60 protein-coding genes (1 of these 60 cut by a window edge) are annotated in these 56,677 nt (G+C 63.4%); 45 read left to right on the top strand and 15 right to left on the bottom strand.

From position 1 onward, the window contains the following. From HNQ95_RS26510 to HNQ95_RS26475, 8 genes are all read right to left on the bottom strand, one after another. Positions 1-790 carry the 5' portion of a serine hydrolase domain-containing protein gene (locus HNQ95_RS26510; RefSeq protein ID WP_067958643.1) on the bottom strand. Its footprint begins 389 nt before the window's first position, so the window shows 790 of its 1,179 coding nt (coding positions 1-790); its start codon is at positions 788-790; its stop codon lies beyond the left edge, outside the window. A gap of 26 nt (positions 791-816) precedes the next feature. Next, positions 817-2,013, bottom strand: a complete 1,197-nt coding sequence (locus HNQ95_RS26505) for a serine hydrolase domain-containing protein (RefSeq protein ID WP_182575628.1) — start codon at positions 2,011-2,013, stop codon at positions 817-819. 163 nt (positions 2,014-2,176) lie between these two features. Then, positions 2,177-3,199, bottom strand: a complete 1,023-nt coding sequence (locus tag HNQ95_RS26500; protein WP_182575641.1) for an extracellular solute-binding protein — start codon at positions 3,197-3,199, stop codon at positions 2,177-2,179. Positions 3,200-3,319: 120 nt separating this feature from the next. After that, on the bottom strand, positions 3,320-4,354 hold the full coding sequence (locus tag HNQ95_RS26495) for an ABC transporter substrate-binding protein (protein WP_182575640.1): 1,035 nt from the start codon (positions 4,352-4,354) through the stop codon (positions 3,320-3,322). 17 nt (positions 4,355-4,371) lie between these two features. Then, positions 4,372-5,172, bottom strand: coding sequence for an ABC transporter permease (locus HNQ95_RS26490; RefSeq protein WP_067958639.1), 801 nt, complete (start codon positions 5,170-5,172; stop codon positions 4,372-4,374). Next, the gene (locus tag HNQ95_RS26485) at positions 5,165-6,085 is read right to left on the bottom strand and encodes an ABC transporter permease (RefSeq protein WP_182575627.1); all 921 of its coding nucleotides are present in this window, start codon (positions 6,083-6,085) and stop codon (positions 5,165-5,167) included. Before HNQ95_RS26485 ends, HNQ95_RS26490 begins: the two co-directional genes overlap by 8 nt. Before the next feature lie 3 nt (positions 6,086-6,088). Further along, entirely contained in the window at positions 6,089-7,183 is a 1,095-nt protein-coding gene (locus HNQ95_RS26480) for an ABC transporter ATP-binding protein (protein ID WP_067958634.1), read from the bottom strand. Between the two features lie 126 nt (positions 7,184-7,309). After that, the gene (locus HNQ95_RS26475) at positions 7,310-8,986 is read right to left on the bottom strand and encodes an amidohydrolase (protein ID WP_154386444.1); all 1,677 of its coding nucleotides are present in this window, start codon (positions 8,984-8,986) and stop codon (positions 7,310-7,312) included. 254 nt (positions 8,987-9,240) lie between these two features. Between HNQ95_RS26475 and HNQ95_RS26470 the strand changes: the two genes are divergently transcribed. Both HNQ95_RS26470 and HNQ95_RS26465 read left to right on the top strand, forming a co-directional pair. Beyond that, the gene (locus HNQ95_RS26470; RefSeq protein WP_067966206.1) at positions 9,241-9,894 is read left to right on the top strand and encodes a TetR/AcrR family transcriptional regulator; all 654 of its coding nucleotides are present in this window, start codon (positions 9,241-9,243) and stop codon (positions 9,892-9,894) included. 17 nt (positions 9,895-9,911) lie between these two features. Next, a complete protein-coding gene (locus tag HNQ95_RS26465) occupies positions 9,912-10,943 on the top strand; it encodes a histone deacetylase family protein (protein WP_067958628.1) in 1,032 nt (343 codons plus the stop codon). Positions 10,944-11,035: 92 nt separating this feature from the next. Here HNQ95_RS26465 and HNQ95_RS26460 read toward each other — a convergent pair whose 3' ends face one another. Next, a complete protein-coding gene (locus tag HNQ95_RS26460) occupies positions 11,036-12,223 on the bottom strand; it encodes a TMEM43 family protein (protein ID WP_067958625.1) in 1,188 nt (395 codons plus the stop codon). A 412-nt stretch (positions 12,224-12,635) separates the two neighbouring features. Between HNQ95_RS26460 and HNQ95_RS26455 the strand changes: the two genes are divergently transcribed. Both HNQ95_RS26455 and HNQ95_RS26450 read left to right on the top strand, forming a co-directional pair. Continuing rightward, positions 12,636-13,337: a helix-turn-helix transcriptional regulator gene (locus HNQ95_RS26455; protein WP_067958623.1), complete on the top strand. Its 702-nt coding sequence runs from the start codon at positions 12,636-12,638 to the stop codon at positions 13,335-13,337. Next, a complete protein-coding gene (locus tag HNQ95_RS26450) occupies positions 13,334-14,089 on the top strand; it encodes a helix-turn-helix transcriptional regulator (protein WP_067958621.1) in 756 nt (251 codons plus the stop codon). The genes HNQ95_RS26455 and HNQ95_RS26450 overlap by 4 nt, the downstream gene beginning before the upstream one ends. A gap of 127 nt (positions 14,090-14,216) precedes the next feature. Here HNQ95_RS26450 and HNQ95_RS26445 read toward each other — a convergent pair whose 3' ends face one another. From HNQ95_RS26445 to motA, 6 genes are read right to left on the bottom strand one after another with little or no spacing between them, the layout of a single operon-like run. Next, positions 14,217-14,654, bottom strand: a complete 438-nt coding sequence (locus HNQ95_RS26445) for a BspJ family T4SS effector nucleomodulin (protein WP_067958619.1) — start codon at positions 14,652-14,654, stop codon at positions 14,217-14,219. After that, positions 14,651-15,727 (bottom strand): flagellar biosynthesis protein FlhB, encoded by a 1,077-nt coding sequence (gene flhB, locus HNQ95_RS26440; protein WP_067958617.1) that lies wholly within the window; start codon positions 15,725-15,727, stop codon positions 14,651-14,653. Before flhB ends, HNQ95_RS26445 begins: the two co-directional genes overlap by 4 nt. A 26-nt stretch (positions 15,728-15,753) precedes the next feature. Then, positions 15,754-16,767 carry a flagellar motor switch protein FliG gene (locus HNQ95_RS26435; protein WP_067958615.1) on the bottom strand — a complete coding sequence of 338 codons (1,014 nt, stop codon included), beginning with the start codon at positions 16,765-16,767 and terminating at the stop codon, positions 15,754-15,756. A 49-nt stretch (positions 16,768-16,816) separates the two neighbouring features. Continuing rightward, a complete protein-coding gene (fliN, locus tag HNQ95_RS26430) occupies positions 16,817-17,221 on the bottom strand; it encodes a flagellar motor switch protein FliN (protein ID WP_067958613.1) in 405 nt (134 codons plus the stop codon). A 52-nt stretch (positions 17,222-17,273) separates the two neighbouring features. Next, positions 17,274-18,206: a FliM/FliN family flagellar motor switch protein gene (locus HNQ95_RS26425; RefSeq protein WP_067958603.1), complete on the bottom strand. Its 933-nt coding sequence runs from the start codon at positions 18,204-18,206 to the stop codon at positions 17,274-17,276. A 36-nt stretch (positions 18,207-18,242) separates the two neighbouring features. After that, positions 18,243-19,118, bottom strand: a complete 876-nt coding sequence (gene motA / locus HNQ95_RS26420; RefSeq protein ID WP_067958601.1) for a flagellar motor stator protein MotA — start codon at positions 19,116-19,118, stop codon at positions 18,243-18,245. Positions 19,119-19,272: 154 nt separating this feature from the next. Here motA and HNQ95_RS26415 point away from each other — a divergent pair, with 154 nt between their 5' ends. The 41 genes from HNQ95_RS26415 (at position 19,273) to HNQ95_RS26215 (ending at position 56,543) form a co-directional block, all read left to right on the top strand. Continuing rightward, the gene (locus tag HNQ95_RS26415; protein ID WP_067958597.1) at positions 19,273-20,397 is read left to right on the top strand and encodes a DUF1217 domain-containing protein; all 1,125 of its coding nucleotides are present in this window, start codon (positions 19,273-19,275) and stop codon (positions 20,395-20,397) included. A 7-nt stretch (positions 20,398-20,404) separates the two neighbouring features. After that, positions 20,405-21,127 (top strand): flagellar basal-body rod protein FlgF, encoded by a 723-nt coding sequence (flgF, locus tag HNQ95_RS26410; RefSeq protein ID WP_067958594.1) that lies wholly within the window; start codon positions 20,405-20,407, stop codon positions 21,125-21,127. Continuing rightward, entirely contained in the window at positions 21,128-22,528 is a 1,401-nt protein-coding gene (fliI, locus tag HNQ95_RS26405) for a flagellar protein export ATPase FliI (RefSeq protein ID WP_067958590.1), read from the top strand. Next, entirely contained in the window at positions 22,512-23,141 is a 630-nt protein-coding gene (locus HNQ95_RS26400; protein ID WP_067958581.1) for a hypothetical protein, read from the top strand. The genes fliI and HNQ95_RS26400 overlap by 17 nt, the downstream gene beginning before the upstream one ends. A 70-nt stretch (positions 23,142-23,211) precedes the next feature. Further along, entirely contained in the window at positions 23,212-23,592 is a 381-nt protein-coding gene (gene flgB / locus HNQ95_RS26395; RefSeq protein WP_067958577.1) for a flagellar basal body rod protein FlgB, read from the top strand. A gap of 5 nt (positions 23,593-23,597) precedes the next feature. Continuing rightward, positions 23,598-24,014: a flagellar basal body rod protein FlgC gene (gene flgC, locus HNQ95_RS26390; RefSeq protein WP_067958576.1), complete on the top strand. Its 417-nt coding sequence runs from the start codon at positions 23,598-23,600 to the stop codon at positions 24,012-24,014. Continuing rightward, entirely contained in the window at positions 24,014-24,328 is a 315-nt protein-coding gene (fliE, locus tag HNQ95_RS26385) for a flagellar hook-basal body complex protein FliE (protein WP_067958573.1), read from the top strand. Before flgC ends, fliE begins: the two co-directional genes overlap by 1 nt. An 11-nt stretch (positions 24,329-24,339) precedes the next feature. After that, positions 24,340-25,128 (top strand): flagellar basal-body rod protein FlgG, encoded by a 789-nt coding sequence (gene flgG / locus HNQ95_RS26380; RefSeq protein WP_067958571.1) that lies wholly within the window; start codon positions 24,340-24,342, stop codon positions 25,126-25,128. A gap of 5 nt (positions 25,129-25,133) precedes the next feature. Then, entirely contained in the window at positions 25,134-25,607 is a 474-nt protein-coding gene (flgA, locus tag HNQ95_RS26375) for a flagellar basal body P-ring formation chaperone FlgA (protein ID WP_067966205.1), read from the top strand. Further along, positions 25,604-26,881: a flagellar basal body P-ring protein FlgI gene (locus HNQ95_RS26370; RefSeq protein ID WP_067958568.1), complete on the top strand. Its 1,278-nt coding sequence runs from the start codon at positions 25,604-25,606 to the stop codon at positions 26,879-26,881. The genes flgA and HNQ95_RS26370 overlap by 4 nt, the downstream gene beginning before the upstream one ends. Positions 26,882-26,890: 9 nt before the next feature. Further along, complete coding sequence (locus HNQ95_RS26365) at positions 26,891-27,475, top strand: MotE family protein (RefSeq protein WP_154386450.1); 585 nt, start codon at positions 26,891-26,893, stop codon at positions 27,473-27,475. Continuing rightward, positions 27,472-28,176 carry a flagellar basal body L-ring protein FlgH gene (gene flgH / locus HNQ95_RS26360; protein ID WP_067958564.1) on the top strand — a complete coding sequence of 235 codons (705 nt, stop codon included), beginning with the start codon at positions 27,472-27,474 and terminating at the stop codon, positions 28,174-28,176. Before HNQ95_RS26365 ends, flgH begins: the two co-directional genes overlap by 4 nt. A gap of 9 nt (positions 28,177-28,185) precedes the next feature. Beyond that, entirely contained in the window at positions 28,186-28,695 is a 510-nt protein-coding gene (locus HNQ95_RS26355) for a flagellar basal body-associated FliL family protein (RefSeq protein ID WP_067958562.1), read from the top strand. Next, positions 28,692-29,423: a flagellar type III secretion system pore protein FliP gene (fliP, locus tag HNQ95_RS26350; RefSeq protein ID WP_067958555.1), complete on the top strand. Its 732-nt coding sequence runs from the start codon at positions 28,692-28,694 to the stop codon at positions 29,421-29,423. The genes HNQ95_RS26355 and fliP overlap by 4 nt, the downstream gene beginning before the upstream one ends. Positions 29,424-29,716: 293 nt before the next feature. After that, positions 29,717-30,709 (top strand): flagellin N-terminal helical domain-containing protein, encoded by a 993-nt coding sequence (locus HNQ95_RS26345; protein WP_067958545.1) that lies wholly within the window; start codon positions 29,717-29,719, stop codon positions 30,707-30,709. A 258-nt stretch (positions 30,710-30,967) separates the two neighbouring features. Continuing rightward, positions 30,968-32,065, top strand: a complete 1,098-nt coding sequence (locus tag HNQ95_RS26340; RefSeq protein ID WP_067958540.1) for a flagellin N-terminal helical domain-containing protein — start codon at positions 30,968-30,970, stop codon at positions 32,063-32,065. 296 nt (positions 32,066-32,361) lie between these two features. Continuing rightward, on the top strand, positions 32,362-33,345 hold the full coding sequence (locus tag HNQ95_RS26335) for a flagellin N-terminal helical domain-containing protein (protein ID WP_067958538.1): 984 nt from the start codon (positions 32,362-32,364) through the stop codon (positions 33,343-33,345). Between the two features lie 290 nt (positions 33,346-33,635). Further along, positions 33,636-34,613, top strand: a complete 978-nt coding sequence (locus HNQ95_RS26330; RefSeq protein ID WP_067958536.1) for a flagellin N-terminal helical domain-containing protein — start codon at positions 33,636-33,638, stop codon at positions 34,611-34,613. A gap of 326 nt (positions 34,614-34,939) precedes the next feature. Continuing rightward, complete coding sequence (locus HNQ95_RS26325; protein ID WP_067958535.1) at positions 34,940-35,941, top strand: flagellin N-terminal helical domain-containing protein; 1,002 nt, start codon at positions 34,940-34,942, stop codon at positions 35,939-35,941. Positions 35,942-36,119: 178 nt separating this feature from the next. Then, on the top strand, positions 36,120-37,769 hold the full coding sequence (gene fliF / locus HNQ95_RS26320) for a flagellar basal-body MS-ring/collar protein FliF (protein WP_182575626.1): 1,650 nt from the start codon (positions 36,120-36,122) through the stop codon (positions 37,767-37,769). Continuing rightward, on the top strand, positions 37,769-38,398 hold the full coding sequence (locus tag HNQ95_RS26315) for a hypothetical protein (protein ID WP_154386451.1): 630 nt from the start codon (positions 37,769-37,771) through the stop codon (positions 38,396-38,398). The genes fliF and HNQ95_RS26315 overlap by 1 nt, the downstream gene beginning before the upstream one ends. Then, a complete protein-coding gene (locus tag HNQ95_RS26310) occupies positions 38,395-39,717 on the top strand; it encodes a MotB family protein (protein ID WP_067958526.1) in 1,323 nt (440 codons plus the stop codon). Before HNQ95_RS26315 ends, HNQ95_RS26310 begins: the two co-directional genes overlap by 4 nt. After that, a complete protein-coding gene (locus HNQ95_RS26305) occupies positions 39,714-41,096 on the top strand; it encodes a MotC family chemotaxis protein (RefSeq protein ID WP_154386452.1) in 1,383 nt (460 codons plus the stop codon). Before HNQ95_RS26310 ends, HNQ95_RS26305 begins: the two co-directional genes overlap by 4 nt. After that, entirely contained in the window at positions 41,093-42,388 is a 1,296-nt protein-coding gene (fliK, locus tag HNQ95_RS26300) for a flagellar hook-length control protein FliK (protein WP_154386453.1), read from the top strand. The genes HNQ95_RS26305 and fliK overlap by 4 nt, the downstream gene beginning before the upstream one ends. Further along, on the top strand, positions 42,318-42,908 hold the full coding sequence (locus HNQ95_RS26295; RefSeq protein WP_154386454.1) for a transglycosylase SLT domain-containing protein: 591 nt from the start codon (positions 42,318-42,320) through the stop codon (positions 42,906-42,908). Before fliK ends, HNQ95_RS26295 begins: the two co-directional genes overlap by 71 nt. Positions 42,909-43,120: 212 nt before the next feature. Next, a complete protein-coding gene (locus HNQ95_RS26290; RefSeq protein ID WP_067958516.1) occupies positions 43,121-43,789 on the top strand; it encodes a response regulator transcription factor in 669 nt (222 codons plus the stop codon). A gap of 65 nt (positions 43,790-43,854) precedes the next feature. After that, positions 43,855-45,108: a flagellar hook protein FlgE gene (locus tag HNQ95_RS26285; protein ID WP_067958514.1), complete on the top strand. Its 1,254-nt coding sequence runs from the start codon at positions 43,855-43,857 to the stop codon at positions 45,106-45,108. Between the two features lie 36 nt (positions 45,109-45,144). After that, positions 45,145-46,599, top strand: coding sequence for a flagellar hook-associated protein FlgK (flgK, locus tag HNQ95_RS26280; RefSeq protein WP_067958512.1), 1,455 nt, complete (start codon positions 45,145-45,147; stop codon positions 46,597-46,599). Between the two features lie 4 nt (positions 46,600-46,603). Continuing rightward, positions 46,604-47,647 carry a flagellar hook-associated family protein gene (locus HNQ95_RS26275; protein ID WP_067958510.1) on the top strand — a complete coding sequence of 348 codons (1,044 nt, stop codon included), beginning with the start codon at positions 46,604-46,606 and terminating at the stop codon, positions 47,645-47,647. A gap of 26 nt (positions 47,648-47,673) precedes the next feature. After that, the gene (flaF, locus tag HNQ95_RS26270) at positions 47,674-48,021 is read left to right on the top strand and encodes a flagellar biosynthesis regulator FlaF (RefSeq protein ID WP_154386455.1); all 348 of its coding nucleotides are present in this window, start codon (positions 47,674-47,676) and stop codon (positions 48,019-48,021) included. After that, positions 48,018-48,458 carry a flagellar biosynthesis repressor FlbT gene (gene flbT / locus HNQ95_RS26265; protein WP_067958505.1) on the top strand — a complete coding sequence of 147 codons (441 nt, stop codon included), beginning with the start codon at positions 48,018-48,020 and terminating at the stop codon, positions 48,456-48,458. The genes flaF and flbT overlap by 4 nt, the downstream gene beginning before the upstream one ends. Further along, positions 48,458-48,871 (top strand): flagellar hook assembly protein FlgD, encoded by a 414-nt coding sequence (flgD, locus tag HNQ95_RS26260; protein WP_154386456.1) that lies wholly within the window; start codon positions 48,458-48,460, stop codon positions 48,869-48,871. The genes flbT and flgD overlap by 1 nt, the downstream gene beginning before the upstream one ends. Next, positions 48,868-49,134 carry a flagellar biosynthesis protein FliQ gene (gene fliQ / locus HNQ95_RS26255; protein ID WP_067958500.1) on the top strand — a complete coding sequence of 89 codons (267 nt, stop codon included), beginning with the start codon at positions 48,868-48,870 and terminating at the stop codon, positions 49,132-49,134. Before flgD ends, fliQ begins: the two co-directional genes overlap by 4 nt. A gap of 269 nt (positions 49,135-49,403) precedes the next feature. Then, entirely contained in the window at positions 49,404-51,047 is a 1,644-nt protein-coding gene (locus tag HNQ95_RS26250; RefSeq protein ID WP_154386457.1) for an MFS transporter, read from the top strand. 219 nt (positions 51,048-51,266) lie between these two features. Beyond that, complete coding sequence (gene flhA, locus HNQ95_RS26245; RefSeq protein ID WP_182575625.1) at positions 51,267-53,357, top strand: flagellar biosynthesis protein FlhA; 2,091 nt, start codon at positions 51,267-51,269, stop codon at positions 53,355-53,357. After that, positions 53,354-54,106, top strand: a complete 753-nt coding sequence (gene fliR, locus HNQ95_RS26240; RefSeq protein ID WP_067958493.1) for a flagellar biosynthetic protein FliR — start codon at positions 53,354-53,356, stop codon at positions 54,104-54,106. The genes flhA and fliR overlap by 4 nt, the downstream gene beginning before the upstream one ends. A gap of 3 nt (positions 54,107-54,109) precedes the next feature. Beyond that, on the top strand, positions 54,110-54,499 hold the full coding sequence (locus HNQ95_RS26235; protein ID WP_067958490.1) for a hypothetical protein: 390 nt from the start codon (positions 54,110-54,112) through the stop codon (positions 54,497-54,499). Positions 54,500-54,561: 62 nt separating this feature from the next. Continuing rightward, on the top strand, positions 54,562-55,116 hold the full coding sequence (locus HNQ95_RS26230; RefSeq protein ID WP_067958487.1) for a rod-binding protein: 555 nt from the start codon (positions 54,562-54,564) through the stop codon (positions 55,114-55,116). A gap of 10 nt (positions 55,117-55,126) precedes the next feature. Next, positions 55,127-55,537 carry a hypothetical protein gene (locus HNQ95_RS26225; protein WP_154386460.1) on the top strand — a complete coding sequence of 137 codons (411 nt, stop codon included), beginning with the start codon at positions 55,127-55,129 and terminating at the stop codon, positions 55,535-55,537. Next, positions 55,534-56,073 carry a hypothetical protein gene (locus HNQ95_RS26220; RefSeq protein WP_182575624.1) on the top strand — a complete coding sequence of 180 codons (540 nt, stop codon included), beginning with the start codon at positions 55,534-55,536 and terminating at the stop codon, positions 56,071-56,073. Before HNQ95_RS26225 ends, HNQ95_RS26220 begins: the two co-directional genes overlap by 4 nt. A gap of 110 nt (positions 56,074-56,183) precedes the next feature. After that, positions 56,184-56,543 (top strand): SCP2 sterol-binding domain-containing protein, encoded by a 360-nt coding sequence (locus HNQ95_RS26215; protein ID WP_263006254.1) that lies wholly within the window; start codon positions 56,184-56,186, stop codon positions 56,541-56,543. The last annotated feature ends 134 nt before the right edge of the window (positions 56,544-56,677 follow it).

Below are 56,677 nucleotides of genomic sequence, written 5' to 3'. Positions count from 1 at the left end.
CTTCCGCATCGACGCTGACGAAGGCATCGCGCACCGCGCCCAGCGGCTGCCACAGCTTGTCCGCCATCAGCTCGGCATAACGCTGGCCAGAGGCGCGCTCGACGATGATGCCGAGCAGGTCTGAATTGGGCGAGCGGTAGCGGAAGGTCTGGCCGTGCGGCTCGTCCAGCGGCTGCAGTGAGACGAGGAACTCGCGCAAAGTTTCCGATCCGCCGCCCGGGTTCCACATCGTGGCGCGGCGATAACGGGCAAAGGCGCTTTCGGGGTCGAGATAAGCCTCCTCGAAATCGAGGCTGACGGTCATGTCGAGCACGTGACGCACAGTGGCTTTGGCGTAGACCGAGCCGGTCGCTTCGGGCACGTAGTCGGTCACCGGCGCATTCGGGTCGAGCTTGCCCTCGCCTTCGAGGCTGCCGGCAAGGACCGCCGTCAGCGACTTCGAGATCGAAAAGATGATGTGCCGTGCCTCGGGCCGCATCTCGGGCGCGAACCAATCGCCGACGAAGCGCCCCTTCTTCATCACCGCAAGCGCATCCGTCGACGAGCGCTCGAGGAAACCGGCCACGCTCTCGTTTCGGCCGTTGATATCAACGATTTCCGTCAGAAGCCCGGCGAGATCGACGGGCGCGCTCTCGACCTTGCCCTCCAGGGCCGGGATTCGCGTGCTGCGCACCATCTCGCCGACATTCTGGAAAGCCCAGCGGTTGAACGGCTTCTCGCGCCAGTTGCCGAGCGTCACGTCCTGGCGCGCAAAACCGAATGCCTGCTCGAAGGCGTTTGATGACGTCATGATATGTCCTTGCTGCTATGTTCCGGTCAGGCGAGTGCGGCTGCGATGGTGTGCACAGCCTTCAGGGTCGCCACCGAATAGGGAACCGAAGTGAAGTCGGGCCAGGTCGACAGCTTCACCGTGACCATGCCGGCGTCGAAATTGATATGGATCAGTTGCCCGAACACGCCGCGGCACATCAGCGTCCGCGAGCGCGGGTCCTCGATCCAGAACTGGTTGCGATAGCTGGCCTCGGGCATCGAGGTGCTGAAGTTGGGGCCATGCATTCCCCGCCGGGTCTCGGCGATCCAGCCGGCAGGCACGATGTCGGCGCCGTCCTCCAGGATCGTCTGGCCGAAGCGGGCATAGTCGCGCAGCGTCGCGTTGAAGCCGCCGTCGGCAATGGCGTAACCGGCGCTGTCGACGGTGAAACAGGCGCTCTCCTCGGCGCCGATCTTCTGCCACAGCTCTTCGGACACCAGTTGCGGCAGCCGCCTGCCGGTCGCCCGCTCCATGATGAAGGCGAGCACATCAGTCTCGATCGAGCGGTACTCGAAGGCAGCGCCATGCGGCCTGGTCGTTTCGGTCAGGCGCTGGATCAACTCGAACATATGCCGTGGCCAGTGGAAGCTGGGGTCGGCATCCGCGGGGACCGGCTTCCAGCCGCCGGCGACGTCGACCTGGCCGATGTCGGAATAGGGGTCGGTATAAGCCTCGCTGAAACGGACACCCGTGGTCATGTCGAGCACCTGCTGAACGGTCGCCCCCTTCCAGCCGGTCGTTGCCAGCTCCGGCAGATAGTCGGTCACCAGCTTCTTCGGGTCGACGATACCTCGCCCCGCAAGAATGCCGCATACCGTGCCCGTCACCGATTTCGCCACCGATTGCGACAGATGCAGCGTGCGTGGCGTCATGCCGTTGAAGTAGCGCTCATAGGCGATCTTGCCGTCCTTAAGCACGAGGAAGCCATCGGTGTAGGTCTCGTCGAGCAGCCCCGAAAGCGTCGTCGGTTTGCCCCCGCTGTCCACGACCGCCAGGCCGTCGAGATCTGTCTCGGCGCGCAGCAATTCACGAACCGGACCTTCGCCGCGCCATACCTCCGCCGTCGTCACGATCTCGCGCACGTGCTGAAACGCCCAGCGGTTCCACGGCGGCATGTCCCATCGCGCCTTCGGTACCTTCATCGCCGGTGGCGAGCCCTGCATGATGGGTGGCGGCGCATCGCTGTTTCTGTAGGAGCTCATGTCTCTCAACCTTGTCTCTTCGCCACCCATGGTGGAGACGATGTCGGCCCTTCGAAAAACTCAAAACCAGATGCGGGACGGCACAAACGCTTCAAGGCCTGGTGCTGCCCCTCATCCGCCCTTCGGGGCACCTCCTCCCGCAAACGGGGAGCAGGGACAGCCCCTACTTCTGCAGGTCGGTCCAGATCTTGGTGTAGATCGCATCGACCTCCGGCGGGCACATCAAGGCCATCGTGCCATGCGCCTTGCTCGCTTCCGGAATAACGATTTCAGGCGCGTCCTTCATCTCGGCGGGCATGAACTTTTCCGAGCCTGCAATGCCGTTGGCATAGCGGTGATAGGCGGAAAGCCCCGCCGCGATTTCGGGATCCATGATGAAGTTCTGGAACAGCTTGGCGTTCTCGACGTTCTTGGCGTCCTTCAACACCACCACGTTGTCGCTCCAGTAGGTGAAGCCTTCCTTCGGATAGCCGAAATTCACCTCAGGACGCGCCAGCCGGATGCGCAGCGCGGCCCCGTTCCAGGTTGTCGAGGCCTGGAAGTCGCCGGCCTTCATCTTGTCGATCGCGCCATACTCCATAGCGACCCAGTTCGGTTTCGCCGCCACCAGCAGGTCGCGCGCCTTCTTCAGCACCTCCTTGTCGTCGGTGCATTGCTGGCCGCCGACATAGCGGATCGCCGCCGTCACCACGTCCTTCATCTCGGGGACGACATTGACCTTGCCCTTCAGCTCGTCGGGCGTCTCGAAGATGATCTTCCAGGTGTTGATGTCGCCCTTGTAGGTGCTGGTGTTGACAACCGTGCCGACCGTGCCCCAAGCCCAGGGCACCGAATATTTGCGGCCGGGGTCGAATTCGGGGTTGGCCCAGTCGGGCGACACGTTCTTGAAGTTCTCCATGCCGCCCGGATTGGTCTCGAGCAGCAGACCTTCCTTGATCCAGATCGGCAGATGCGTCTGGGAGGGAACCGCGATGTCGAAACCGCTGCCGCCCTGGCGCACCTTGGCGAGTGCGGTGTCGTTCGAGTCGTAGTCGGTGATCGTCACCTTGACCTTGTACTTTTCCTCGAACTTCTTGATCACCTCGGGGTTGGTGTAGTTGCCCCAGTTGTAGATGTTGAGCTGGCCTTCGGCGCGGGCAAAGCCGGTCGCCGCAAACAGCGCGATCGCCGCGACGGCAGTGGACATCATTGGTTTCACAGCAGGTCTCCTCTTCATTTCAGACTGTGAGCACCCTGCCAGTGGCAGGCTACATCAACATCACGGCCGGACCGGGTCCGGCCGTGATTGTTTCTGATCGGGCAGAACTTACTTCTGCAGTTCGGTCCAGATCTTGGTGTACAGGGCGGTCACCTCGGGCGCGCAGGTCTGGAGGATTTCGCCGTTCTTCTTGAACTCCTCTGGCACCACTACTTCCGGCGCGGACGTCATGTCGGCTGGCATGAACTTCTCCGAACCGGCGATGCCGTTGGCATAGCGATGGAAAGCCGAGTTCATCGCCGCGTTTTCCGGATCCATCATGAAGTTCTGGAACAGCTTGGCGTTCTCGACGTTCTTGGCTTCCTTCAGCACCACCACGTTGTCGGACCAGTACTGGAAACCTTCGGTCGGATAGCCGTAGTGGATGGCCGGGTTCTTCAGCCGCTGGCGCAGGGCCGAGCCGTTCCAGTCGCTGGTTGCCTTGAAGTCGCCGGCGCCCATCTTTTCGATGGTGTTGTATTCCATGGCGATCCAGTTCGGCTTGGCGGCAACGAGAACGTCGCGCACCTTCTTCAGCACTTCCTTGTCGCCGGTGCACTGCTCGCCGCCGACATACTTGATCGCGGCATGCAAGACGTCGTTCATCTCGGGAACGACGTTGACCTTGCCCTTCAACTCGTCCGGCGTGTCGAAGACGATCTTCCAGGTGTTGATGTCGCCCTGGTAGACGTCGGTGTTGACGACCACGCCGACGGTGCCCCAAGCCCACGGCACGGTGTACTTGCGGCCCGGATCGAAGGCCGGGTTGGCCCATTGGGGCGCGACGTTCTTGAAGTTCTCCATGCCACCGGGATTGGTCTCGAGGATGAGCCCTTCCTGGATCCAGATCGGCACGTAGGTCTGCGACGGCATGGCGACGTCGAAGCCGGTGCCGCCCTGGCGCACCTTGGCAAGTGCGGTGTCGTTCGAGTCGTAGTCGGTCACTGTTACCTTGACGTCGAACTGCTTCTCGAACTTCTTGATCATGTCGGGGCTGATGTAGTTGCCCCAGTTGTAGATGTTCAGCTCGCCGGCTGCGGAGGCGAGGCTGGTCGAGGCAAGCAGCGCAAGGCCGGCGGCCATCGACATGGATTTCAGATTCATCATTCCACTCCCGTTGATTAATCCCGTTTCCTGCTCAAGAAGAAGAACAGCGTGACGATGACGACCGACAAGAGCAGGAAGACGGTCGATATCGCATTGACCTCCGGCGTGATGCCGCGGCGGATCTGCCCCAGCATGTAGGTTGGCAAGGTGTCCTGCCCGCCCGACTTGACGAATTCGGTAATGACCACGTCGTCGAGCGAGATGACGAAGGCGAGCATCAGGCCGGCTATGATTCCCGGCCAGAGCAGTGGCAGCGTCACGCGGCGGAACGCTTTCCATGGCGTGGCGTAGAGATCGGCCGCAGCCCGTTCAAGCGTCAGGTCCATGTTCTCGAGGCGCGCCCGGATCGGCAGATAGGCAAAGGGAATGCAGAACGCCGTGTGCGCCGCGATCAGGTAGCCGAGGCCGTTGTAGCCGCTGGCGATCTTGATCTGCGCAAAGAAGATCAGCAGCGCCACGCCGGTGACGATCTCCGGCACCATCAGCGGCTGGTTGATGAAGGCGTATTTGAACGTCAGGCCGCGATAGGTGCGCGTCCGCGTCGTCGCCAGTGCCGCCATCGTTGCCGCGATGGTGGCGATGATCGCCGCCGAGGAGGCGATCTTCAGCGACCGCCAGGAGGCGTCGACGACCTGCTGGTTGGACCAGGCGGCGACGAACCAGCGCAGCGAGAAGCCGCCCCAGTCGGACACCGAGCTCGACTCGTTGAAGGCGAAGATCACCAGCACGGCAATCGGCAGGTAAAGCAGGAAGAAGCATGCGCAGGCGATCGTCGTAAAACCGGTCTGCTGCCTGATCGAGAAGCGCTTAGCCATGACGCACCTCCGAGCCTGCGGTGTTGCGGACGTAGACGAGAAGCGCCATCATCACGATCGCCATGACGGTGATCGAAAGTGCTGCCCCCAGTGGCCAGTTGCGCCCTTGCCCGAACTGCAGCTCGATCAGGTTGGCAAACATCATGTTCTTGCCGCCACCCAGAACGCTCGGTGTCACATAGGCGCCGATGGCCGGGATGAACACCAGGATCGAGCCAGCGACGACACCGGGCCTGACCAGCGGGAAGATGATCCGCTTCAGCACCTGCCAGCGCGTGGCATAAAGATCGTAGCCGGCCTCGACGAGGCGGAAGTCGAGCTTTTCCATGCTGGCATAGAGCGGCAGCACCATCAGCGGCAGGTAGACATAGACCATGCCCACCATGATGGCGAAGTCGGTGTAGAGCATCTGGATCGGCTGGTCGATGATGCCGAGATTGATCAGCGCCGTGTTGATCAGGCCTTCGTTGCGGATCACCTGCAGCACGGCAAAGGTGCGGATCAGCAGGTTGGTCCAGAACGGAATGGTGATCAGGAACAACCAGATGTCGCGCGTCCGCTCCGACCGTGTTGCGATGAAATAGGCCGTCGGAAAACCGAAGACCAGCGTCGCCACCGTCGCCATGAGAGCGAGTTTCAGCGAGCGCCAGAAGATGGTGAGATGGGCGCTGGCAAAGGACAGCGTGTCGTCGAAGATGTCGCGTTCGAGGAAAACCGAGACCCAGCCCTCGGTCGAGAACTTCCACTGGACGTCGCCGTAGGGTCCGGGCGTCAGGAACGAATAGAGAAGCACGATCAAGAGCGGGCCGGATGCGGCCAGAAGGATGATGATCAGCGCCGGCGCCGAGAGATACCAGCGGGTCCTGATCTCCCGCGCCTCTGCCTGCTTTTCGATTTCGGCTGCGGTCGCCATGGCTCAGTCCTTCAGGATCTGGGCCGCATCGTCGCCCAGGACGATGCCGACGCGCTCGCCGCGCTCGAATTCCACCATCGCGCCGCGCGTGTTCTGCTGGCGCACGGTGAAAGCCTCGCCGTCATCCAGCCTGACATGCACATGCGTGTCGGTGCCGAAATAGACGACGTTTTCGACCAGGCCCGAAATGTCGCCCTTGCCCTTCACCGCCTTGGCGTGCTCGGGCCGGATGACGACGGTGGCATCGCCGTCGGGCTTGAAGCCATCGGCGACCGTCGCCGAGATCGTCGCGCCAGACTTCAGCGTCACCTTGGCCTTGCCGCCGTCGATGCTGTCGATGCTGGCGTCGAGGAAATTGGTTTCGCCGATGAAGTCGGCGACGAAGCGAACCGCCGGCCGGTCGTAGATCTCGCGCGCCGACCCGACCTGCAGGATCTTGCCCGACGACATCACAGCGATGCGATCGGACATGGTCAGCGCTTCTTCCTGGTCATGGGTGACGAAGATGAAGGTGATGCCGGTCTCGTGCTGCAGACGCTTGAGTTCGATCTGCATTTCCTTGCGCAGCTTGTAATCGAGCGCCGACAGCGGCTCGTCGAGCAACAGCACCTTGGGCTGCGGCGCGAGCGCGCGGGCCAGCGCCACGCGCTGTTGCTGACCGCCGGAGATCTGGCTGGTGCGGCGCTTGGCGAGCTTTTCCATGCGCACCAGCTTCAACATCTCGGCGACGCGGGCGTCGATCTCGGCGCGTGGCTTGCCCAGCATCTCAAGGCCGAAGCCGATGTTCTCGGCCACCGTCATATGCGGAAATAGTGCGTAGGACTGGAACACCGTGTTGACCGGCCGCTTGAATGGCGGCAGCGGCGCGATATCGCTGCCATAGAGCAGGATCTCGCCTTCCGAAGGAAAATCGAAGCCGGCGATCAGGCGAAGCAGCGTGGTCTTGCCGCAGCCGGAAGGTCCAAGCAGCGTGAAGAACTCGTTTTCCCTGATCGAAACCGAAACGGTATCCAGCGCTGCGACCTGCGCCTCTCCCGTCCCGAATACTTTACGAACCCCACGAACTTCGATCGCATTCTTACCCGGTGTGTCCGGCACGCAAACGCCCCATTTGTTTCGTCCACTTTTGCAGTGAAACTTTTTTCCCCGTTCAATTGTCACCACACCCCGTCAGGCTTGGCAACAACGGCTCGTCGTCATGTCGCCAGGCATCCGCCCTGCGGCTCATGCCTGGTAGCTCACCCGCCCTCCGCAGATGGTCGTCACAGGCCGCACCTGGTGCAACACCGCCGGATCGGTTGCCTCGATGTCGGCCGAGAGCACCACCAGGTCGCCGAAATAGCCTGGTTTCAGCTGGCCCTTGCGGTCTTCCTTGAACTCGGCGTAGGCGCCCTCGACGGTGTAGCCGGCCAGCGCCTGGTGCAGCGAAACGCTCTGGTCGGGCATGTCTTCAGCCCATGGCTTTCGCAGCATCGCTGCCTGCATGCCCTCGATCGGATCGATCGGCGCCACTGGCCAGTCGGAGGCAAACACCACATGCGCGCCTGCCTCGATCAAGGTCCGGGTCGGATAGGCATAGGGCCAGCGCTGGCGACCGATGCGCGATACCGTCGGCTCAAGAGGAAAGCTCATCGCACCCGGCGGGTGCGGAGGCTGCATCGAAGCGATCACGCCGAGGTCGACGAAACGCTGGATGTCGCTGGCCGTGGTCAGCTCGACATGCTCGACACGGTGGCGGCTGTCGCGCTTGCCATTGACCTTCGCGGCCGCCTCGTAGCCGTCTAGTACGGCGCGTGTCGCGCCATCACCGATCGAATGCACGGCGATCTGCAGGCCGCGCCGGTCGATCTCGGTGGCGATACGTTTGAACTCCTCGGGCGAAAACAGCGGCTCGCCGACCCAGTCGGGACGATCCGCATAGGGCTCGATCATCACGGCCGTCCAGGAGTCCAGCACGCCGTCATAGAACATCTTGACGAGACCCGACGACAGCCAGTCGCCGTCGTAGCGCTCGGCCATGACGGACGCCTTGTCCAGCGCGTCTGGCGTCATGAAGTTCTTGTAGTGGAACGGGATCTGCACCCGGCAGATCAGATCGCCCTCTGCCTGGACTTCCGACAGCAGCTCCAACTGGTAGAAATTGCCGTCCATGTTCTGGATCGAGGTGATGCCGTGGCGCGCGCACCAATCGAGGCCGCGGCGCATGATGGCGCGGTCGCCAGCGCGCTCGTCGCCTTCGGGCACAGGATCGGGCTCGCCGCCGGTCGACAGGCCGAGCCGCACACGCTCCTCGCCGGCAAGCTTGAGCACCGGGTTGAACGCCTCGTTCTCGCGCAGCTCGCCCTCGGCCAGGCCATCGTCGCCCATGACGATCTCGTTGCCGGGCGTAAGTTCCCGCCCGTGCAACACATCGGCCATTTCGAGCGCCTTGGTGTTCGCCCAATAGGTGTGATGGTCGGGGGCCGCCATGATGAAGGCCCGGTCGGGCAAGATGGCGTCGAGGTGATGGCGCGTCACGCGCTCGCTGCCGAGAATGGTGTAGTCGGCGCCTTGGCCGACAAGCATGCGCTGGTTCGGGCGAGCAGCCGCATAGGCCAGCACCGCTTCGCGCAGAGCATCAAGGCCACTCACGCCGGCAAGCTGAAGATGCGCCAGTTCGGCCGCACCCGAGAAGAGATGCATGTGCGCTTCGATGAAGCCAGGAACCACCGATCCGCCGCGCGCGTCGATAATCTTTGTGTCGGGGCCGCGCAGCGCTTCAACGGTGGCGTTGTCGCCAACGGCCGCGATCAGTCCATCTACGACTGCCACCGCTTCGGCCGTGGGCCGGGTCGAGTCCATGGTCAGCACGCGGCCGTTGATGACGATCAGATCGGCATTGCGAACCGGTTGGACAGACATCGCGACTCCGCGCACTTGACTGACTGATACCGTTCACGCCCGCACCGGCTGCCCCGTCCCAAGGAGTGGCGCAACCAGACAGCAGGCTGAGGCCGGTTCGCTGTCCCAAGGAATTCCTCTTTCCCTAAAGACAGCATCGAGAAAAAATGCGACTAATTATTCGCGTTTGTCAATATGCGGGTTTTCCGGGGATGCGTTGTGGAGGACGCCCCTGGTGTATGCTGGCGACGAGCAGGGAGCGAGAAGTCCAGTCCGTGAAGAGCAGTCTCACAAAGAAGGCCACGACGGCGCTTAGCCCGCGCAAACAGCCGCGACAGGAACGGTCGAGCAAGGTCGTCGACAGGATCCTCGACGCCGCCCTGATCCTGACCAGGGAACAGGGAACCAAGACGCCGACGACGCTGGCCATCGCCCAGCGCGCCGGCCTGTCGGTCGGCTCGATCTACCAGTACTTCCCCAACAAGGAAGCCATCCTGCTCGACCTTGCCCGGCGCTGGCTCGGTGCCTTCCCGGAAGTGATCGCCAAGCGCATTGCGGCTCCCCGCCCGACCAATCGCGACGAATTCCAGCAGGAGGTGGACAAGCTCTTCGTCGACACCTCCCGGCTCTATCTCGACAACGCCACGCTGATGCCGGTCATCGAGGCGATCACCGGCAATCCCGACCTCCGTCCGATCCAGAACGAGTATGACGACCAGATCATCGCGCTCTATGCAGCCTGGCTGCAGCATGTGAACCCGGCGCTCGACGACGGCATCGCCAGCCGGCTCGGCGTGGTGATGATGGAAGTCGGCCACGTCTGCCGTCTCGTCGGGCTCAAGCGCGACCGCAAGGCCTTCGATCTCATCCAGGACGACGTCAAGACCATGTGGCTTGCCCTCGTCGACCCCTATCTCGACCTCAACTAGAACCAGGAAGGATTTTCATGAAGACAGTCTTTTCGCCGCTTCACGCCGGCCACAGCGGCCAGATGGAGCTTGTCGCCGGCGCCATCGTGCCCGGCTTCGAAAAACCCTCGCGGGCCGAGATCATCAAGGCGCGGGTCGAAGACCAGAAGCTCGGCGATATCCTGGCGCCCGAGATACATGACCTCGCCGCCGCCAAGCGCGTGCACGCGGCCGACTATATCGATTTCCTGCCGACCGTCTGGCCGGAATGGGAAGCAGCAGAGAAAACCGGCTCGGCCATCCCCTTCGCCTGGCCGACACGCGGCCTGCGCGGCGACGTGCGCCCGCAGACCATCGAGGCATTGCTCGGCTACTATTCCTTCGACGGCGGCGCGAGCTTCGTGAAGGGGACCTGGGATGCCATCAAGTCATCCTATGACGTGGCGCTGACAGCAGCTCAACTCGTCAAGGCCGGCGAACGTGCCGCCTTCGCGCTCTGCCGTCCGCCGGGCCACCACGCCGGTGCCGCCTTCATGGGCGGCTACTGTTTCATCAACAACGCCGCCGTCGCCGCCCAGTGGTTCCGCGACCAGGGCGCAAAGCGCGTCGCCGTGCTCGACGTCGACTATCACCACGGCAACGGCACTCAGGAGATTTTCTACTCACGCGCCGACATCCAGGTCATCAACCTGCATGGCGACCCGATGACCGAGTATCCGTTCTTCCTCGGCCATGCCGACGAACGCGGTTCGGGCGAAGGCGAAGGCTTCAACATCAACTACCCGATGCCCTTCGGCACCACCTTCGACAAATGGAACGAGGCACTGGAAGACGCCTGCCGGAAGCTCGCTGCCTATGCGCCTGACGTGGTCGTGGTCTCGCTCGGCGTCGACACCTTCGAGAAGGACCCGATCAGCCACTTCAAGCTGACCAGCGCCGACTATCCGAAGATCGGTGCCCGCATCGCCAAGCTCGGCCTGCCGACCTTGTTCGTCATGGAAGGCGGTTACGCCGTCGACGAGATCGGCGTCAATGCCGTCGGCGTGCTGACCGGCTTCGAGGGACGGTAATCCTCAAGCTCTCCCTTCTCCCCGCTTGCGGGGAGAAGGTGCCCAGAAGGAGCGGATCAGAGGCAGCACCGGGCTGCCCAGCCGTTCTCAGGTCACTGCGCCGAAACAGTTCCCGCAGCCGCCAGTGCCGCTGCCTTCTTCCGTCCAAGCCGCGTCAGCAGCCAGGCAACCGCAAGCCCGCCAAGCGCGATGCCTATCGCCAGCAGCGGCCGGTACCAGAACCATGCGACCGCGATCGTTGCAGTGCCCACCAGCAAGGCCAGTACGAAGGCGACAAGCCCGGTGCCCATGCGCACCATCGAGCCTATGAAGGGGATCACATCGGCAATCACGCCGAGTGGCGCCAGCAGCAGCCCGAAGCCGATTGCCAGCAACAGCAGGCAGCCGACGCGCACCAGCCAGGTGATGATGGTGTTGGCACTGACTGCGTCGGCGAACATCTTTTCCGCCGGCACCCTGCCGCTGTCGACAAGCAGCAGCTCGTCGCCGGCCACCGTCTGGTAGGGCGCAAACCGCTCGCCCGTCTGGCGGCCGATGACACTGATGTCGCCGAGCGGTACCAGCCGGTACTCGATGCGGTAGTCACCGATGGCTGGAGAAGCCGGATTTGCGCCGAGATAGATGCGCCCGTCCAAGACGTTGACGCGCTCGGTGCCGGGATAGGCGGCGGCAATGTCCGGCAACTGGCTCGGCGTGATGGTCAGCGGATTGCTGTCGCCGATGCGGTCGAACACCGGCTCGTCAAGCGTAAAGGCGCCAAGCTTGCCTTCACGGATCTGAAACGTGCGCGAGCCGAGCGCCATGGCGGGGTTCTGATGATTGGCCGGCTGCTTGAACTCGGCCGAGTCGATCGGCCGGTCCTGCCATTCCTTGGCGTAGCTGTAAGTGGTGACGGTTTCCTCGCCACCGCCCAGCTTGGTGTTGGTCTCCGATTTGGAATTCTCCACCCACTGGAACATCTCGACGGTGCGCACCAGCCGCACGCCCTTGGCCTCGATGGCAAAGTCCGGATCGCTGACTGCGTCAGAGGTCATCACGGGCCCCGTGGTGTGCACCAGCTCGCCCTCATTGGCGGCGTCGATCTTGTCGACGGGCACCGACACAACCGCACCGGCGCCCTCCGCCAGCGAGCGCGCCGTGGTCACCGCCCGGCCCTCGTTCCAGAACAGCACCACGACCATGGCAAGGACGAGGACAAACCCGACCAGCACGCCTCCGACCGAGCGCCTGATGCGCCCGAACCACGACACGCTGGTCACTTCACGAAACTGATCGCTCATCTGCTATCCCTGCCCCACGCGACGCAGCGTTAAGCCGAACGGGCCAGGCGATCAATGGCCATTCTCGCGAAGCTTTCCCGAAGGTTTCCGCAGCGTTTCCGGCTGCCTTGAGTCTGTCGAAGGACTCTGAATTAACTTTTTGTCAATTCTGTTTGCGGAGCGATTCGCGAGGGGTTAAATTGAACCCGAATCAGCCGGTCCACGGGGGGCGCGGCGAACCACCAACTCTCTGAAATACCGGGATTTTTCTCGGTTGAGAGCGCGTCAGGCTTCGCGCGACCCGCACGGATTCGGCCGATGGATGCATAAGGCGTCCGCGTCGCGTTTCTAGCGTCATAGTCACGAGTATTTCGACCGGTTCGGGCGCCGCCCAGACCAGGTACCCTTATGGATTCCGGCAGAAGTTTCTGAAATGACCGCCCTCGCCGCTCGCAACGAACAGACCACCGTCGCAGCAAGGCTCGCATCCAGAAGCGATCTCACCGCTTTTTTCATGAACCTGACCGACGAGATCGGTGCAGACGGCTACATGCTGGTCGCCATCGCCCAGGATCAGGAGCGCGACAATCTCCAGATCATCGCCTCGAACTGGATCTACGACGCCATCCAGCTCGCCGGCCATGCACTGATCGCCGGTCTGGCTCAGGGCCCGTTCGCCAGTGCGCCGGGCGCACGCCCGCAGAGCGTGCTGGCCTCCCAGGCGCCCGCCATTCTCGGCGGCGAGGAAGCCCGCCTGCTCGACGTGCTCGGCCATGCCGAAATCTTCGCACTTCGCCTGCATGTCGGCCGCCAACGCCTGTTCGTATTGTTCTCGGCTGCCGAGGCCGGTCGCATCGATCCGAACGTCATGCCGCGCACCCAGCTCGAATGTTGCTATGCCCTGTCGCAGGCGCCCAGCGTGCTGGCCGCAGCGACAATGCAGGACCCCTTGTCGGACCGCGAGCGGGAGTGCCTGTTCTGGGTCTCCGAGGGCAAGACCACCGACGAGGTGGCGCTGATCCTCGGCGTGTCGTCCAACACCGTCAACAGCTACATCACCCACGCGATCCAGAAACTGTCGGCCTCCAATCGCGCCATGGCGATTGCGACCGCAATCAGGAGCGGCATCATTTGAGCTACGCCCAGGCAAAGCAGCTGAGCCGCGCACGCGATTATGAACAGGATGTTCCGTCCGCCCCTCACCCGATCGGCTTGCAAGCCGTAACGCTCGCGGACGCCGCCAAGCGCTGCCGCTGGATCTCGGTCGATCTCGGCGCGCGCGATTTCGCGCTGTGCCTGGCAGGTCCACCCGCAGAAAGCGGCCGGCTGACGGCATGCTTTGATTCCGACTATCCCGGCTCCATGTCGGCTGCCCGCCTGCTCGGCGGCGGCATCGGCGAACACCTGATGCGCCATGCGCGCCAGTCGACCGCGCCATGCTGGTGGACGGATGACGCTGATGCCCCTGAGGTCTTTTCAGCACTCACCTGGACCAGCCGCATCGAACCACTCGCCCAGAGTGGCCGCGGCATCGCATTTCCTGTTTACACCGATCGCGGCCAGGTCGGCCTCTTCATCTTCGGCGGCCCGGAGCTTTCACCCAACCCGCAGACGCTGCACGACCTGCACGGCCGCTGCTTTGCGCTGTTCGATGCGGTGTCGCGCATCATCTCGCCCCAGTCACGCGACCTCCCGTCGATGTCGCGCCGCGAGATCGAGTGCCTGAAGCTGACCTCTCGCGGCTACACCAGCGAAGAGATCGCCAAGCTGCTCAAGCTTTCGGTGCACACCGCCAACCAGTATCTCACCCAGACGACGCAGAAGCTCAACGCCGTCAACCGCATGCATGCGGTCGCCAAGGCGCTGCGGCTGGGCCTGATCGACTAGCGCTGGTCGGGGTTTCGGGTCAGGCCGAGCCAAAAATGGCCGGTACCGAGAACCGGAGCGTACATTCAACCTACGTGAGCACCGGAAGCGAAGGGAGCAGGCATTCGCAGGCCGGCATCACTCGAATCTAGGCAGCTTCAGCCTGCGGAGTCCGCCTGATCATCGCATGCTGGATGGCGGCGGCGAGATATTCCGTGTTCTTTTCCGGCTCCGGATCCGGTTTCTCGAACGACACATAGTGGACTTCCACTGACGCGTTGGTCGCCGTCATCGACAGCTGGAAATAGACCACCGCCCCTTCCGGCCTGAGCTCGAGGTCAAGAACGATGCGCGGGCTACCCGTCCAGCTGACATGCGCCTCACCGCCCAGTCCGAGGCGCAGCGCGCCCGGCATGAAATAGAGCTCCGCCGCAGAATCGACCAGGTCGGCCACGTTGGCAAAATGCTCGAGCCTGATGAAGGCGATGTAGTCGGCAAGGTCGACGAGGCGCAATTCGCGCACCACCGGCTGGATCGCCGTTGCAACAAGTACTTCACGGGTCGAAGCGTACTGCTGATTTTTCATGACGGATTGCGCTGAGCCTTGTTTCCGTAAACGATCCGCACCAGTTCGGCGACGGCCTGGTAGAACTGCGATGGAATGACACTATCCACTGAAACTTGCTTGTACATGGAGCGGGCGAGCGCCACGTCTTCGAACACTGGAATGCCGTTCAGTTCGGCTATTTCGCGGATCTTCAAAGCGACCAGGTCCTGCCCCTTGGCGAGCACGACAGGTGCTGCATCCTCGTTGCGGACGTAGCGCAACGCGATGGCGAAGTGAGTCGGATTGGCGATCACCAGCGTCGCCTTGGGCACCGCGGTCATCATGCGCTGGCGAGCGCGGTCGCGGGCGATCGAGCGCAGCCGGGCCTTGACGATCGGATCGCCTTCCGACTGCTTCATCTCGTCCTTGACCTCCTGCTTGGTCATGCGCTGTTCCTGGAACCAGTGGAAGCGTGACCACACGATGTCGGCGACGCCGATCACCCCCATGACGAAGACGATCGCCACCAGGATGTCGACGGTGATGCCGCGGATGACGTCGCCAAAGGCCACCGGATTGGTGATCATACCGGCCAGCAGCCGGCGATGATCGTCCGACAGCACGAAGTAAAGCACGATCATCACGAAGCCGAGCTTGCCCAGCGACTTCAGGAATTCGACAAGGCCCTGGGCGCCGAACATGCGCTTCCAGCCCTTGGTCAGGGAAATGCGTTCGGCTTGCGGGCGGATGCGCTCGCCGACGAACTGCGGCACGTTCTGGATCAGCGACGCACCGACGCCCGCCACGATCAGCATCACGAACAGGCTGGCGACCGCGCGTGCGATCTCGACCGCCACCGCCTGGTAGAGTTCGATGACGTCGCGCTCGGTGCCGAGCGGCCAGGCCTCGGGCTTTTCGAGGAAATTGGACAGGAAGACGCCGAGTTCGGCGACCGACGAGCTGGCAAAGAACACGGCATAGACCATGATCGCCAGGAACGAGGTGAAGATCGCGACTTCCTTGGAGACGGGCAGCTTGCCCTTCTCCATCGTGTCGCGGATTTTCTTCTCTGTCGGCTCTTCTGTTTTGGAGTCTTTGTCCTCGTCCGACATTGCTCAGCAGACCGCGTCGGATAAGGTCAGGCGGCGTCTTGCGCGGATGGCAATTCGAGGAGGCCCTCGTTTGACATGCGCAAGGCAGTAGAAGCGATGGTCTTGCGGGCACGCAGGATGTCGGCCGGTTGAATGCCTTCCGATCCCTGGCTCAGTTCGGACTCGATCATGCGGCGCGAGCGCGCGCTGATCGACGACAGCACGGCCTCGGCGAGCGGCAGCGGCGTTCCACGCAGGGCCATGGTGATGAGTTCGGTCGAGAGTCCATCGAACAGAGCCACGCGCGCCTTCTGCGACATCGACGTGATGTCTTCGAAGGAGAACAGGCGGGCGCGGATGGCATCGAGATCGGCCATGCCGACTTCCCGCAGGTCGCTCATCACCTCTTCGAGCTGCGACTTGTCCAGTTCGTTGAGGACGCTGGCGACGCGCGTTTGTCCGACCGATGTATCCTTCTGGGCGCTCTCGGTCAGCACGTGGTTGCGCAGCTGCTGCTCGACCAGCTTGGTCGCCGCCTCGGGCACGTTGGCCAATTCCATCATGCGCTTGATGATCTCGCTGCGCACCGGCTTTTCCATCGACAACACCACGCGTGCCGCATAGGTCGGCGCCAGGTTGGACAGGATCATCGCCGCGGTCTGCGGATGCTCATTCGCAAGGAAAGTGCCGATCTGCGTTGCTTCGAGCCTTTCGACCTGCGGCCACACCGGCGGCAGGTTATCCTTGATCATCAAGGGTTCGCCATTGCCCATCAGGGCGTTCATTTCTTCCGGCGACAGCGACTCGTTGAGGATGGTGTCCATCTTGTCGGCGGAATCGAGCAGGCCGGCACCTTCGGTGAACTCGGCCTCGAACTCGGCGACGATCCGTTCGAGATCGGCCTGGGGAATCGTACGCAGCAGCCGCGCGCCTTCGATGAGCGCCTTGAGCTCCTCCTGCTTGAAGAACTTCAGCAGACGGCTGGCCGAGGGCTTGCCCATGGCCACCAAAATAGCCGCAGCCTTCTGTGGCCGCGTCAGCGACGCCAGCGACGTGGTCATGCGGAGGTCTCTCTGGAAGCAGGGGTAAGCACAGTCAAAAGTCCAGTCCTCAGGCGCTCTTCGTCGCCGCTACGATTTCGGTCAGGCGGATGCCGAAACGCGACGGATCGCTCTCAAGTACCGTGATTTCGCCACGTGCGATACGCCTTCCGTTGACCACGACGTCGACAGGTTCGCCGATGCGGCGGTCGAGCGCAACCGTCGAGCCCTTCTGCAGCGCCATCAGCTCCGACACCGGCATTTCGGTGCTGCCGAGCACGATCTGCACTTCGACCGGAATGCCGAAGATCACGCTGCTGTTGCCGGCTGCCGCCGCTGCACCGCCGGCGCTTGGCCGCTTTTCCTCTTCGCTCAGCACGCCGCGCAATTCTTCGATGGCACGATTGAGCTGATCGTCCTCGACTTCTTCGATTTCGGGCTTTTCGACCTCGGGCTTGGACTGTGCCTTGCTCATCGGTGTTCTCCAGTTCTGTCGTTCGCGGCGGCTGGTGCTGCTGGGCAGCAGCTCAACCCGCGACGATCCCTTCAATTGTTTCTTCTGTAGAGTCGAACGGACGCCGGATGCGTACTGTGTAATTCTGGCCGAGCTTGCCGAACTCGCAGGCAAACAGTGTCTTGCCGCGAGCGGCGATGACAGCGTTGGACTGGGTGTTCTCGGCGAGCTCGATGACCTGCCCGACCTGGAGACCAGTCAGTTCGCCAAGCGTCATGCGCCCGATCGGCATCGAGGCCTCCAGCCTCACGGTCGAGCGCATCAGCTCGTCGGAGAAGCGCGAGCGCCATTCGGTGGTCGGAGCAGCACTCGTCTCGACCTCTGCCGGGCGGCGATCCGAAACCAGCACGCGCTGCGGCAGCGTCAGCGTCAGCGTACCGCGCGAAGCCATCGTCGACACGGTCAGCACGATGCGCGCCGACGGCCCGTCGCGAAACACATGCTTCTTCATCATCGCGCCGGTGATCGCGTCGGGCGCCGGCAGCTTGACGCCAAGGCCACCGTCCGGCCCCTGCGCGTTCATCGCGCGCGCCACATCCTGGATCAGCAGCGAGACAACGCCAAGCTCGATCGACGACAGATCGCGGTCGATCGGGGCAATGTCGCGGCCGGCATCACCGCCGAACATCAGGTTGACCAGGATGGCGATCGCCTGCGGATCAAACGTCATCACCAGGCCATCGGGCGAAAGCTTGGTCGGGGCGACGGTCATCGCCTGGTTGCTCTTGCCTGCCTTGGCATCCGTCATGCGGCCAAGCTTGATCTCGCCAACCTCGACGAAGACAGACGTTGGCAGTGCGTGGTTGATGGCCTCGGCAATAGCGGTTGCCGCGCGTTCGGCAAGGCGGCGCGCAGCGGCAAGCACTTTCTCCGGCTCGCCGGTATCGCCCAGCAGGCGCTCGATGACGACATCCCGCGGTTCCGCCGGGCTTGCGGTGGTATTCATGACTGGCGATGCCCTTTGTCAGCGTCCCGCATTGGCTCAGGCGGCCTTCTTCTCGACGATCGCCGTGTTCAGCGTGCTCTGCTCCACCGAATCGATCGACGGACGATCATAAGACGAGATCGTCTTGCGGCCGAACTCGATTGCAACCTGCGGCAGCGAGCCGTTCATGTAGGCAAGCAGCGTCTGCTTCACGACGATGTAGAGGCGGTTCTTCTTCTCGCGCACCGTCTTGATCTTGGTGGCGATCGGCGCGACCACGGCATAGGACAGGAAGATGCCGAGGAAGGTGCCGACCAGTGCCGCACCGATCAGGCCGCCGAGGATTTCGGGAGACTGGTCGAGCGCGCCCATCGCCTTGACCACGCCAAGCACCGCAGCAACGATGCCCAGCGCCGGCAGGCCGTCACCAACGGCGATCAGCGCGTGATAGGACTTGAGCTTGTCGGCGCGGATGGTCTGGATTTCCTCGTCCATCAGCGCCTCGATCTCGTGCGAACGGGCATTGCCGATGATGATGATGCGGCAATAGTCGCAGATGAAATGCGTCAGGTCGTAGTTCTTGAGCACCAGCGGATAGGCCTGGAAGATCGGCGAGTCGTCGGGGTTGTCGATATGCGCCTCGACCTCGGACCGGGTCTTGGTGCGCAACTCGCGCATCAGCGAATGCAGCACGCCCAGCGTCTCGAGATAGTCCTGCTCTTTCGGCACTGCCTGCTTGAGCGCTTCGACGATCGCCTTGCCGGTATCCTTGACGGTGGCCATCGGGTTGGCAACCAGGAACGTACCGAGGGCCGCACCGCCAATGATGACGAGTTCCCAAGGCTGCATCAGGACGTCCAGGTGTCCACCCATCGCCATGAAGCCGCCGAGCACACAGCCCAGCGTCACGACGAGTCCGATCAGAATGCCCACAGCAGGTCCTTCCGCACTTTCAAAGCAACATACAGGCACAGATAGCGGCCGTGCCTTGTGTGAGGCTTGAAGGATCATCGCAATGCCATTCAGCCTCGCGCAAGCAATGGGGCGTAGCCTTCACCGTCTATGCTGCGGCGGAAGGGCTGTTGTCGTGCTCAATACCTATACAAGCTACCACCTGATCGCGCGGGATCTCGGCAAGGCCTTGGATCGCGTGGAGAACCAGCCCACTGTCGAGCGCGACACCGAGTACTATCTCAAGAACATCACCAAGGTGAAAAGCATCGACGAGTTCGTCAAGAACGACCGTCTGTTCAAATACGCCATGAAGGCGCACGGCCTGCAGGACATGGCCTACGCCAAGGCCTTCATGGTCAAGGCCCTGAAGGAAGGCGTGGCCAAGGAAGACAGCTTCGCCAACAAGCTGACCGACAAGCGCTACGCCGAATTCGTCAAGAGCTTCAACTTTGCCGAGCTCGGTGACAAGGCCACCGTCTACACCAAGGCGCAGCAGGGCGCGGTCGACAAATACCTGATCCGGGTCAAGCTCGATGGTGTCGACCCCAACTCCGAAGCGGTCAAGAAGGAGGTCAAGTATTACCTCGACAACATCGTCAAGGTGACATCGGCCAAGGACCTTATGTCCGACACCAGGCTCTACACCTTCGCCATGAAATCCTTCGGCATCGAAGGGTCGATCCCCAACAAGGAGATGATGGAAAAGGTACTGGCCGGCGGCGTTCGCGACCCGAAGAGCTACGCCAACCAGATGACGGACAAGCGCTACGCCGCGTTTGCCAGCACCTATAACTTCGAAGCACTCGGCAAGGATGCGACGACCTACAATGCCGCGCAGCGTCCGGCGGTCGACAAGTATGTCCGCCAGACCCTGGAAGAGGACGCCGGCAAGGACAATGAGGGCGTGCGCCTCGCGCTCTATTTCGAGCGCAAGGCCCCCTCGATCACCAGCTTCTACGAAGTGCTCGCCGACCCAGCGCTGGCCAAGGTCGTGCGCACCGCGCTCGGCCTGCCTGAATCATTCGCCTCGGCCAACATCGACCGTCAGGTCAAGCTGTTCGAGGACAAGCTGAAGATCGAGACCTTTGCCAATCCCAAGAAGCTCGGCGAATTCCTCAAGCGCTTCACCAGCCTCTGGGAAATCAACAATCCGTCCTCCCCGGTGCAGGCCTCCGTCGGCACCCTGTTCGGCTCGTCGTCGCCGGCCTACGGCGTTTCGACTGACGTGCTGTTTGCCATGCAGAAACTGAGGTTCTGAGAACATCATGCAGAACGGTCTTTACGTCGCCCTTTCCGCCCAGGTGGCTCTGGAAAAGCGTCTCAACACCATTGCCGACAACGTCGCCAACGCCTCGACTGTCGGCTTCCGTGCCACCGGTGTGAAGTTCGAGGACGTCGTTTCCGGCCTCGGCCCGAAATCCGTCTCCTTCACCTCGCCGGGTGATACCTACCTGTCGACCCAGCATGGCGCGATGCGTGAAACCGGCAACCCGTTCGACTTCGCCATTCGCGGCGACGCATGGTTCGGCATCGAAACGCCTGCTGGCGTCGTGATGACGCGCGACGGCCGCTTCTCGATGACGGCGGAAGGCCAGCTCGTCACCGTCGAGGGCCATCCGGTGCTCGACGCCGGCGGCGCGCCGATGCAGCTTGACCCACGTGCCGGACCGCCCACCGCGGGTTCCGACGGCTCGCTGCGCCAGGACGGACGCCTCGTCGGCGCCATCGGCCTCTATGAGTTCAACCCTGGTACCAATTTCGTCCGTTACGGCAACTCCGGCGTCATTCCGCCGACGGCGCCCGAGCCGGTGGTCGACCGCATGGACGCCGGCATCGTCCAGGGCTTCGTCGAGGAGTCCAACGTCAATCCGATCAAGGAGATGAGCAAGCTCATCATGGTGCAGCGCGCCTTCGAGAACACCGCCGCTCTGATGCGCCAAACCGAAGCGTCGTTCTCCGACGCCATCAAGACGCTCGGCTCGAAGTAAGTGAGCAACGCGCTGGCCAACATCCGCGACGAGCCCCAGGCGGTCCACGACAACCGGCTCGAAGCGCTCGAGCGGATCCAGCACCGCTTCGCCGACGACCGCCTGCTGGTCAGACGCGGCGGGCAAGTGACCGAGATCGCATCTACCCACTACAAGGTCGGCGGCCTGTCGCTCAGCGCGCGCCTCGGCGACATCGTCGAACACCGTGGCCATGGCCGCAACCGGCGCGGCGAGATCGTGCAGATCGGCCGCGACGAGGTGCTGGTGGCGCCTTATGAAAGCAGCGGCGAGGTCGGCGTCGGCGATGCCGTCTTCACGCGTGGGCCGATCGCCATCACGCCGCATCCGAGCTGGCGCGGCCGTGCCATCGACGCGCTCGGCCGCCCCATAGACGGCGGCGCACCGTTGGTCCGCAGTGCCAGGAACGATGCCACCGAAGCGATCCCGCCTGCGGCGCTCGCCCGCCAACGCGTCGAAACAGGCTTCCTGACCGGCGTCCGCGTCATCGACATCTTCACCCCGCTGTGTTTCGGCCAGCGCATGGGCATCTTCGCCGGCTCCGGCGTCGGCAAGTCGACGCTGCTTGCCATGCTCGCCGGTGCGGATGCCTTCGACACCGTCGTCGTCGCCCTGATTGGCGAACGCGGCCGCGAGGTGCGCGAATTCCTCGAAGACACCATCGGCGTCGCTGCCATGGCCAAGACGGTCGCGGTCGTCGCCACCTCGGACGAGAGCGCGATGATGCGCCGCCGCGCGCCCGACACCGCGATGCGTGTCGCCGAGCATTTCCGCGACAAGGGCCACCGCGTCCTGCTGGTGCTCGATTCCATCACCCGTTTTGCCCATGCCCTGCGCGAGGTCGCCATCGGCGCCGGCGAGCCGCCGGTGGCGCGCGGCTATCCCGCCTCCGTCTTCACCGAACTGCCCAAGCTGCTCGAACGCGCCGGCCCCGGCATGGAGGGCACGGGATCGATCACCGCCATCATCTCCGTGCTTGTCGACGGCGACGACCACAACGATCCCGTCGCCGATTCCGTGCGCGGCATTCTCGATGGCCACGTGGTGCTCGACCGTTCCATCGCCGAGCAAGGTCGCTATCCGCCGGTCAATCCACTGGCTTCGATCTCCCGTCTCGCCTCCAAGGCCTGGACGCCGGAGCAGCGCCAGCTCGTCAGCAAACTCAAGGCACTGATCTCGCGCTTCGAGGACACGCGCGACATCCGTCTGCTCGGCGCCTACCAGCCGGGCGCCGATCCCGACCTCGACCTCGCCGTGAAGCAGGTGCCGGTAATCTACGAAGCGCTCGGCCAGTCGCCTGCCGACGGGCCCTCGCTCGATCCGTTCTCCGACCTCGCACGCCATCTGAAATCCAGGGATAGAACACATGTTCAGGCGGAATGACCCGGCAAGCGAATTCCTGGAGATGATCGGCTCCAAGGATGAGCCGCGCACGCTGATGCAGCGGCTCGGCCTGAAGCGCGGGCCGCTGACCATCACGCCGAAGCACGAGAAAAAGCGTGATCACCGCAGCGATTTCATCATCGCCGCCCTCGGCATCGCACTCGGGCTCACCTGCGCGCTGTTTCCCTGGTACATCTTCTTCAATCAGGACAAGTTCGGCATCCGGGCGATGAAATTCTCCGGCGGCGGTCAGAACGACCAGGCGGTCCCGCTTGTCATGGGCGAGCAGGTCGAACGTGTCGGCGCGCCGATGACGGCCGAAGACATTCCGCCGATGAAGCTCGACCTGTTTGCCACCGGCTCGCTGCGCCCCAACAAGGATGAAGCTGGTCTTGCCGGCATAGCCGAACAGCCCTTTCCCGGACCGAAGATCGAATTCAAGCTCGTGCACATCGCCAATGGCCGCGCCATGGTCGAGGACGACGCCGGTGTCTGGGTGGTGCAACGCGGCTCCGTGCTGCCCGATTCGAGCCGCGTTGCATCGATCGAACAGCGCGACGGTAAATGGGTGCTTGTCACCTCGCGCGAAGAGGTCTTCCAGGTCGCGCAGTAGCGGCCGGGCCCCGCGCAAGGCCCGCGCAAGACTGAGGCCATAGTGTTTGGAAATCTGCTCGGAGATTTCCATGGACCCCGTCAACCTGTTCGATCTGGCTGCCCAGCAGGCTCGCTGGCTCTCAGTGCGCCAGAACGCCATCGCCGGTAACGTCGCCAACGCCAACACGCCCGGCTATCGGACCAACGACATCGAGCCCTTCGAGAAAGTGCTCGACCGTTCGCGCGTCGCCATGGCGTCGACCCAGACGGGCCACCTCACCGGCGGCGCCACCGAAGCCGGTTACGCCATCAGGCCGGAGGATCCCAAGCACGCCGTTCTGCCTTCGGACAATACAGTTGCCGTCGAGGAAGAGCTCATGAAAGCCGGCGAAGTCCGCCGCTCGTTCGAACTCAACACGGCCATCGTCAAGGCCTTCCACCGCATGATCATGCTGAGCACGAAGGCCTGACCGGGATGGATCCGCTCGTCGCCGCCCTCAAGGTCGCCGGTTCCGGTCTCGGAGCCCAGTCGGAACGCCTGCGCATCGTTTCGGAAAACCTCGCCAATGCCCAGTCGACCGGCAACACGCCGGGCGCCGATCCCTATCGTCGCAAGACCGTCAGCTTCGCCGCCGAACTCGACCGCGCCACCGGAGCCTCGACCGTCGAGATCGCCTCGATCGGCCACGACCAGACGGCTTTTCCGCTGGAGTTCCAGCCCGGCAACGAGGCCGCCGACGCCGCCGGTTTCGTCAAGATGCCCAACGTCAATGTCATCATCGAAATGGCCGACATGACCGAGGCCAACCGCTCCTATGAAGCCAACCTGCAGGTCGTCAAGCAGGCGCGCGAACTCATTTCCATGACGATTGATCTTATGAGGAATCAGTAATGATCGGCTCCATCAGCCCAGTCGGCACCCAGCTACTGTCCAAGCCGACCAGCGTTGTGCCCGAGGCCGGCGCGGCTGCGGCAGGCGGCGGTGTCGCCTCGTCCTTCGCCGCCGCCCTCGCCGACGCAGCGACCGAAGCGCACAACACCTTGCGCCAGGCCGAGCAGCTGTCGCTCTCCGGCCTTCAGGGCAAGGCCGACACGCGTGAGGTTGTCGATGCCGTGATGAGCGCCGAGCAGGCCCTGCAGGCCGCCGTCGCCATCCGCGACAAGATCGTCACGGCCTATCTCGAAGTCAGCCGCATGGGCATCTGAGGAACAACCCGATGAAAGCGCTTGCAATTGCCGCCACGGGCATGAATGCCCAACAGACAAATCTCGAGGTGATCGCGAACAACATCGCGAACATCAACACGACCGGCTACAAGCGCGCCCGCGCCGAGTTCTCCGACCTGCTCTACCAGGTCGACCGCACCCAGGGCGTGCCCAACCGGGCCAATTCGGCGATCGTGCCGGAAGGCGTCTCGATCGGCCTCGGCGTCAAGACATCTGCGGTGCGCAACGTCCACATCCAGGGCGTGCCGACCAACACCGGCAACGAGTACGATCTCGCGCTGACCGGCAAGGGCTGGTTCCAGATCGAAGGCGCCGACGGTCAGACGCTCTACACCCGCGCCGGCTCCTTCAACAAGAACGCCACCGGCCAGCTCGTCACCGTCGACGGCTTCAACGTCATCCCAGCGATCAACGTGCCGCAGGACGCCGTCGAGGTCATCGTCAACAATTCCGGCCAGGTCTTCGCCCGGCTCGACAACCAGACGGCGCTCCAGCCGCTCGGGCAGCTGACGCTTGCCAACTTCGCCAACGAGGCCGGCCTCGCGCCGCTCGGCGACAATCTCTTCGCCGAAACCGAAGCGTCGGGCGCGGCCAATGTCGGCATTCCCGGCGACCCCGGCTACGCCACCATCCGCCAGGGCTACCTCGAAAGCTCCAACGTCGATCCGGTCAAGGAAATCACCGAGCTGATTTCGGCACAGCGCGCCTACGAGATGAACTCCAAGGTCATCCAGGCGGCCGACGAAATGGCCGCCGTCGTCTCCAAGAACATCCGGTGAAGATTATGCGGCGACGGCACGCCCTCCTCTACATCCGCTCGGCAGTCCTTGCTTTCGCCATGCTTGGCGGCGCAGCGCAGGCTGCCGACCAGGAGGTCGTGCTCGTTCCCAACCGCGTCATCTATCCCGGCGAGACGATCGCCTTGTCCTCGCTCAAGGAAGTCACCCTCAAGCCGGGCAAGGTGCGCCCCGACGCAGTCGCCACCATGGCCGACGAGCTCGACGGCCGCATCGCCAAGCGTACGCTTTTGCCCGGCCGCTATGTTCCGATCACCGCGCTGCGCGAGGCCTGGCTGGTCGACCGCGGCGCTTCCGTTCAGGTCGTCTTCGCCTCCGGCCCGCTGATGATCTCGGCCGCGGCCGTGACGCTCGAGCCAGGTGCAGCCGGCGACGTCGTCAAGGTCCGCAACCTCGACAGCGGCAAGGTCTTCACGGGCACGGTCATGGCCGACGGCTCGATCCGCGTGGGTGCCATATGATCCGTAGACTGTTGCTCGCCGCAATCGCCGTGTTCGGCCTGCAAACCGCTTATGCCGACGGCCCCGATGGCGTTCCGGCCGGTCAGCTGAAGGCCGGCGGCAAGGCGGCTGCCGGCGGTTACGCCACAACCGAATTCGGCGGCGGCAATGGCGGCGACGGCGACTTCATCGCCACCTCGGGCGATGGCGGCCGTCAGACCACGCTCAATTCGGGCACCGCCGCCAATCTCGTCAATGTCCGCATCAAGGACGTCGCCTCGCTCCAGGAAGCCCGCGACAACCAGGTTGTCGGTTACGGTCTCGTCATCGGCCTGAACGGCTCGGGCGACAGCCTGCGCAATTCGCCCTTCACCGAGCAGTCGATCCGCGCCATGCTCGAAAATCTCGGCATCGCCTCCGAGGATGGCCGGGCGCGCGTTCGCAACGTTGCCGCCGTCATCGTCACCGCCAACCTGCCGGCCTTCGTCCAGGCCGGCGCACGCATCGACATCAACGTTTCCTCGCTCGGCGACGCCTCATCGCTGGCCGGTGGCACACTTGTGATGACCCCGCTCAAGGCGCCCGATGGCGAGATCTACGCCGTCGCCCAAGGGTCGGTGCTGGTCTCCGGCTTCAACGCGCAGGGCAAGGCCGAGCAGGTCACGCAAGGCGTTCCGACCTCCGGCCGCGTTCCCAACGGTGCCATCGTCGAACGCGAGGTCAAGGCCCGCTTCGCCGACGAGAACGTGCTCACGCTGCAGCTGTTCAATCCTGACTTCTCGACCTCGGTGCGCATTGCCGACGCCATCAACGACTATGCCCGCCACCGCTTCGGCAAGCGTGTCGCTGGCGAGCAGGATTCGCGTGTCGTCGTCATCCGCAAGCCCGAAGGCGTTTCGACCGCACGCTTCTATGCCGAGCTTGAGAACCTGATGATCATGTCGGACGTCCCCGCGCGGGTCGTCGTCGACGAGCGTACCGGCACCATCGTCATCGGCAACGAGGTCAAGATCTCGCGCGTCGCGATCAGCCACGGCACGCTCACGGTTCGCATCACCGAGCAGCCGCGCGTCGTCCAGCCCGAGCCGTTCTCGCGCGGCGAAACTGCGGTCGAAGATGCTACAGTCATCGAGACAGAGCGTGCCGATTCCAAGCTCGCCTTGCTCGACGGCCCGGATCTGCAGACGCTGGTCGCCGGCCTCAATCGCCTCGGCGTCAAGCCGGATGGCATCATCGCAATCCTCCAGGGCATCAAGTCGGCAGGCGCGCTGCAGGCCGACCTGGTGGTCCAGTAAGCCATGGCCATGACCAACGCCCTCTCGCACATCCGTCGCCACGCACTTGCCGCGGCAGCACTCGGCGTCGTCTTTGCCGGTGCCGCATCCGCCGAACAGGCCGCGCCGAAGGCGCCCGTGGTCCAGGGCACGCCGACGCGGGTCATCGAGCGCGAGGCCCCGAAGGAACCCGTCGAGGCTGCCGTGCCGCCGGTCGAACAGAGCGAGGTCGAGCGCTTCTGTTCCAACATTGCCGACGCTGCCCGCGACCGCCGTTACCAGTTGCAGGCCGAGGAGTTGAAGAAGCTGCAGGCCGAGGTCGACAAGCGCATCGCCCTGCTCGAGGAGCGCAAGACCGAATACGAAACCTGGCTGAAGCGCCGCGAGGTCTTCCTCGCCCGCGCCGAGGAAGGTGTCGTCCAGATCTATTCACGCATGAAGCCCGATGCCGCCGCCGAGCGCCTGGCGGTGATGAACACCGACCTCGCCGCCGCCATCATGATGAAGCTCGACGCGCGCAAGGCGAGCGTCATCCTGAATGAAATGGAAAGCAAGGTCGCGGCGGAACTGACCCGCATCATCGCGAGCGCCGCACGCCGGGAAGACCCCACATGATCAGAAAAGCCCTCCTCGCCGCAGCCATGGCCAGCCTTGCCGGCTGTGGCTCCAACCTCAAGGAAATCGGCAAGGAGCCGACGATGTCGGCCGTCGGCTCCGGCATCGAGGATGGCAGCTCGTCGATGTACCGCTATCCTGAATCGCCTGCCGCACCGCCGAAGCGCTTTTCGCTGTGGCAGGACAAGCAGAGTCGCATGTTCACCGACCCGCGCGCGCTGCAGCCGGGCGACATCCTGACCGTCAAGATCGAGATCGACGACAGGGCCCGTTTCCAGAACGAGTCCGAGCGCAACCGCGTCACCAACCGGACCATTGCCGCTGGCCTCAATGTCGAATGGGACGGTGCCAAGACCGGTGGCAAGGGCGATGGCAGCGCCGGCTCCAAGTCGATTTATTCCGGCGACGGCGCCACCACGCGGTCCGAGAAGCTCAACCTGCTCCTCGCCGCCGTCGTCACCGACGTGCTGCCCAACGGCAATATGATGATCCGGGGCTCGCAGGAGGTGCGCGTCAACGCCGAGCTGCGCGTCTTGACCATCGCCGGCATCGTCCGTCCGTCCGACATCGGTCCGGAAAACACTATTCCCTACGAGCGTATCGCCGAAGCCCGCATCTCTTATGGTGGCCGCGGCCGCATCACCGAGGTCCAGCAGCCGCCATACGGCCAGCAGTTCCTCGATCAGGTCCTCCCCTTCTAGGTCCGGGACATGTCAGACATAGATCAGTTCCTCCCCCAGAAGCCCGGCCCCTCGCTGGTCGTCCAGCTCGGCATCCTGGCGGTGCTGACCGTCGGAGCCATCGGCATGGGCTGGCTGTCGGGTGGCTACCTCAAGGGCGAGAGCACACCTGTCGAGCAAGCTGCTCCCGAAGCGCCCAAGGCCCACGCCGCCAAGGAAGAAGCGCCGGCCGAGCATGGTCCGGCCAGCGAAGCTGCAGGCACTCTGGTGCAATTGCCGGCCATCACCGCCAATCTCGCGGCACCCGACACGATGTGGATTCGCCTCGAGGTCTCGCTGGTGCTCGACGCGCCGCAATCCGCAGACCTCGCCGAGCGCGTCCACCAGGACCTGCTCGCCTACGTGCGCACGCTCCGGATCCACCAGGTCCAGGGCGCCAGCGCTTTCCGCCACCTCAAGACCGACCTCGACGAACGCGCCGCGATCCGCAGCGATGGCCACGTCAAGGAAGTGCTGATCAGAACGTTGCTCTTCGAATGAAAAAGTTCCTGGCCACCGCAGCCATCCTCGCTGGCGCAATTGCGCCGGCGAGCGCGCAGCAGCTCGACCTGAGCCAGCTCGGCAACACCGATGGCGCCACCATCGGTTACATCATCCAGATGTTCGGCCTGCTCACCGTGCTTTCGGTGGCACCGGGCCTGCTGATCATGGTGACCAGCTTCACCCGCTTCGTCATCGCCTTCTCGATCCTGCGCACCGGCATCGGCTTGCAGTCGACGCCGGCCAACCTGATCCTGATCTCGCTGTCTTTGTTCATGACCTTCTACGTCATGGCGCCGACCTTCGATCAGGCCTGGCAGAACGGCGTCAAGCCGCTGATGGACAACCAGATCACCCAGGTTGAAGCTGTCGACCGCATTTCCGACCCGTTCCGCACCTTCATGATGCGCAATGTCCGCGACAAGGACTTCAGCCTGTTCGCCGACCTCGCCCGCGAACGCGGCCAGACGGTGTCGGAAGACAAGGTCGACCTGCGCATCCTGGTCCCGGCCTTCATGATCTCCGAAATCCGCCGCGGCTTCGAGATCGGCTTCCTGATCGTGCTGCCCTTCCTCGTCATCGACCTGATCGTCGCCACCATCACCATGGCGATGGGCATGATGATGCTGCCGCCGACAGTGGTGTCGTTGCCATTCAAGATATTGTTCTTCGTGCTCATCGACGGCTGGAACCTGCTCGTCGGCAGCCTCGTTCGATCTTTCACCTAGATCACCGCGCGTCCGCTTGCGGGCGCGCCATCACCGGAATCCGGGATGACGGCCGCAGTCCGCTTTGCGCGAACTGCGGCCAACGTGTTTTTGGGGCGCGCACAAATCCCGGGAAAATCAGCAAGTTAATGCGCGTTAACCATACCGCTTAGACCTTTGGTAGCTTCTATCGTGGAGATTGCCGGGCATGGCGGGTGATCCTCACGGAGAGATCATGGGCATGATGCCGCTCCGCCATACCGGTCGGTCCGGTATGTCCCTGTACTTCAGCATATCCTAGGGGCGTAATTCCCATGTCCAGCATCAATACCAACGCGTCAGCAATGACCGCGCTGCAGACCCTCGCAGCCACCAACAAGTCGCTCAACGTCACCCAGGGCCGCATCGCCACGGGTCTCCGCGTCGCAGAAGCTTCCGACAACGCCGCCTACTGGTCGATCGCCACCACGATGCGTTCGGACAACAAGGCCCTCTCGACGGTCCAGGATTCGCTCGGCCTTGGCGCTTCGAAGGTCGACACCGCCTACACCGGCATGAACAAGGCCATCGACACGCTCAACGACATCAAGGTCAAGCTGGTCGCCGCCAACGGCGCTTCGGCTGCCGACAAGGAAAAGATCGACACCGAAATCAAGGCGCTGCAGAGCCAGCTGAAGGCCTATGCCGACGGCGCCACCTTCTCGGGCTCGAACATGCTTTCGGTCGACACGACGACCGGCCATGCCGTCGCCGGCACCGCCGACGACGTCAAGATCGTTTCGGCCTTCAACCGCGATGCATCGGGCACGGCCTCGATCTCGACCATCGACGTCAAGGTTCAGGACATCAAGCTCTATGACGCCTCGGCTGCCTCCACCGGCCTGACCGATGGTATCCTCGATGCACACCGCCTCGGCACCGGCGCGCGCGTCGCTGCCGCCTCGAACCCGACGGCCGGCGCTGCCGCTGTCGGCACCGACACCTACACCGTGGCGACGCTTTCGGTTAAGGGCTTCAGCGATACCCAGATCGGCGCCATGCTCGGCGTTGTCGAAGGCGCGCTGAAGGAAATGACGACTGCCGCCACCAACCTCGGCGCCGCCAAGAGCCGCATCGAGCTGCAGAAGGCCTTTACGTCCAGCCTGATGGACTCGATCGACCGCGGCGTCGGCCAGCTCGTCGATGCCGACATGAACAAGGAATCGACCCGCCTGCAGGCCCTCCAGGTCCAGCAGCAGCTCGGCATCCAGGCGCTGTCGATTGCGAATGGCAACTCGCAGTCGATCATGTCGCTGTTCCGCGGCTGACCGAACCGTCTCAGGCATTCCGTATCAGGACGGGCCGCACCTCAGGTGCGGCCCGTTTTGCGTCTGCCCGGAGCATTCAAAATAAATCCCAAGATTATCCGCAATGTTTCTAACGCTTAGCGATTTGGTAGGGAGTATCGGAGAGATTACCCGGCATGGCGGGTGATCCCTCGGGGATCATGGGCATGATGCCGCTCCGCCATACCGGTCGATCCGGTATGTCCCTGTACCTTTGCATTTCCTAGGGGCGTAATTCCCATGTCCAGCATCAATACCAACGCGTCAGCAATGACGGCGCTGCAGACGCTTGCAGCCACCAACAAGTCGCTCAACGTCACCCAGGGCCGTATCGCCACGGGTCTCCGCGTTGCAGAAGCCTCCGACAACGCCGCCTACTGGTCGATCGCCACCACCATGCGTTCGGACAACAAGGCGCTTTCCACCGTTCAGGATTCGCTCGGTCTCGGCGCGTCGAAGGTCGACACCGCCTACACCGGCATGAACAAGGCCATCGACACGCTCAATGACATCAAGGTCAAGCTGGTCGCCGCCAACGGCGCGTCTGCCGCCGACAAGGCCAAGATCCAGACCGAAATCAAGGCGCTGCAGGGCCAGCTGAAGGCCTATGCCGACGGCGCGACCTTCTCGGGTGCCAACTACCTCTCGGTTGCCTCCGACAAGAACGCCGCGGGCGCCGCAGCAGCCGCCGACACCGGTGTCCAGCAGGATGCCAAGATCGTTTCGGCCTTCAACCGCGACGCGTCGGGCACCGCGTCGATCTCGACCATCGACGTCAACGTCGAAGGCATCAAGCTCTATGATTCGGGTGCCGGCACCCCGGCCAACGTCAAGAACGCCGGTATCCTCGACCGCCAGACCGCAATCTGGAGCTCAAAGGCTGCCCAGACTGCCTACGACAGCGCCTATGCTGCCTCGGTGGCAGGTGGCGGCACCGACACCGCATCGGCGACGGCTGCCGCAACCGCGGCCGCAGCAGCTGACGGCACGGCTACGTCCATCGCTGGCGTCTCCGTCGCCAACCTCGACATCACCGCTGCCGGCGTCACCGACGCCTTCATCGGCTCGATGCTGAGCAAGGTCGAAGGCGCGCTCAAGTCGATGACGACCGCTGCAACCAACCTCGGCGCTGCCAAGAGCCGCATCGAGCTGCAGAAGGCCTTCACCTCGAGCCTGATGGACTCCATCGATCGCGGCGTCGGCCAGCTCGTCGATGCCGACATGAACAAGGAATCGACCCGTCTGCAGGCCCTCCAGGTCCAGCAGCAGCTCGGTATCCAGGCGCTGTCGATCGCCAATGGCAACTCGCAGTCGATCATGTCGCTGTTCCGCGGCTGATCGAACCGTCTCAGGCACATCTTGGGAAAATGGGCTGCACTTCGGTGCGGCCCATTTTTATTTCGGATCTTCTTCCGCTCGACACGCCACCGGGCAGCCCGGTCAGCCAAATATTCTACAAATCGGCGTTGGTTAATCGGCCATTTTCTCGAAAGTTAGAGTTTTAGAAATGTCTATACGACATTGATGCTTCATGGCGGGTGATCGACAACGATCATGGGCATGATGCCGCTCCGCCATACCGGTCGGTCCGGTATGTCCCTGTTTTTTGTTGTTTTTTCGGGGCGTATTTTCCCATGTCCAGCATCAATACCAACGCGTCGGCAATGACCGCGCTGCAGACCCTGTCTGCCACCAACAAAGCTCTCAACACCACCCAGGGCCGTATCGCAACGGGTCTCCGCGTCGCGGAAGCTTCCGACAACGCCGCTTACTGGTCGATCGCCACCACCATGCGTTCGGACAACAAGGCCCTGTCGACGGTCCAGGATTCGCTCGGCCTCGGCGCGTCGAAGGTCGACACCGCCTACACCGGCATGAACAAGGCCATCGACACGCTCAACGAGATCAAGGTCAAGCTCGTCGCCGCCAATGGCGCGTCGAACGCCGACAAGGCCAAGATCCAGACCGAAGTGAAGGCCCTGCAGGACCAGCTCAAGTCCTATGCTGACGGCGCGACCTTCTCCGGCACCAACATGCTGTCGGTCAACAGCGGCGCCGCCGCTTCTCCCGACGTCAAGGTCGTTTCGGCCTTCAACCGCGATGCATCGGGCACGGCCTCGATCTCGACCATCGACATCAAGGTCGAGAGCATCAAGCTTTATGAAGCCGGCACTGGCGTCGCCACCACCGGCAAGGGCATTCTCGACTCCGAGCGTACCTCTGCTGGCGTCGAAGGCACGGCCAATGCCGTCACCCTCGGCACTTACGATGCCGCCGACACCTTCCAGGTCGCCACGATGAAGCTGACGGACGGCACGCTGTTCGCCAACGACCAGCAGCTGACCCAGATGCTCGGCGTTGTCGAAAGCGCGCTCAAGGACATGAACACGGCCGCCACCGACCTCGGCGCCGCCAAGAGCCGCATCGAGCTGCAGAAGTCGTTCACCTCGAGCTTGATGGACTCCATCGATCGCGGCGTCGGCCAGCTCGTCGATGCCGACATGAACAAGGAATCGACTCGTCTGCAGGCCCTCCAGGTCCAGCAGCAGCTCGGCATCCAGGCGCTGTCGATCGCCAACGGCAACTCGCAGTCGATCATGTCGCTGTTCCGCGGCTGATCGAATCGTCTCTGGCATTTTGCATCAGAGCGGGCCGCACCTCAGTGCGGCCCGCTTGCGTTTGGGTCCGCACCCGTGTTGTCGCGCTGAAAGATCGAGGAAACTCCAAATATTTCAATGTTCTAACAAACGAACCTCATACGGTTGTTAGCAGTTCGGTAAGGTTAAGATGCGATAGTCCTTGGCATGGCGGGTGACCCCTTCTTGGCGATCATAGGCATGATGCCACGCCGCCATACCGGTCGATCCGGTATGTTCCAGTATTGCTTTTTCCTAGGGGCGTAATTCCCATGTCCAGCATCAACACCAACGCGTCGGCAATGACGGCGCTGCAGACGCTTTCCGCCACCAACAAGTCGCTGAGCACCACCCAGGGCCGCATCGCCACAGGTCTGCGCGTTGCTGAAGCTTCCGACAACGCGGCCTACTGGTCGATCGCAACCACCATGCGTTCGGACAACAAGGCGCTCTCGACCGTGCAGGATTCGCTTGGCCTCGGCGCTTCGAAGGTCGACACCGCCTATACCGGCATGAACAAGGCCATCGACACGCTCAACGACATCAAGGTCAAGCTGGTCGCCGCCAACGGCGCATCGGCTGCCGACAAGGAAAAGATCGACACCGAGATCAAGGCCCTCCAGAAGCAACTCCAGGCCTATTCCGACGGCGCCACCTTCTCCGGTACCAACATGCTCTCGGTCAAGAGCGGTGCTGCTGCAACCGCAGCCGACGACGTCAAGATCGTCTCCGCCTTCAACCGCGACGGCGCCGGCTCCGCTTCTGTGTCGACCATCGACGTCAAGGTCGATGACATCAAGCTGTTCGAGACCGGCGGTGCTGCCGCCATCAAGACCGGCATCCTGGATGGCCAGCGTCTCGGCACCACCGGCGTCCGTGCCGCCCTGTCCGCCCCGACCCCCGGCACCGATGCCGCAACCGACACCTACTCGGTCATGACAGTTTCGGTCAAAGGCTACTCCGATGCGCAGCTCACCAAGCAGCTTGGCGTTGTCGAAGCAGCACTCAAGGAAATGACGACGGCCGCTACCAACCTCGGCGCTGCCAAGAGCCGCATCGAACTGCAGAAGGCCTTCACCTCCAGCCTGATGGACTCCATCGACCGCGGTGTGGGCCAGCTCGTCGATGCCGACATGAACAAGGAATCGACCCGTCTGCAGGCCCTCCAGGTCCAGCAGCAGCTCGGTATTCAGGCGCTGTCGATCGCCAACGGCAACTCGCAGTCGATCATGTCGCTGTTCAAGGGCTGATGCCCCGGCGCCAAAACATCTCCAGTCGTGAAATCGGGCCGTACCCCATGGGTGCGGCCCGATTTCATTTTGCCCTGTCCGCCGCCTTCTCCTCGCCTGGCGGCGCCGGATAGCTTCGCGCAAGTTACGGCGAGCATAGATTCCGCCACGTAACGGTAAATGCGAAGGCCTGTCGTCGTGTGGTCTTTAATCTGCCGTTAACCATAAGTTCGTAGTTATGGTTAACCAATTGCTATGACGGTTCGGCTGCCACGGGCAGAACGTACGGCATCCGCAACCGGTTCGCGGCGGCAGATCGCGCGGCTCTGACAGAGGGGTTTATTTCGATGTCCAGTATTATGACCAATGCTTCGGCGTTGACGGCGCTTCAGAGCCTCAACACCACGAACAAGGCTTTGAACACCACCCAGGCCCGCATCTCGACCGGCTTCCGCGTCGCGGAAGCCTCCGACAACGCCGCCTACTGGTCGATCGCCACCACCATGCGCTCCGACAACAGGGCACTCTCGACGGTCCAGGACGCGCTCGGCCTCGGCGCCTCGAAGGTCGACACCGCATATACCGCGATGCACAAGTCGATCGACACTCTCAACGACATCAAGGTCAAGCTTGTCGCCGCCGCCAATGGCTCGGACGCCGACAAGAACAAGATCGACGTCGAGATCAAGGCGCTGCAGGCACAGCTCAAGAGCTATGCCGACAGCGCCAGCTTCTCCGGAGCCAACTGGCTTTCGGTCAATTCGACGACAGCTGCCGGCCATTCGGCGGCCGGCGTCCACAATGACGCCAAGATCGTTTCGGGCTTCATCCGCGACAACTCGGGCACAGTCACGCTGGCAACGATCGACATCAAGGTCCAGAGCGTGAAGCTCTACGACGCCGCAGCCACCAACAACGTCAACAAAGGCATCCTCGAAGGCCTTCGCCTCGGCACCACGGGCGTGCGCGACAACACCGCCGTCAACCCGACGACCCCGGGTGCAGCGGTTGCCGCCACAGACGGCTACGCCGTTGCGACCCTTTCGGTGAAGGGCTTCAGCTTCGACCAGATCCTGCAGATGGTGAAGGTCACCGAAACGACCCTCGCCGAGATGACCGACGCCGCCACCACGCTCGGCGCGGCCAAGAGCCAGATCGACCTTCAGAAGACCTTCACCACCAGCCTGATGGACTCCATCGACCGCGGCGTCGGTCAGCTCGTCGACGCAGACATGAACAAGGAATCGACCCGCCTGCAGGCCCTTCAGGTCCAGCAGCAGCTCGGCATCCAGGCGTTGTCGATCGCCAATTCGAACTCGCAGAACATCCTGTCGCTGTTCAAGAGCTGACGCCTCGGCCCCGAAAGCCGGTTTCGGCGTTCGGAAACGCCTGAATCCAGGTTGCACTTCGGCAACAACAATCCCGACGAAATGCCATGGGCCGCGCAACTTGCGCGGCCCATAACATTTTCGCACAAGCTTCGCGGGCTAGGGTCTCTCCGGAAAGTATTGCGGGGAACTTACGCACGTGCCCGAACAGCTACAGAGCATCGTCGCCAATCTCAGGAGTTTCGGCCCACGCCGTCTCGCCATGCTGGGTGGTATCGCAGCACTGGTGATCGCCATCGTCGGCGTGGCATCCGTCTATCTCAACCGTCCTGCCTACGAGACGCTCTATGTCGGCCTCGAACGCTCCGACGTGAACCAGATCGGCATGGTGCTGGGCGAAGCGGGCATCGGCTTCGACGTCGCCTCCGACGGCACCACCGTGCTGGTCCCTGCCGGCAGCACCGCGCAAGCCCGCATGCTGCTCGCCGAAAAAGGCCTGCCCACCAGCGCCAATGCCGGCTACGAGCTGTTCGACAATGTCGGCTCGCTCGGCCTCACCTCCTTCATGCAGCAGGTCACCCGTGTCCGCGCATTGGAAGGCGAGATCGCCCGCACCATCCAGTCGATATCAGGCATAAAGGCCGCCCGTGTTCACATCGTCATGTCCGAGCGCGCCAATTTCCGCCGCGACGAGCAGAAGCCGTCGGCCTCGGTCGTCATCCGCGCCGCCAGCATGGATGCCGACAAGAGCGCCATGTCGATCCGCCATCTCGTTGCCGCAGCCGTCCCCGGCCTCGATGCCGAGCGTGTGACGGTTCTCGATTCGAGCGGCAATTTGCTCGCCGCCGGCGACGACCCCAACAATTCGAGCGCCGCCCGCTCCATCGGCGTCGAGCGCACCGTCGAAACCCAGATCGAGGACAACATCCGCCGTGCGCTGGCAGCCTATCTCGGGCCGGACAATTTCCGCGCCAGCGTCAAGGCTGACGTCAACACCGACTCGCGCCAGACCGAAGAGACGATCTTCGATCCGGAATCACGCGTCGAGCGCTCCGTCCAGGTGGTCCGCGCCAACGAGAATTCCAACCAGAAGCAGTCGTCGACACCTGCCACCGTCGAGCAAAACTTGCCCGATGCCGAGGCCGCTGCCACCGGCGGCCCGCAGTCGACCTCGGCCAGCGACCGCAAGGAAGAGATCACCAATTACGAGATGAACTCCAAGCGCATCGCCACGGTGTCGAATGGCTATTCGGTAACCAAGATGTCGATCGCCGTGGTTGTCAACCAGCAGCGCCTGGCAGCCATCCTCGGCAAGGACGCGACGCCCGAGGCCATCGCCGCCCGCGTCGCCGACATCCAGAAGATGGTGACCTCGGCCACCGGCTTCGACGAAAAGCGCGGCGACCTGATCAACGTCTCGGCGGTCGAGTTCATCGACGGCCTCGACGGCGAGGTCATCGAGAGCCCCGGCATCATGGCCTCGATCGGCCAGCACGCAGGAACGATGATCAACGCCGCAGCCTTCATCGTCGTCGTTTTCCTCGTCGCCTTCTTCGGTCTGAGGCCGATGGCAGCCGCACTGTCCGGTTCGTCCGCAGCTCCTGCCCTGCCCACCTTCGCCGGGCCGAGCTTCGAGGAGATGCAGCGCGCCTTGCCGAATGCAGAGGGCATGGCCTCGTTCGAGGAAGAGCCCGCCGCATTGTCCGACCAGCGGCCGCACGCCATGGACGACCTGCGCAACAAGCTGCGCCCTGCCCCGCAGGACCGCCTCGCCCGCATGGTCGACATCAATGAAGAGCGCACCGCACTGATCCTGCGCAAATGGGCCGGTAACGAGGTTGCCGCGTAATGTCGATCGCAGCGCTTTTTGAACGGCTGACCGATTTCGCACCGCTCGCGCCAAATCCGCATCCGCATGCCGGCCAGCCCGAAACCTCGGCCACGGAATATCCCAAGGCGGTTCCGGATCTGGATATCCCGGCAATCATCGCCGAAGCCGTCGCCCAGGCCGAGGCCGATTTGACCACACGCCTGAGCGAGGAGTACGAGATGGTGCTCGAGGCCGAGCGCCAGCGCCACGCCGAGGAGGTCGCCTCGCTTGGCGCCCGCTTCGGCAGCGAGGCCGGCGAGGTCATCGCCAAGCGCATCGCCGAGATGGAGACGCGTATCGTCCACCTCACCACCGACGCCGCCGCCCGCGTTGTCGCGACGCTGGTCAGTGACGACATCCGCCAGCGCTCGATCGATGCCCTGTCCAGCGCCATCATTGCCGCCTGTGCCGACCGCGAAGCGGTGCGCATCAAGGTCAGCGGCCCACAGTTCTTGTTCGACGCGCTCGCTGCAGCCATCGGCCATCGCATCGACAATGTCGACTTCATCGAAGCAGTCGGCTTCGATCTCAGCGTCGCGATCGACGACAACCTGTTCGAGACCCGCCTCGGCGAATGGTCTTCGGCGCTTTCCGAGACCTTGCCATGAACGGTCCTGACGGCGCCGAGCCACGCCACGAGATCGTCATCGTCAGGCGAGCCCATTCCGACCATGACGACGGCCACCATGGCGGCGCCTGGAAGATCGCCTTCGCCGACTTCATGACGGCGATGATGTGCTTCTTCCTCGTCATGTGGCTGATCAGTGCCGCCAACGAGCAGACCAAGGCGGCTGTCGCCAGCTACTTCAACCCCGTCAAGCTGGTCGACCGCAATGCCAGCCGCAAGGGCCTCGAAGAACTCGGTGACGGTCCCAATTCGGTCGGCCTGACTGCCGAGAACCCGCAGGAAGCCAGCGCCAAGGCAGGCTCCGATGGCCGCGGCAATGCCGGCCCGTCGACGGAGAAAAACTCCGCTGACGCCAGCCCTGCCGCCAACCGCTCCGACGAGCACCTGTTTGCCGACCCCTACGCTGTGCTCGCCGAAATCGCCCAGGACACCGGCGCCAAGGCCAACATCTCGGAACGCAACGAAGGCGGTGCCCAGAATGCCGGTCCGGCCAGCGGCGCCTCTGGCGGAGAAGCCTATCGCGATCCGTTCGCACCCGATTTCTGGACCGAGCAGGTGGCAACGCCTGCCGCCGAAGCAAGTGCCGAGCGCGCCGCGATCGAAGGCGAACCGGCAAAGCCCGGCGACAAGACCGAGCGTTCGGCCAAGACCGATCCGGTGAAGGCCGAAGAACAACAAGCCAAGCCCGCCGAGCAGGCGCCACCAGTCCAGGCAGCACCGGCTCCCGCAGCGCGCGAAACCGCCGCCAAGCCGGGCGATGCTCCCGAGCGCGACACCAACGAAGCTGGAGAATTGGCCGAGGCGCCAAAGCCCAGGGACGAGGCACCGACACGCGAAACCGTCAACGATGCCGACGCCATCCGCCGCGAACTCGCCGAGGCGATCAAGTCGGGCGGCGCCCTGCCCGACGGTCTCTCGGTCGTCGCCACAGACAAGGGCGTCGTCATCTCGGTCACCGAGCAGTTCGATTTCGGCATGTTCGAAATCGGCTCCGCCGTGCCGCGCAAGCAGCTTGTGCTCGCCATGGAAAAGATCGCCAAGACGCTTGCCACCCACGAGGGCAACATCTCGATCAACGGACACACCGACGCGCGTCCGTTCCGTGGCGGCGGCTATGACAACTGGCGCCTGTCCACCTCGCGCGCCCACTCAGCCTACTACATGCTCGCCCGCGCCGGGCTTGACGAAAAGCGTATCGTCGAGGTCGCCGGTTTCGCCGACCGCAAGCTGAAGGATAAGGCCGAACCGTTCTCGGCCACCAATCGGCGTATCGAAATCCTGCTGGAGCGCGCCGAATGAGGCTGGCGGCAACCCTGTCCGGTGCCGCGCTGATCGCCCTGCTAGTCGCGGGCGTACCCGGCCGTGCCGTGGCCAGCGAGGCGCCGGCGCTCGAGCCTTACCAGCTGGTGCGCTGCCTGCAGCTGTTGCAGGACCGCATCGCCTCCGGCGATCAGGCTTCGCTGCCGTTGCAGCGCCGGCTGCTCGAAATGACCGACGAGCGCATGCGAACCGCCGATGTCGACGCATTCAAAGATCCCAAGAATTTTCGCGCCCTGCTGATCTATGCGATGAGCGGCGGCAACCCGCTGACCATCGAGCAGGTGGTTTCGCGTCTGGAGCTTGAAGAGGCCGACCAGAAGCTGGCGCAAGGCGTCATCGATTATCTCCGAGGCAAGCCCAAGGGCACGGTGGAGGCGCTGGCCGCGGTCGACCCGCTGACGCAGATTTCTGAACTCGGTGCCTTTCTGGCGCTGGTCAAGGGTTCGGTCAGCATCGCCGAACAGCCCGAGCAGGCGATGAAGCTGTTCGACCAGGCCAGACTGCTCAGCCCCGGCACGCTGGTCGAGGAAGCCGCCCTGCGCCGCTCGGTTGCGCTCGCTACCCGGCTTGAAGATGGCGGCCGCTTCCTGCGCAACTCGACGCAATATGTTCGCAGCTACCTGCGCTCGCCTTATGCCAGCCAGTTTGCCGATGCCTTCGTTGGCGGCGTCGTTGCCCTGCACAAGTCGATCAATCTCGACACGCTCGCCGAAATCACCGCGATGATGGACGCCGAGCAGGAACGGGTCGTCTATCTCCGTATCGCCCGCCGTGCCGCCATCGACGGCCTGACCGAACTGTCCACCTTTGCCGCTGCCAGGGCCGTGAAGAGTCGTGACGGCGCACCCGGCGGTGCTGACCCGCGCGCCCAGCTTTATTCCGGCCTGTCGTCGGTCACTTCCGGCACCGCCGCAGACATACTTGGCAAGCTCGGCGGCATCGATCGCGACAAGCTGTCCAAGGGCGACCGCGCCTTGCTCGACGCCGTCGAGGCCGTTGCCTCGGAGCTGACGTCGGCTGTTCCGGCGGCACCCGCAAGCGCATCGAAACCGCTGGATATCGGCGATCTGCCGCCGGCGGCGATCGAGATCACGCCGCCACCGGCGGATCCGATGATCCCCGACGCCGTCGAGGCATCTGCAGAGGCTGCGCCCGCCCAGTCGGCGGCCCCCGAGGTCCCGGCAGCAGCACCCGCGTCGCCTCCGGCTGAGCAGCCGGCAACGGTCGCGGCGCCCAGGGTCGTGCCACTGACAGCGGAACAGCAACCGGAACCAGCGGAACCGGAAGATCCCAAGATCACTGAAGCGCGCCGCACGCTTGAATCCATTGACGAACTGCTAGGAGGCTCCCCCAAATGACCGACGCCATCAGCGCGGCCCTGGTGAGCCCGCTCGCGCGCCATTCATCCGGCCATGAGCGCAATGCCCTCGCCAGCAATGACGACCAGCCTGATTTCGGCCAGGCGCTGGGCTCACCGAACAAGGGCGAGCCGAAATCGAAAGGTCATGCCGCCGATCACGATGCCCCGCGCCAAAAGGGCCTGAACAAGCTCGCAGAGCGGCTTGCCGCACGTGACGCGCTCGCCGAAGCCGAGGGCAAAACACCCAGGATCGGCGAAGCTGCCGAGGACGCGACACCCGAAATAGCCGAGCCACAGCCGGATGCCACGACGAAGGACGTCAAAGCAGAAAAGACCGAAGAGCCTGCATTGCCGCTGGTGCTTGCACTGAGCGAATTACGCAAGGCGGGCGCCCAGCCGGCAAAGGCTGGTTCCGCCGACGCGACCGAAGTCGAGGAGAGCAAGGCCAGCGCACAGCCAGAGGCTGCAGGCGATGCGTCTGAGCCGGAACTCGCAGCCCTCGTCACGAGCGGCAAGACCGCGCGCCAAGCTACCACCGGAGCCGCGCCGCAGTCCGCGGCACCTGTTTCGGCACCCGCGACAGGCTCCACGCCCGAGACGCAGCAGGCAGCACAATCCGGCACGCCGGAAACCGCCAGCGACGTCGCAGCCAGGGCCGACAAACCGGCACGACCGACACCTGTCAGGCAAGCCGAACAACCCTCCGTCGGCAACACCGTCACCGTCATGTCGGAGCAGTCGATCCCCGCACCGGCGAGCACTGGCGCGGGCAGCACCGCGGGTGCGCTGGCGCTCGACATCGCCTCCGCGGCTACGCGCCATGTCGCTGCCGTATCATCGGTCCAGCAGCTCCAAAACAGCGCATCCAGCACACCCGGCGCGCAGGCTCTCAAGATCCAACTGCGCCCCGTCGAACTGGGCATGGTCACAGCCAATCTTCACCTCGCCGGCGAGCAACTGTCGGTTGAAATCGAGGTTGAGAACACCGAGGCCTACAACAGGCTTTCGTCCGACCGCGAGGCGATCAACAGCGCCCTTCGCGGCCTCGGTTTCGACGTTGACCGCGTCACCATCCTGCAGCCGCAGTCGACGAATGCCCGCGCTGACGGCGGCGCTGCCAACGGCTTCGCAGGCCGTGACCAGGCATCCGCCCAGTCGGGCGGGACAGGTGGTGAAGGTGGCAATTCCAGCAATGGGCGTCAGAGTGGGAACGCTGCAAATGACGAAAGCAATTCGCGCAACATCTCGTCGTCTGGCGCTGATCGCCCTGGCAGCAGCCGCTACATCTAGCGCCGCCACCACGATCGCTGCAGCTGCGGCCAATCCGTGCGAGCCTGAGATCCTGCGCGCCGCCGACCGCTACGGCGTGCCGGTGGGCATTCTCTATGCCGTTGGTCTGACCGAAACCGGAAAGAAGGGCAGCTTGCAGCCTAACGCCTTGAACATAGAGGGAAAAGCCGTCTTTCCCAGGAATGAGGCCGAAGCCGTTGCGGCCTTCGAGACTGCGCGTCGCGAAGGCAAGACACTGATCGATCTCGGCTGCATGCAGATCAACCACCGATACCACGCAACCGAATTCCGCTCGGTGCGCGACATGCTCAATCCGCGCCTCAATGTCGACTATGCCGCGCGCTTTCTCGTCAGCCTGCACTCGCGTCATGAGTCCTGGTCGATGGCGGTCGCGCGTTATCATGCCGGCCCCAACAACGACCCTGCACAAAAACGCTACGTCTGTCGCGTCATCGCCAACATGGTCGCCACCGGCTTCGGCCGCTGGACGGAAAACGCCCGGACCTTCTGCAACCCATAGGCGTTTCCAGCCGAACCGAACCAGACACGGGCCGTTACCCCGCCCCTCATTACAGGCTTGCGCAAGGATGCACGCATATCGTGCAACCTGTTCAACCCATGCGATTCCAGACTCCCTAAAAAATAGCGGCAAGAATTCACGATTGGTCGCCTTGGTCCCGACCCATTACCGATTGGTTAACAGGGCATTTTTACTGATTCGGGGGCGGAATCATGATCGTAATCGTGGACGAGCGAGAGCTCGTCACCAACGGATATAATTCACTCTTCGACCGGGAAGGTGTGGCGTGCGCAGGCTTCCGTTCGACCGAATTCGGCGAATGGGTTTCCAGCGCTCCCGACGAGGATCTGCGTTCCGTTCGCGCCTTCCTCATCGGCGACTGCAACGAGGGTTCGATCTCGCCGCGTCAGCTGCGAGACCGTACCAAAGCCCCGGTCATCGCCCTCAGCGAACAGAACAATCTCGAAAACACGCTCAAGCTTTTCGAGTCGGGTGTCGACGACGTCATCCGCAAACCCGTCCACATTCGTGAGATCCTTGCCCGCATCTCGGCCATCCGCCGTCGCGCCCAGGAAGACACCGGCTTCACCCAGATCGGCGCAATGCGCATCTTCATGGACGGCCGCGACCCCGAGATCGACGGCGAGCCGATGCCGCTGCCGCGCCGTGAGCGTCGCATCCTCGAGTATTTGGCAAGCAACAGCGGCCGTCGCGTCACCAAGACCCAGGTCTTCAACGCGATCTACGGTGTCTTCGACGAAGAAGTCGAAGAAAATGTCGTCGAAAGCCACATCTCGAAGCTGCGCAAGAAATTGCGTGAGCGTCTTGGCCACGACCCGATCGATTCGAAGCGTTTCCTCGGCTACCGGCTGATCGTCTGACCAGCCTCGCGCAAGACATGCCACGTAACTTCACCAGCGTGGCATGAGATTTGAGGAGACCACCGATGAGCCTTTACGGAATGATGCGAACCGGCGTTTCGGGCATGAATGCCCAGGCGAACCGGCTGTCGACGGTCGCCGACAACATCGCTAACTCGAGCACGACCGGCTACAAGCGCGCCTATACCGAATTCTCGTCGCTGGTGCTGCCCAGCACGCCCGGCGCCTACAATTCCGGCGGCGTCACCACCAAGGTTCTAAACGCAGTCGCCAAGGACGGCACGCTCCAGTACACGACGTCGGGCACCGACCTCGCGGTCCAGGGCAACGGCTTCTTCGTCGTCCAAGACGCGTCTGGTTCGCCCTACCTCACCCGCGCCGGTTCGTTCGTGCCCGACGGCCAGGGTCGCCTCATCAATGCCGCCGGTTACCAGCTGATGGGCTACAGCTACGCAAATGGCATTCCGGCCGCCACCGCCAACGGCTTCGATGGCCTGGTGCCCGTCCAGATCTCGAGCTCCGAGCTCACCGCGCTGCCGACCAAGAACGCCACCTTCACGGCCAACCTGCAGAGCGACGCTGCCGTCTCCGCCGGCCCGCTCCCGAGCACGAATGCCGCCGGCGCGACCTATACGTCGAAATCGTCGATGGTCATGTACGACAATCTGGGCGCCAAGAAGATCGTCGACATCTACTACACCAAGACCGGCGCCAATACCTGGGACGTCGCCGTGTACGACCAGTCCAAGGCGGCGGCCGGAACCTCATTCCCCTATGCCGCAGGCGGTCTGCTGACCAACAGCACCATGACCTTCGACGGCACCACCGGCAAGCTGACCAGTGCCGGCAGCCTCAGCTTCACCGTCCCGAACGGTGCGCCGGTGACCCTCGACATCTCCAAGATGACGCAGCTGGCATCGCCCTACACCGTGACCAAGGCCGTTGCCGACGGCAACGGACCGAGCACCATCGAACGTGTCGAGATCGACACCGACGGCACCATGTACGCCCAGTACGCGGACGGTTCGATGAAGCCTCTGTTCAAGATTCCTCTGGCCGACGTGGCAAGCCCCGACCGTCTCAACAGCCTTTCGGGTAACGTGTTCCGCGAGAGCGCCGACTCCGGCCCGGTCCAGATCGGCTTCGCCGACTCGGGCGGCCTCGGTAAGATGATCTCGGGCGCGCTCGAAAACTCCAACGTCGACATCGCCGAGGAACTCACCGCGATGATCGAGTCCCAGCGTAACTACACTGCCAATTCCAAGGTCTTCCAAACCGGAGCGGACCTGATGGATATCCTCGTCAACCTGAAGAGATAGGACTGACGGGCTTATCGCCCGCTGGAAAAACATAGCATGTCGCTGTCGTCTGCCATTAGCATAGCCCAATCTGCGCTTCGCAACACGTCGCGCCAGACAAGCACTGTTTCCCGCAACGTCGCGGATGCATCAAATCCTGACTACGTGCGCCGCACAGCCGTGCTCGCCAGCACCGGCCCCGGGGCGCGCGTGGTCGAAATCCAGCGTGCGACCAACGAGCAGCTGTTTCGCCAGAACCTGTCTGCCCTGGCCGACTTCACCGGCCAGAACACCCTCCTGGAGGGGCTGCAGAAACTTTCACTCGACGTCAACGGCTCGGAAAACAAGGGCTCGGTCGCAACCCAGCTCGGCAAGTTCCAGCAAGCGCTGCAGCTTTACGCGGCAGCCCCCTCCAACCAGAACCTCGGCACGGCGGCGATCGACGCCGCCCGCCAGGTGGTGCGCTCGCTCAACGACGGCAGCGATGCCATTCAGCGCATCCGCACCGAGACCGACAGCGAGATCGCGACCACCGTCGATGATCTCAACAGGCTTCTCGCCGATTTCGAGCAGGCCAACAAGACGATCATCCAGGGCACCCGCGCCGGCCGCGACGTCAACGACTCCCTCGACCAGCGCGACGCAATCCTGAAGAAGATTTCCGAGATCGTGCCGATCTCGACCTTCAAGCGCGGCGACAACGACATGGTCATCACCACAGGTGATGGCACCACCCTGTTCGAGACCGTCCCACGGGCGGTCACCTTCCAGCCGCTGGCGGGTTACTCCGCCGGCGTGACCGGCAACAAGATTCTCATCGACGGCGTGCCGCTTCAGCCAGGCGTCGGCGCCAACACCAACGCCGGCGGCAAGCTCGCCGGCATGATACAGCTCCGCGACAGTGTCACCACCACGATGCAAGCGCAGCTCGACGAGATGGCGCGCGGACTGATCACCGCCTTCTCGGAGACGGCACCAGCCCTTGCCGACCAGGCCGGCCTGTTCACCTGGTCCGGCGGCCCGGCGGTCCCGCCGGCGGGCGTACTGGTCAATGGCCTTGCGCGCTCGATCAAGATCAATCCGGCGGTCGACCCGCAGATCGGCGGCAATCCCAAGCTGTTGCGCGATGGCGGCATCAACGGCGCGGCCTATGTCAAGAATCCCGCCAGCAACGCTTCTTATGCCGACCTGCTGATCTCTTATGGCAACCGCATCGACCAGACGATGACTTTCGATCCGGCCGCGGGTATCGCCACAAGCTCGAGCCTCAGCACCTTCTCGACCAATTCGATCGGTTGGTTCGAGGGCATGCGCAAGCAGGCGGACACCGCCGCCCAGACCAAGGAAGCGCTGGCTATCCGCACCGCCGAGGCCCTGTCAAACGATACCGCTGTCAATGTCGACATCGAGATGTCGAAGATGCTGGAACTCGAGCAGTCCTATCAGGCCACAGCCCGGCTGTTGAAGGCGGTCGACGACATGCTGGCAGCCCTCCTGGGCGCGGTGAGATAGCGCGATGAAAGCGACGTTCGTCTCCTCCTCCGCGGTCACCAGCGCCCTGCGCTACTCGATGCTGCGCCAGCAGTCCGAGCTCATCAAGGCGCAGAAGGAGGCCAGCTCCGGCTTTGTCGCCGACACCGGCTTGGCACTTGGCGCCCGCACCGCGCAGTCGGTCACACTCCATCGCGACCTCGAGCGCCTCGATGGCATTGTCGACAGCAACGGCCTGGTGTCGTCGCGCCTGTCAGCGACGCAGAAGTCGCTCAACGAGGTCGGCAAGGCCGCACAGACCTTCCTTGCCAGCCTGACCAGCAGTTCCTCCGGTGATGCCGCCTACGCGCTGACCCAGAAGGCGGCGCGCGGCACGCTCGACACGTTGACCTCGGTGCTCAACACCAGCCTCAACGGCGAATATCTGTTTGCCGGCACCAACACCGACGTCAAGCCGATCAACGAATTCAAGGCCGGCTCGCCGGCCAAGGCGGCATTCGACACTGCCTTCCAGACACATTTCGGCTTCACGCAGAACGATCCGGCGGCGCAGTCGATCTCGGCCACCCAGATGGACACTTTCATGACCTCGGTCGTCGAGCCGATGTTCCTCGGCGCCGGCTGGCAGGCCAATTTCTCCAATGCCACCGACCAGGGCATCACCAGCCGCATCACGCTCAACGAAACCACCGAGTCCTCGGTCAGCGCCAACAATGCCGGCATCCGTAAGGTCGCCATGGCCGCCGCCATGGTCAGCGACCTGCTCGATTCCAATGTCGGCGCTGCGGCCCGCGGCGCGCTGGTCACCCGCGCCGTGTCGATTATCGGCAGCGCCATCAGCGACATAGGCCAGCTGGAATCGCAGACCGGCATCATCGAGCAGCGCGTCACCAACGCCACCGATCGCATCAAGATGCAGATGGACCTGTTCGAGCGCCACATCATCAACACCGAGGGCGTCAACCCCGAAAAGGCGGCGACACGCGTCAGCGACCTGATTTCGATGATCGAGAGATCCTACGCATTGACGGCACGTATCCAGAAGCTCAGCCTGATGAATTACCTCTGACCTGAACGGCAACAAACGGGACGCATATGTATCAATTCTCCTATGCCGACATTCAGACCGACTCCGTCGCCGATGCGCGGGATCGCGAACGTCAGCTTCTCAGCCGCTCAATCGACATGCTGATAAGGGCCAGCGAAGCCGGAGCCAATTCCAACGAGGCGATCGCCGCACTGAACTTCACCAACCGCGTCTGGACCTCCCTGATGGACGATCTCGGCAACCCCGAGAATGCTCTCCCCAAGGAGCTCCGCGCCAACCTCATTTCGATCGGCCTGTGGCTGCTACGCGAGTCAGAAGACATCCGCCAGGGCCGCTCCGAAAGCTTCGAGGGCCTGATCGAGGTCTCGCAAATCATCCGCGACGGCATACAATGAAAAACACGCTCAAGATCTCGCTGAAGGCCAACGAGAAGATCTACATCAACGGTGCCGTGGTGCGCGCCGACCGCAAGGTCTCGCTCGAACTGCTCAACGACGTGCAGTTCCTGCTCGAAAGCCATGTGCTGCAACCCGAGCAGGCCTCGACGCCGCTGCGCCAGCTCTACTTCATCCTGCAGGTCATGCTGGTCGATCCGATCGGCGCGGTCCAGGCGCGCGACATGTTCCGCCGCTCGCTGCCGCTGCTGCTCGCCACCTTCGACAATGCGGAAATCCTCTCCAGCCTGAAGCATGTCGACCGCCTCGTTGCCGAGGATCATGTCTACGAGGCGCTGAAGACCATCCGCTCCCTCTATCCACTCGAACAGCGCATCATCGCCGGCGAAGAGACGGCAACGGTGCAACCCGCCCGCGCAGCCGGAGGCAGATTCTGATGCCCATCGATTTCTCCGTGACGCCGCCTGTCGGCTCCAACACCGGCGCCAACAAGTCGACCGGCTCCAAGACGCAGGTCGACTACCAGTCCTTCCTCAAGCTGCTCATGGCGCAGATGAAGAACCAGGACCCGACCAAGCCGATGGAATCGACCGAATATGTGGCGCAGCTCGCCACCTTCTCGCAGGTCGAGCAGTCGGTGCAGATGAATGCGCGCCTCGACCAGATCCTGCAGTCCTCGGCGCTCGCCCAGGCAGACGCCCTGATCGGCCGCAACATCACTTCGGCCGACGGCAAGACGTCGGGCACGGTCACCGAGGTCCGTCTCGCCAAGGACGGCGTCACCGCCGTGCTGTCCGACGGCAAGACCGTCGCGGTCGTCGCGGGCGTCAAGGTCAAGGCTGCCGCGTGAACGAAGCCGATGCCCTCGACCTTGTCCAGTTCGCCATCTGGACGGTGCTGACTGCCTCCGCGCCCGCGGTGGCGGCAGCCATGCTGGTTGGCGTCGGCATCGCCCTGATCCAGGCCCTGACCCAGATCCAGGAAATCACGCTCACCTTCGTGCCTAAGATCGTCGCCATCTTCCTGGTGGTGGCGCTGACCGGCCCGTTTATCGGCGCCCAGATTTCCAGCTTCACCAACGTCATCTTCGAGCGCATCGAAAACGGCTTCTGATGGCTGCGTGGCAAGCCTGTTCGCGCACCGCGACCTGAGACCGTCCCTGTGGACCTTAGCCGCGCCGCCACTGGACCATGCCGGCATCGTACAAATGGGTTCACCCGGCCAGCCGATCATGGTCTAGTCATTCCTGCATGATCGAAATCGATTCCCCGAACAGGTCGTGCATCCACAGGAGGGCCACGGCGTCCTTTGCGCCTCCCGAAGGAGGCTTGGCGCCGTAGCGGCAAATCACACGAGGGCACCCGGCTCAGCCGGCTTGGCGCATGGACGACGACCACCAGTACGAGCAAGGTTCGGCGCTCGCGCCCTTCAAGCACGGCATTTTCCGTTCCGTCTGGTTCGCCAGCCTGGCTTCGAATTTCGGCAGTCTGATCCAGTCTGTCGGAGCCGCCTGGTTGATGACCTCGATCGCCACCTCCTCCGACATGGTGGCGCTGGTCCAGGCCTCGATCTCCCTGCCGATCATGCTGTTTTCGCTCGCGTCGGGCGCACTCGCCGACAGCTACGACCGCCGCCGCGTCATGCTGACCGCGCAGTGCTTCATGTTCGCCGTCTCGGCGGCGCTGACGCTGTTTGCCTATCTCGGCCTGATCACGCCCTGGCTGCTGCTCACCTTCACCTTCCTCATTGGTTGCGGCACCGCACTTAACAACCCGTCCTGGCAGGCCTCCGTCGGCGACATGGTGCCCCGCACGGTGATGCCGGCGGCCGTCGCGCTCAACTCGATGGGCTTCAACATGACGCGCAGCGTCGGCCCGGCCATCGGCGGCATCATCGTCGCCACCGCAGGTGCTGCGGCCGCCTTCGCCGTCAACACGCTGAGCTACTTCGCCATCATCTTCGTACTGTTTCGCTGGCGCCCGCAATATCCGGCAAACCCGCTGCCACGCGAAACGCTCGGCCAGGCCATGGGTGCAGGCCTGCGCTACGTCGCCATGTCGCCCAACATCGGCAAGGTGCTGCTGCGCAGCTTCGCCTTCGGCTTCACCGCCGTCGTCATCCAGGCACTGCTGCCGCTGGTTGCCCGCGACCTCGTCGCCGGCGGCCCGCTGACCTACGGCATCATGCTCGGCGCCTTCGGTGTCGGCGCGGTCGGCGGCGCGCTGATCAGCGGCCGCATCCGCAGCAGCATGACGAGCGAAACCATCGTGCGCTCGGCCTTTCTCGGCTTCGCCCTCTGCAGCTGGATCGCCGCCTTCAGCTCCAATGCCTGGCTCACCTCGGCCGGCCTGCTCGTCGGCGGCGCCTGCTGGGTGCTTGCGCTTTCGCACTTCAACATCACCGTGCAGATGTCGACCCCACGCTGGGTCGTCGGCCGGGCGCTGTCGATCTACCAGATGGCAACCTTCGGCGGCATGGCGCTGGGCAGTTGGATCTGGGGTCTCGTCGCCGAAAGCAACGGCGCGGCCACCGCCCTGATCGTTGCCGGCATCGTCATGCTGGTCGGTGCGGCGATCGGCTTCCTGCTGCCGCTGCCCGAGCACACAGCGCTCAACCTCGACCCGCTCAACCGCTTCCGCGAACCACACCTGGCGCTCGACGTCCGGCCGCGTTCGGGGCCCATCGTCATCTCGATCGAATTCATCATCCGCGAAGAAGATGTACCGGCCTTCCTCGACGCCATGACCGAGCGCCGCCGTGTCCGCCGCCGTGACGGCGCCCGCAACTGGGTGCTGGCGCGCGACCTTGAAAACCCCGAGATCTGGGTCGAAACCTACCACACCCCGACCTGGCTCGAATACATCCGCCACAACCAGCGCGCCACCCACGCCGACGCCGTCATCGGCGACAAGCTGCGCGCCTTGCACAGCGGCCCCCAGCCACCCCGCGTCCACCGCCTGATCGAACGCCCCACCAGCCTGGCGGCAGCCCTCGGCAGTCACAAGGGGCATATCGAGCTGCATTAGGCGTAAGGCCGCAGCGACCGTCGCGAAGCCTGCCCTCCTTGCCAGCTCCATCGCGCGGTCCTTCGACGCCGAAGATTGGCATAAAAAGCGCCCGTCGAAGCTCCGTTGCGTGCCAGCTGCCGCATCTTTTCGCCTGCCTCCCACCCTCGCGCAAGCTTGGCGCAATAGGGTCAGGAAGCCGTGGCATTGGCGCGCGGCGGGATTCGATCGGAAGCATCAATGGCGATCAGCGAAACCATTTCAGGCGCAGGCGTTCCAGCCAGGAACGGACGCGACGTCTTCTTCGCCGTCGGCATCGTCATCATCCTCGCCGTCCTGTTCCTGCCGATCCCGGCCTTCCTGATCGACGTCGGCCTTGCCTTCTCGATCGCCATTTCGGTGCTGATTCTGATGGTCGCGCTGTGGATCCAGCGCCCGCTCGACTTCTCGTCGTTCCCGACCATCCTGCTGATCGCCACGATGCTGCGCCTGTCGCTCAACATCGCCACCACGCGCATGATTCTGTCGCATGGCAATGAAGGCACGCATGCCGCCGGCTACGTCATCTCGGGCTTCTCGAACCTCGTCATGTCCGGCGACTTCGTCATCGGCCTGATCGTGTTCCTGATCCTGATCGTGGTGAACTTCATCGTCATCACCAAGGGTGCGACGCGTATCGCCGAAGTCGGCGCCCGTTTCACCCTCGACGCCATTCCCGGCAAGCAGATGTCGATCGACGCCGACCTGTCGGCCGGGATGATCGACGACAAGACAGCGCAGTTGCGCCGCCGCGAACTGGAAGAAGAAAGCTCCTTCTTCGGCTCGATGGACGGTGCCTCGAAATTCGTCCGAGGCGACGCCATCGCCGGCCTGATGATCACCGCCATCAACATCGTCGGCGGTATCGCTATCGGCTATTTCCGCCACGACATGGGCATGGGCGAAGCCGCTGACGTGTTCATCAAGCTGTCGGTCGGCGACGGCCTCGTCACCCAGATCCCGGCGCTCATCGTCTCGCTCGCCGCCGGCCTGCTCGTCTCCAAGGGCGGCACCCGTGGATCGGCCGACCAGGCGGTGTTCGGCCAGCTCGGCGCCTATCCACGCGCGCTCTATGTCGCCGCCGGCCTGCTGTTTCTGCTCTCGCTCGTGCCCGGTCTGCCGATGTTGCCGTTCCTCTCGCTTGCCGTTGCCATGGCAGCACTCGGCTACTTCATCCCGATGCAGCATAAGCGCCGCATGGCCGAGGTCGACGCTGAAAGGGAGCAGGTCAAGGCCGACAAGGTCGAAGAGGAAAAGAACTCGGTCAAGGCATCGCTCGCCACCGCCGAGATCGAGCTGCTGATCGGCAAGCAGCTGTCGACGCGCCTGCTCGCTACCCATCAGGAACTCGCCTTCCGCATGTCGAAGATGCGCAAGAAGTTCGCCACCCAGTACGGCTTCGTCGTGCCGGAAGTGCGCATGACCGACGACTTCTCGATTCCGCCCAAGAGCTACCAGATCAAGGTGCACGGCACCGTCGTCGCCGAATACCAGATGCGCGTCGGCGAAATCATGGTGCTGCTCGGCTCGCGGGATCTGCCAGACATTCCGGGCGAGGAAGTGCGCGAACCGGCTTTCGGTATGCGCGCCTTCTCGGTGCTCGATTCCTTCGCCGAGGACCTGAAGCGCGAGCAGTTCACCTTCGCCGACAACATGTCGGTGCTGCTCACCCATCTCTCCGAGGTGATCCGCAACAACCTGCCGCAGCTCCTGTCCTACAAGGACATGAAGGCGCTGCTCGAGCGCCAGGACCCCGAATACCGCAAGCTCGCCGACGAGATCTGCACCTCGCACATCACCTATCCCGGCCTGCAGGCGGTGCTCAAGCTTCTGCTCGCCGAGCGCGTCTCGATCCGCAACCTGCACCTCATCATCGAGGCAATCGCCGAGATCTCGCCGCATGTCCGCCGCACCGAGCAGATCGTCGAGCACGTCCGCATCCGCATGGCGCAGCAGATCTGCGGCGACTTGAGCGAAGGCGGCGTGCTCAAGGTGCTGCGCCTCGGCAACCGCTGGGATCTCGCTTTCCACCAGAGCCTCAAGCGCGACGCCAAGGGCGAAGTGCGCGAGTTCGACATCGATCCGCGCCAGCTCGAGGAATTCGGCCAGGAAGCCTCCAAGGCGATCCGCACGCATCTCGAAACCGGTGAGCGTTTCGTGATCGTCACCGCACCCGACGCACGTCCCTATGTCCGCATGATCATCGAAAGGCTGTTTCCGACCCTGCCGGTGCTCAGCCATGTCGAGATCGCCAAGGGCGTCGAACTGCGCGTGCTCGGTACCGTCTCATGAATGCCGCCGCGCAAGGCATGGTCCTTGCGGCGTTCCTGGCCTTCTGTCGCATCGGCGCCTGTTTCATGCTGATGCCCGGAATCTCCAGCGTGCGCGTGCCGATGCATGTCAGGCTGTTCGTCGCCGTCGCCGCCACCGGCGGGTTGCTGATCCACCTCTGGGACCAGATCTTCCCGTTCGTCGACGCTCGTCCCGGCGTGCTGATGCCGATGATCGCATCCGAGCTTCTGATCGGCGGCCTGATCGGGCTGATGGCCAGGCTCTACATCCTGGCGCTGATGTTCATGGGCTCGGCGATCGCCATGCTGATCGGCTTCGGCGGTGTCGGCGGCCACGCGATCGAGGAAAACGAGCCCCAGGCAGCGCTTGCCTCGATCATCTCGATCGCGGCGCTGATCCTGCTGTTTGCCTTCAATTTCCACCACGAGATCATCCGCGCACTGGTCGCCTCCTACCAGGTCGCGCCGGTCAACATGTTCTTCAATCCGCAGGCAGCCCTCGTCGACGTCACCGACACGCTGTCGGAAAGCTTCATGGTGGTGCTGAGGCTGGGCAGCCCCTTCGTCGCCTATGCCATCCTGATCAACCTGACGATCGGCTTCGTCAACAAGCTGACGCCGCAGATCCCGGTCTACTTCATCTCGCTGCCCTTCGTCGTCGCCGGTGGCCTGGTGCTGATGTATTTCGGCATCGCCACCATGCTCAGCCTGTTTGCCGACGGCTTCGTCGACATCACCGTGGGAAGGTAAGGAATGGCCGCGTCGCGCAGGGATCGCCTGAAGAAGCTGGTAGCCGTGCAGGAGCAGCTCAAGGCGCTGCACGAGACGCGCCACGCCGGTTTTGTCGCCAATGCGATTGCCGCCGAAGCCGAGGCGCAATCGCTGTCGGACAGCTTCGACAGCACCGAAGGCATCTCCCAGCTGTTCCCTGAGCTCTACCATCGCCGCATCAAGGAGGCGATCGACAAGAAGCAGCTCAATCTCGGCCTCGCCAATGTCGAGGTCGGCAAGATCGCCACTGCCACCGCCCGCACCAACATGGTCGAGCGCGCCTACCGCGAGGTCCGCCGTCAGGATGAGCGTGACAGCGCCGACCGCGAACGTCTCGAAATCATTGAAAGAAAGTCGGCTGAAGACAAGTAAGGTTGCCGCAAGCTTGACCCTCCACAATCAGCAGTAACGTAAACCCGGAAAGGCGAGCCGCTTTGGCCATCTCCCCACCCAGCGACATCATTCTGGATGTAGCCAAGGCCGTCGAGCCATCAGGCATCCAGGCTGCGCGCGCGGCGCTTGCCAACCGGACCGCCAGCGCGGCCCCGGCCGGAACATTTTCGCTCACCGAAGCCGCCGTCACCGGCGGTGTCACGCGCCAGCCGGACAAGACCTCGGCCGATGCGTCGATGAAGAAGTTCGAGGCAATGGTCCTGCAAACCTTCATCGGCAACATGATGCCGAAGAACACCGAAAGCGTGTACGGCAAGGGCATGGCCGGCGACATGTGGAAGTCGATGATGGCCGAGCATCTCGCCAACCAGACCGCCGAAGCCGGCGGCATCGGTATCGCCAAGACCGTTATGCGCGACCACTACATCAAGGACGAGCAGGTGGTGCCGGTCAGCGGCGTCGCTGGCGGGCCTGAAAAGGCGGCACTCGATGAACAAATGAGCCAGGCCACTGCGCTCATTCAGGAATTGCAGCGGAAGATGGTGCGCTCGCTGGGAAGCGACGATGCCGCCTCCGCCACTGACACAAAATCGTAGAGGATAAGATATGTCGGATCTCTCCGAATACAGGACGAACCTGCCGGTGACGGCCGATCTCATCGACGCTGCCCGCCCGGGCAACGTCGCGGCCATCATCAGCCGGATCGAGGATGCGGTCGAAGAAGAGACCGCTGCGATCCGCACCGACGTCCATTTCGACATCAAGGCATCGAACGCCCGCAAGAGCCGCTATCTCTACGAACTGACCCGCGCCACCAAGGGCCTGGTCGAGGGCGACTACCCGAGCGAGCTCAAGGTCGGTGTCGAACGCCTGCGCGACAAGCTCGTCGCCAATGAACGTGCGATCCTCGCTCATCTCAGCGCCGTCAGTGAAGTCGCCTCCCTGCTCCGCGACGCCATCCAGCGCTCCGAAGCGGACGGCACCTATTCGGCAAACGAATTCGGGTGGGCGCGGTGATCAAGTTCATCGCGGCGGCGCTGTGGATTGTCGCCGTGACCCTCGGCTCGGTCTTCTATTCGTTCCAGGCCGCCGCCAACCTGCCGGCGACCGAAGAGCAGATGCCGCTGCTCGGCGGTCTCGACTATGTCAAGACCGACGTCATTTCGGTGCCGTTGCTCAAAGGTGAGCGCGTGCACGGCTATTTCCTGACGCGCCTCGTGTACACGGTCGAACCCAAGGAAGTCGGAAAGCTATCGGTGCCGATGGCCTCGCTGCTTGTCGATCAGGTCTATTCCTATCTCTACGGCAATCCGCAGATCGACTTCACCGCATATGAGAAGCTCGATCTGGACGGCTTTCGCAACGGCATCCGCGACGCCATCAACGCCCGTGTCGGTTCGAAGCTGATCCACGAGGTAATGGTCGAGCAGATCGACTTCCTGACCCCCGACGATGTCCGCGACAATGCCGTGCGCCAGCGTGAATCGGCTGCTGCCGCAGCAGAGGCCGAGGCGGCAAAGCCAGCCGAAGCAGGCCCGGCCAAAGCACATTGAACCCGACAGGCAGCCAAATTGGCTGCCTTTCGCGCCACGTCGCGTGACCATCGCCAGCCAATTCTACGTTGACGTAAACGTAAGATGCCAGTTATAGGAATTGCAGTCCTGTGACATGGCCGGCTCGTCCGGATTGGTCCGGGGAGGCCGGGCGCAAAGCGCCTTTCAGGAAAGACCAGGAGAGAGCCATGAGCATTCAGGCAGTCGCAGACAAGATCAAGGCGAAGGTGGAGAGCGCCGGCTTTGGCCGCTCGATCAAGTTCGACACCGGCAGCGACGGCGTCATCGTCATCGATGGCACCACCCTGTCGACGACCGATGGCCCGGCCGACTGCACCATCAAGCTGTCGCTCGACGATCTCGAGTCGCTGATCGCAGGCGAGCTCAACCCGACGATGGCGTTCATGACCGGCAAGATCAAGGTCGAGGGCGACATGTCGGTGGCCATGGGCCTGAGCCAGCTGCTCTAAGCCGACAAGACCATCGGAATTGGAAAAGCCCGGCGGTGATGAACTGACCCCGTAAAGTTGGACGGTTCATTGAGCTGGTAGATTTAAGGGCTGGGTCCTGTATTGCACAGGGGCCAGCCCTTTCAGTTTCAGTT

The sequence above is a fragment of the Aminobacter ciceronei genome (assembly GCF_014138625.1).
Taxonomy (GTDB): Bacteria; Pseudomonadota; Alphaproteobacteria; order Rhizobiales; family Rhizobiaceae; genus Aminobacter; species Aminobacter ciceronei.
This window is presented reverse-complemented; position numbering and strand designations above follow the sequence as displayed.

Coding starts and splice junctions, on each gene's coding strand:
- HNQ95_RS26290 (WP_067958516.1), top strand. CDS start 43,121: ATGATCGTAATCGTGGACGAGCGAGAGCTCGTCACCAACGGATATAAT.
- flaF (WP_154386455.1), top strand. CDS start 47,674: ATGTATCAATTCTCCTATGCCGACATTCAGACCGACTCCGTCGCCGAT.
- fliK (WP_154386453.1), top strand. CDS start 41,093: ATGACCGACGCCATCAGCGCGGCCCTGGTGAGCCCGCTCGCGCGCCAT.
- HNQ95_RS26340 (WP_067958540.1), top strand. CDS start 30,968: ATGTCCAGCATCAATACCAACGCGTCAGCAATGACGGCGCTGCAGACG.
- fliN (WP_067958613.1), bottom strand. CDS start 17,221: ATGAGCAAGGCACAGTCCAAGCCCGAGGTCGAAAAGCCCGAAATCGAA.
- HNQ95_RS26485 (WP_182575627.1), bottom strand. CDS start 6,085: ATGGCGACCGCAGCCGAAATCGAAAAGCAGGCAGAGGCGCGGGAGATC.
- flgA (WP_067966205.1), top strand. CDS start 25,134: ATGCGGCGACGGCACGCCCTCCTCTACATCCGCTCGGCAGTCCTTGCT.
- HNQ95_RS26305 (WP_154386452.1), top strand. CDS start 39,714: ATGAGGCTGGCGGCAACCCTGTCCGGTGCCGCGCTGATCGCCCTGCTA.
- HNQ95_RS26345 (WP_067958545.1), top strand. CDS start 29,717: ATGTCCAGCATCAATACCAACGCGTCAGCAATGACCGCGCTGCAGACC.
- HNQ95_RS26455 (WP_067958623.1), top strand. CDS start 12,636: ATGACCGCCCTCGCCGCTCGCAACGAACAGACCACCGTCGCAGCAAGG.
- HNQ95_RS26295 (WP_154386454.1), top strand. CDS start 42,318: ATGACGAAAGCAATTCGCGCAACATCTCGTCGTCTGGCGCTGATCGCC.
- HNQ95_RS26475 (WP_154386444.1), bottom strand. CDS start 8,986: ATGTCTGTCCAACCGGTTCGCAATGCCGATCTGATCGTCATCAACGGC.
- HNQ95_RS26275 (WP_067958510.1), top strand. CDS start 46,604: ATGAAAGCGACGTTCGTCTCCTCCTCCGCGGTCACCAGCGCCCTGCGC.
- HNQ95_RS26435 (WP_067958615.1), bottom strand. CDS start 16,767: ATGACCACGTCGCTGGCGTCGCTGACGCGGCCACAGAAGGCTGCGGCT.
- flgB (WP_067958577.1), top strand. CDS start 23,212: ATGGACCCCGTCAACCTGTTCGATCTGGCTGCCCAGCAGGCTCGCTGG.
- flgG (WP_067958571.1), top strand. CDS start 24,340: ATGAAAGCGCTTGCAATTGCCGCCACGGGCATGAATGCCCAACAGACA.
- HNQ95_RS26445 (WP_067958619.1), bottom strand. CDS start 14,654: ATGAAAAATCAGCAGTACGCTTCGACCCGTGAAGTACTTGTTGCAACG.
- flgK (WP_067958512.1), top strand. CDS start 45,145: ATGTCGCTGTCGTCTGCCATTAGCATAGCCCAATCTGCGCTTCGCAAC.
- flhA (WP_182575625.1), top strand. CDS start 51,267: ATGGCGATCAGCGAAACCATTTCAGGCGCAGGCGTTCCAGCCAGGAAC.
- HNQ95_RS26335 (WP_067958538.1), top strand. CDS start 32,362: ATGTCCAGCATCAATACCAACGCGTCGGCAATGACCGCGCTGCAGACC.
- HNQ95_RS26285 (WP_067958514.1), top strand. CDS start 43,855: ATGAGCCTTTACGGAATGATGCGAACCGGCGTTTCGGGCATGAATGCC.
- HNQ95_RS26500 (WP_182575641.1), bottom strand. CDS start 3,199: ATGTCCACTGCCGTCGCGGCGATCGCGCTGTTTGCGGCGACCGGCTTT.
- HNQ95_RS26505 (WP_182575628.1), bottom strand. CDS start 2,013: ATGAGCTCCTACAGAAACAGCGATGCGCCGCCACCCATCATGCAGGGC.
- flgH (WP_067958564.1), top strand. CDS start 27,472: ATGATCAGAAAAGCCCTCCTCGCCGCAGCCATGGCCAGCCTTGCCGGC.
- HNQ95_RS26365 (WP_154386450.1), top strand. CDS start 26,891: ATGACCAACGCCCTCTCGCACATCCGTCGCCACGCACTTGCCGCGGCA.
- flgF (WP_067958594.1), top strand. CDS start 20,405: ATGCAGAACGGTCTTTACGTCGCCCTTTCCGCCCAGGTGGCTCTGGAA.
- flgC (WP_067958576.1), top strand. CDS start 23,598: ATGGATCCGCTCGTCGCCGCCCTCAAGGTCGCCGGTTCCGGTCTCGGA.
- HNQ95_RS26425 (WP_067958603.1), bottom strand. CDS start 18,206: ATGAATACCACCGCAAGCCCGGCGGAACCGCGGGATGTCGTCATCGAG.
- HNQ95_RS26460 (WP_067958625.1), bottom strand. CDS start 12,223: ATGAGCGATCAGTTTCGTGAAGTGACCAGCGTGTCGTGGTTCGGGCGC.
- HNQ95_RS26400 (WP_067958581.1), top strand. CDS start 22,512: ATGTTCAGGCGGAATGACCCGGCAAGCGAATTCCTGGAGATGATCGGC.
- fliR (WP_067958493.1), top strand. CDS start 53,354: ATGAATGCCGCCGCGCAAGGCATGGTCCTTGCGGCGTTCCTGGCCTTC.
- HNQ95_RS26465 (WP_067958628.1), top strand. CDS start 9,912: ATGAAGACAGTCTTTTCGCCGCTTCACGCCGGCCACAGCGGCCAGATG.
- HNQ95_RS26235 (WP_067958490.1), top strand. CDS start 54,110: ATGGCCGCGTCGCGCAGGGATCGCCTGAAGAAGCTGGTAGCCGTGCAG.
- HNQ95_RS26325 (WP_067958535.1), top strand. CDS start 34,940: ATGTCCAGTATTATGACCAATGCTTCGGCGTTGACGGCGCTTCAGAGC.
- HNQ95_RS26355 (WP_067958562.1), top strand. CDS start 28,186: ATGTCAGACATAGATCAGTTCCTCCCCCAGAAGCCCGGCCCCTCGCTG.
- fliE (WP_067958573.1), top strand. CDS start 24,014: ATGATCGGCTCCATCAGCCCAGTCGGCACCCAGCTACTGTCCAAGCCG.
- HNQ95_RS26370 (WP_067958568.1), top strand. CDS start 25,604: ATGATCCGTAGACTGTTGCTCGCCGCAATCGCCGTGTTCGGCCTGCAA.
- flbT (WP_067958505.1), top strand. CDS start 48,018: ATGAAAAACACGCTCAAGATCTCGCTGAAGGCCAACGAGAAGATCTAC.
- HNQ95_RS26495 (WP_182575640.1), bottom strand. CDS start 4,354: ATGAATCTGAAATCCATGTCGATGGCCGCCGGCCTTGCGCTGCTTGCC.
- HNQ95_RS26225 (WP_154386460.1), top strand. CDS start 55,127: ATGTCGGATCTCTCCGAATACAGGACGAACCTGCCGGTGACGGCCGAT.
- HNQ95_RS26330 (WP_067958536.1), top strand. CDS start 33,636: ATGTCCAGCATCAACACCAACGCGTCGGCAATGACGGCGCTGCAGACG.
- flhB (WP_067958617.1), bottom strand. CDS start 15,727: ATGTCGGACGAGGACAAAGACTCCAAAACAGAAGAGCCGACAGAGAAG.
- HNQ95_RS26490 (WP_067958639.1), bottom strand. CDS start 5,172: ATGGCTAAGCGCTTCTCGATCAGGCAGCAGACCGGTTTTACGACGATC.
- flgD (WP_154386456.1), top strand. CDS start 48,458: ATGCCCATCGATTTCTCCGTGACGCCGCCTGTCGGCTCCAACACCGGC.
- fliP (WP_067958555.1), top strand. CDS start 28,692: ATGAAAAAGTTCCTGGCCACCGCAGCCATCCTCGCTGGCGCAATTGCG.
- HNQ95_RS26250 (WP_154386457.1), top strand. CDS start 49,404: ATGGACGACGACCACCAGTACGAGCAAGGTTCGGCGCTCGCGCCCTTC.
- HNQ95_RS26315 (WP_154386451.1), top strand. CDS start 37,769: ATGTCGATCGCAGCGCTTTTTGAACGGCTGACCGATTTCGCACCGCTC.
- HNQ95_RS26310 (WP_067958526.1), top strand. CDS start 38,395: ATGAACGGTCCTGACGGCGCCGAGCCACGCCACGAGATCGTCATCGTC.